At 74.5% G+C, this 40,412-nt stretch carries 25 protein-coding genes; 12 read left to right on the top strand and 13 right to left on the bottom strand.

All coding sequences use genetic code 11. The annotated features are described in order from the left end of the window. Positions 1 to 371 precede the first annotated feature (371 nt). The 4 genes from ACFV0O_RS06855 (at position 372) to ACFV0O_RS06870 (ending at position 3,746) form a co-directional block, all read left to right on the top strand. A complete protein-coding gene (locus ACFV0O_RS06855) occupies positions 372 to 779 on the top strand; it encodes a DUF302 domain-containing protein (RefSeq protein ID WP_380337357.1) in 408 nt (135 codons plus the stop codon). Then, on the top strand, positions 776 to 1,606 hold the full coding sequence (locus ACFV0O_RS06860) for a universal stress protein (RefSeq protein WP_380337360.1): 831 nt from the start codon (positions 776 to 778) through the stop codon (positions 1,604 to 1,606). The genes ACFV0O_RS06855 and ACFV0O_RS06860 overlap by 4 nt, the downstream gene beginning before the upstream one ends. A gap of 201 nt (positions 1,607 to 1,807) precedes the next feature. Further along, entirely contained in the window at positions 1,808 to 3,175 is a 1,368-nt protein-coding gene (locus tag ACFV0O_RS06865; RefSeq protein ID WP_380337363.1) for a diacylglycerol/lipid kinase family protein, read from the top strand. Beyond that, positions 3,162 to 3,746: a phosphatase PAP2 family protein gene (locus ACFV0O_RS06870; RefSeq protein ID WP_380337366.1), complete on the top strand. Its 585-nt coding sequence runs from the start codon at positions 3,162 to 3,164 to the stop codon at positions 3,744 to 3,746. The genes ACFV0O_RS06865 and ACFV0O_RS06870 overlap by 14 nt, the downstream gene beginning before the upstream one ends. A 118-nt stretch (positions 3,747 to 3,864) precedes the next feature. Here the strand turns inward: ACFV0O_RS06870 and ACFV0O_RS06875 are convergent, their stop codons facing one another. Next, complete coding sequence (locus tag ACFV0O_RS06875) at positions 3,865 to 6,021, bottom strand: HelD family protein (RefSeq protein ID WP_380337369.1); 2,157 nt, start codon at positions 6,019 to 6,021, stop codon at positions 3,865 to 3,867. Positions 6,022 to 6,156: 135 nt separating this feature from the next. Continuing rightward, positions 6,157 to 7,776 carry an ADP-ribosyltransferase domain-containing protein gene (locus tag ACFV0O_RS06880; RefSeq protein WP_380337372.1) on the bottom strand — a complete coding sequence of 540 codons (1,620 nt, stop codon included), beginning with the start codon at positions 7,774 to 7,776 and terminating at the stop codon, positions 6,157 to 6,159. 254 nt (positions 7,777 to 8,030) lie between these two features. Here ACFV0O_RS06880 and ACFV0O_RS06885 point away from each other — a divergent pair, with 254 nt between their 5' ends. From ACFV0O_RS06885 to ACFV0O_RS06900, 4 genes are all read left to right on the top strand, one after another. Then, positions 8,031 to 8,717 carry a macro domain-containing protein gene (locus ACFV0O_RS06885; protein ID WP_380337375.1) on the top strand — a complete coding sequence of 229 codons (687 nt, stop codon included), beginning with the start codon at positions 8,031 to 8,033 and terminating at the stop codon, positions 8,715 to 8,717. Between the two features lie 288 nt (positions 8,718 to 9,005). After that, positions 9,006 to 9,290: a hypothetical protein gene (locus ACFV0O_RS06890; protein ID WP_380337377.1), complete on the top strand. Its 285-nt coding sequence runs from the start codon at positions 9,006 to 9,008 to the stop codon at positions 9,288 to 9,290. 91 nt (positions 9,291 to 9,381) lie between these two features. Continuing rightward, positions 9,382 to 9,978, top strand: a complete 597-nt coding sequence (locus tag ACFV0O_RS06895; protein WP_360251819.1) for a DUF1349 domain-containing protein — start codon at positions 9,382 to 9,384, stop codon at positions 9,976 to 9,978. 50 nt (positions 9,979 to 10,028) lie between these two features. Next, positions 10,029 to 10,910, top strand: a complete 882-nt coding sequence (locus ACFV0O_RS06900; RefSeq protein WP_380337380.1) for an N-acetylglucosamine kinase — start codon at positions 10,029 to 10,031, stop codon at positions 10,908 to 10,910. 42 nt (positions 10,911 to 10,952) lie between these two features. On the opposite strand, the gene ACFV0O_RS06905 is transcribed toward ACFV0O_RS06900, so the two are convergent. Further along, on the bottom strand, positions 10,953 to 12,281 hold the full coding sequence (locus ACFV0O_RS06905) for an SUKH-4 family immunity protein (protein WP_380337383.1): 1,329 nt from the start codon (positions 12,279 to 12,281) through the stop codon (positions 10,953 to 10,955). Between the two features lie 232 nt (positions 12,282 to 12,513). Here ACFV0O_RS06905 and ACFV0O_RS06910 point away from each other — a divergent pair, with 232 nt between their 5' ends. Both ACFV0O_RS06910 and ACFV0O_RS06915 read left to right on the top strand, forming a co-directional pair. After that, a complete protein-coding gene (locus ACFV0O_RS06910; RefSeq protein WP_380337385.1) occupies positions 12,514 to 15,330 on the top strand; it encodes a penicillin acylase family protein in 2,817 nt (938 codons plus the stop codon). 87 nt (positions 15,331 to 15,417) lie between these two features. Next, positions 15,418 to 16,029 carry a hypothetical protein gene (locus ACFV0O_RS06915; RefSeq protein WP_380337388.1) on the top strand — a complete coding sequence of 204 codons (612 nt, stop codon included), beginning with the start codon at positions 15,418 to 15,420 and terminating at the stop codon, positions 16,027 to 16,029. 38 nt (positions 16,030 to 16,067) lie between these two features. Here ACFV0O_RS06915 and ACFV0O_RS06920 read toward each other — a convergent pair whose 3' ends face one another. Further along, positions 16,068 to 16,394 (bottom strand): hypothetical protein, encoded by a 327-nt coding sequence (locus tag ACFV0O_RS06920; protein ID WP_380337390.1) that lies wholly within the window; start codon positions 16,392 to 16,394, stop codon positions 16,068 to 16,070. A gap of 107 nt (positions 16,395 to 16,501) precedes the next feature. Here ACFV0O_RS06920 and ACFV0O_RS06925 point away from each other — a divergent pair, with 107 nt between their 5' ends. After that, positions 16,502 to 17,719 carry a pyridoxal-phosphate dependent enzyme gene (locus ACFV0O_RS06925; protein ID WP_380337393.1) on the top strand — a complete coding sequence of 406 codons (1,218 nt, stop codon included), beginning with the start codon at positions 16,502 to 16,504 and terminating at the stop codon, positions 17,717 to 17,719. Between the two features lie 144 nt (positions 17,720 to 17,863). Here the strand turns inward: ACFV0O_RS06925 and ACFV0O_RS06930 are convergent, their stop codons facing one another. The 9 genes from ACFV0O_RS06930 to ACFV0O_RS06970 form a co-directional block, all read right to left on the bottom strand. After that, complete coding sequence (locus ACFV0O_RS06930) at positions 17,864 to 18,946, bottom strand: hypothetical protein (RefSeq protein WP_380337396.1); 1,083 nt, start codon at positions 18,944 to 18,946, stop codon at positions 17,864 to 17,866. Beyond that, positions 18,943 to 19,785, bottom strand: a complete 843-nt coding sequence (locus tag ACFV0O_RS06935; RefSeq protein WP_380337399.1) for an ABC transporter ATP-binding protein — start codon at positions 19,783 to 19,785, stop codon at positions 18,943 to 18,945. Before ACFV0O_RS06935 ends, ACFV0O_RS06930 begins: the two co-directional genes overlap by 4 nt. Further along, entirely contained in the window at positions 19,782 to 20,198 is a 417-nt protein-coding gene (locus ACFV0O_RS06940) for a GntR family transcriptional regulator (RefSeq protein WP_380337402.1), read from the bottom strand. The genes ACFV0O_RS06935 and ACFV0O_RS06940 overlap by 4 nt, the downstream gene beginning before the upstream one ends. Positions 20,199 to 20,320: 122 nt before the next feature. Beyond that, entirely contained in the window at positions 20,321 to 21,376 is a 1,056-nt protein-coding gene (locus tag ACFV0O_RS06945) for an MDR family NADP-dependent oxidoreductase (protein ID WP_380337405.1), read from the bottom strand. After that, the gene (locus tag ACFV0O_RS06950) at positions 21,373 to 23,037 is read right to left on the bottom strand and encodes a phytoene desaturase family protein (RefSeq protein WP_380337824.1); all 1,665 of its coding nucleotides are present in this window, start codon (positions 23,035 to 23,037) and stop codon (positions 21,373 to 21,375) included. The genes ACFV0O_RS06945 and ACFV0O_RS06950 overlap by 4 nt, the downstream gene beginning before the upstream one ends. A 44-nt stretch (positions 23,038 to 23,081) precedes the next feature. Continuing rightward, the gene (locus ACFV0O_RS06955) at positions 23,082 to 24,833 is read right to left on the bottom strand and encodes a phytoene desaturase family protein (RefSeq protein WP_380337408.1); all 1,752 of its coding nucleotides are present in this window, start codon (positions 24,831 to 24,833) and stop codon (positions 23,082 to 23,084) included. Further along, positions 24,820 to 34,065: an amino acid adenylation domain-containing protein gene (locus tag ACFV0O_RS06960; RefSeq protein ID WP_380337411.1), complete on the bottom strand. Its 9,246-nt coding sequence runs from the start codon at positions 34,063 to 34,065 to the stop codon at positions 24,820 to 24,822. Before ACFV0O_RS06960 ends, ACFV0O_RS06955 begins: the two co-directional genes overlap by 14 nt. Positions 34,066 to 34,136: 71 nt before the next feature. After that, entirely contained in the window at positions 34,137 to 34,994 is an 858-nt protein-coding gene (locus ACFV0O_RS06965) for a sterol desaturase family protein (RefSeq protein WP_380337414.1), read from the bottom strand. A gap of 271 nt (positions 34,995 to 35,265) precedes the next feature. Continuing rightward, the gene (locus ACFV0O_RS06970; protein WP_380337417.1) at positions 35,266 to 36,699 is read right to left on the bottom strand and encodes a helix-turn-helix domain-containing protein; all 1,434 of its coding nucleotides are present in this window, start codon (positions 36,697 to 36,699) and stop codon (positions 35,266 to 35,268) included. A gap of 374 nt (positions 36,700 to 37,073) precedes the next feature. Here ACFV0O_RS06970 and ACFV0O_RS06975 point away from each other — a divergent pair, with 374 nt between their 5' ends. Beyond that, complete coding sequence (locus ACFV0O_RS06975; protein WP_380337420.1) at positions 37,074 to 40,283, top strand: M28 family peptidase; 3,210 nt, start codon at positions 37,074 to 37,076, stop codon at positions 40,281 to 40,283. The last annotated feature ends 129 nt before the right edge of the window (positions 40,284 to 40,412 follow it).

Consider the following 40,412-nt stretch of genomic DNA (forward strand, 5'->3'; position numbering starts at 1 on the left):
CCCCTACCCTGCTCTATTTTGGTGTGCGTTGTTCCTCTTCGTGGGCTCTCACCCGTCTCGCCCACCCACCCCCCCCTTCCCCCCCCACCCCCCGCCCCCCCCCGCCCGCCACGCGCCGCGGCCTCGTACATGTCCGCACCGCCGAGCAGCTTCAGCCCCGACCACACCCACCCCGTCAGCGCGCCCACAGCCCTCAGAACCCTCCACAGAGCGATCACGCCCGCCTCCTGTCGGCCGACCCGTCCAGCGCGGGGCAGCCAGCGTGCCCGGCCCGCCTCAAGCCCTCCTGGAGGCGGCGGAGCCGGCCCCGGGAGGCGGCGGGCCCGGCCGCCGCCGATACTGGGCCCGGGCCGCGACCCCCGGGAGGAACCATGGACTACGGGATCGGCGTACGGCTCGACCGGCCGTTCGCACAGGCGGTGGAGGCGGTCACCGCCGCCCTCAAGGAGCAGGGCTTCGGCGTCCTCACCACCATCGACGTCCGGGCGACCCTGCACGAGAAGATCGGCGCCGAGATCGAGGACTACCTGATCCTCGGCGCCTGCAACCCCGCCCTCGCCCACCGCGCACTCGACGCCGACCGCCGCATCGGGCTGCTGCTGCCCTGCAACGTGGTCGTCCGCGCCGACGGCGACACCACCCTGGTGGAGGCCGTCGACCCGCAGACGCTGGTCGCGCTGGCCGGCCCGGACGGCGGACTGGGCGAGGTCGCGGACGAGGCGGCCCGACGGCTCGGCGCCGCCCTCGACTCCCTGCGCGGCGCAGCGAGCAGGCCGTGACCGGCCCCGTCGTCGTCGGCTTCGACGGCTCGCCCGAGAGCCTCGCCGCCACTGCCTGGGCCGCCCGCGAGGCGCAGCGCCGCGACTGCCCCCTGCACCTCCTGCACGCCTGGCCCCGGCCGAAGCGGGACGCCTCCGAGCGGCACCACCCGGTCGAGCGCCTGGCCGCCCGCGAAGCCGAACTGCTCACCACCGTCGACGTCCCGGTGTCCTCCTCGCAGGTGCCCGACCCCCCGGCCGACGCGCTGGAGGCCGCCGCGCGGACGGCCTCCCTGCTCGTCCTCGGCTCCCGCGGCCTGGGCGCCCTGCACGGCTTCCTGGTCGGCTCGGTGAGCCAGGAGGTGCTGCGCCGGGCCGCCTGCCCGGTGGTGCTGGTCCGAACGGGTGCGGACGAGCCGGCCGGCCCCGTCCTGGTGGGCCTCGACCTCGACCACCCGACGGACGAGGTGCTCGCCTTCGCCTTCGACGCCGCCGCCCGGCGCTCGGCCCCGCTGCGCGTCGTCCACGTCTGGTCCCCGCCGTCCGGCACCGAGTACATGGCCTTCGACGCCATCGGCGGGGTGCAGAACGAGCTCTCCGCCGCCGAACGGGCCCGCTTCACCGACCTGCTGGAGCCCTGGCGGGAGCGCCGGCCCGAGGTGGACGTGACGGCCGACCTCATCCGCGGCAGCGCCACCGTCGCCGTGGTGGACGCCGCCGCCACCGCCCGCCTGCTCGTCGTCGGCCGCCGCCTCCGGCGCCCCCTGCTCGGCACCCACCTCGGACCGGTCGCCCACGCGGCCGTCCACCACGTCCACTGCCCGGTCGCCCTCGTCCCGCACGCCTGACCGGGCCGCCCTCCGGCACCCCGCGGCCCGGCGGCAGCGGGAACGGTCCCCGGCCTCACCCGGACAGCCTGGCCGGGATGCCCCCGACCGCCGGAGTGCGCAGGCTGCTGGCACGGACCGGGCCGCGGGTAGCGACCGCCCGGGACACGGCTCAGGGAGGACGACATCGACGGGACGCGGCAGACCGGCTCCGACGGGGACGTGACCGCGCGGGTGCTCGCGCGCTGCGCGCTGCTGGCCGCGGTCGGCGCCGTGGTCGTGCTGCTGGTCGTCCTGGGCGACGGCGGCCTGGCCGTGGTGCTGATCGGGCTCCTGGGGTTGGTGCTCTGGGCGGCCGGCGTCTGGTGGTTCCTGGCCCACCGCGGCGCCGTGCGGCTCGTCGGAGCGCTGCTCGCCGTCGCCGCGCCGATCGGGATCGTCGTGCTGTTCGCGTACCACGACCTGTGGCCGACAGCGCTACTGCTGGTCCTCTGCGGGGGCGCGGCACTCGCCCTCGGCCGGGTGGCGCTGCGCCGCGCGCGCCCGAGCGGGGCGCAGCCGGGAACCGCCGCGGCCCGGCCGCAACGGGCGGTGCTCATCATGAACCCGAAGTCCGGCGGCGGGAAGGTCGGCCGCTTCGGGCTGGTCGAACGGGCCGAACGGCTCGGCGCCCGGGTGGTCCTGCTCGACCCCGCCGTCCACTCCGACGTCACCGCGCTCGCCCGCGAGGCCGCCGCCGGGGGCGCCGACCTGCTCGGCGTCGCGGGCGGCGACGGCACCCAGGCCCTGGTCGCGGCCGTCGCCGCCGAGCACGGACTGCCGTTCCTGGTGATCTCCGCCGGCACCCGCAACCACTTCGCCATGGACCTCGGCCTCGACCGCGCCGACCCGGCCCGCTGCCTCGACGCGCTGACCGACGGCGAGGAACTGCGGATCGACCTCGGCGACGTCGCCGGCCGCCCCTTCGTCAACACCGTCTCCTTCGGGGTCTACGCCGACGTCGTGCAGCGCCCCGAGTACCGCGACGCCAAGGCGGGCACCGCCCTGAACCTCCTGCCGGACCTGCTGGTCGGCGAGGGCGTCCGCCGGGTCGACGCCCTCGTCGACGGCGGCGCGGCCCCGGCGCTCTCGGCCCAGCAGGCGCTGCTGGTCAGCAACAACCCGTACGGCTCCCCCGACGACCTCGAGAGCGGCGGCCGCCGCTCCCGGCTCGACAGCGGCCTGCTCGGCGTCACCGCCATCCGGGTCGAGGGCGCGGCACAGGCCGCCGAACTGGCCGTACGGGGCTCGCAGTCCACCGGGCTGACCGTGCTGACCGCGCACCGGGTCGAGGTGACCTCCGCGGAGGCCGAGATCCCGGTGGCCGTCGACGGCGAGGCGCTGCGGATGCCCACGCCGGTGGTGTGCACGCTGCGCCCCGGAGCACTGCGGGTCGTGGTGCCGCGCGACCGCCCCGGCAGCGTCCCCGTCAAGCCGCGGGTGGACTGGCGCCGGCTCGCCACCCTCGCGTTCGGTCGCGGCCCGCGGGACACCCACCGCGAATCCGGGCCCGGCCCCGGACCGGACTCCGAGGAGCGTGGCCGTGCCTGAGCGCAACTCCGCCCCGGCGGGCGTGCTCGCCGACCTCCGGGCCGTCGACGGGGCCCTGTACGCGGCCGTCGCCGCCACCCCCACACCGGCCCTGGACACGGCACTGCGGCGGCTGTCCCGCACGGCCGACCACTCGAAGATCTCGCTGGCCGTCGCCGGGGGACTCGCCCTCCTGCCCGGCCGGCCCCGGCAGGCGGCCGTGGTCGGGATCGTCGCCGTCGCGCTCGCCTCGACGACGGCCAACCTGCTCGGCAAACGGATGGTCCGCCGGCGGCGGCCCGACCGGGAACGGGCCCGGGTGATCGTGGCCCGGCAGGTGCCGATGCCCGAGTCGGCCTCCTTCCCGTCCGGGCACACGGCGTCGGCAACGGCCTTCGCCACCGCCGTCGGCGTGGTGCTGCCCCCGGCGGCGGTGCCGCTCGGCGCGCTGGCGGTCGCCGTCGGCTACTCGCGCGTGCACACCGGCGTCCACTACCCCGGTGACGTCGCGGCGGGCGCGGTCCTCGGGTTCGCGGCCGCGGCGGCCGCCCTGACCGTCCTCCGCCTGCCGCCGCTGCCCGCCTGGCCGTGAGCGGTCCCGCCGGTCCCTCGGACGGGCCCCTCGGGGCGGCCCTCGGACGGGCCGCCGGCCGGCCCCGGACCCCCTGCTGACCGGTGCCCCCGACCGGTCGGGCGACGGCCGGGCCCGGTCAGCCGCCCAGCGGTGCGGGCAGCGGCCGGGCGTGCAGGATGTCCAGCCGGGAGACCGCCCTGGTCACCACGACATAGAGCCGGTGCAGGCCGCGCGGCTCGGCCTCGACGATCGCGGCCGGCTCCACGACCACCACGTGGTCGTACTCCAGCCCCTTGACCAGGGACGCGGGCAGCACCGTCACCCTGGCCGTGGTGCCCACCTGCTCGGCCGAGGCCGTCGCGATCCCGGCCGCCCCGAGGACCTCGACGGCCGCCGTCACCGCGCCGTCCGCGGCGATCACCGCGATCGAGCCCTCGCGCTCCAGGGCGGCCCGCACCGCCGCCACCACCGCACCCCCCAGGCGCGCCGCGCCGCCCGGACCGGCCGCGTCCTCCGGGTCGGCCGCGCCGTCCGGGCCCGCCGCGCCGACCCCGCGCACCGTCAGCTCACCGTCCCGCCGGAGCGAGACGGCCTGCGGCACGTCCACGTCCAGGGCGCCCAGCACCCGGTTCGCCAGTGCCATCACCGCGGCCGGGACCCGGAAGCCGGTGGTCAGCGGCACCACGGCGGCCTCCGGCTTGCCCAGGTGGGCCAGCTGCTCCGGCCAGCTGCGCGGGGCCCACGGGGCGGTCGCCTGGGCGAGGTCGCCGAGGACGGTGAGGGAGCCGAAGGCACTGCGGCGGGCGATCGCCCGGCACTGCATCGGTGAGAGGTCCTGGGCCTCGTCCACGACGACGTGCCCGAAACCGGCCGGGCGCTCGATCAGACCGGCCACCTCGTCCAGCAGCATCAGGTCGTGCTCGGACCACTTCGCGCTCCGCTCCGACCGCGGCGGCCGGCGCCAGAGGATCGCCGCCTGCTCCTCCGGGCCGAGCACGCCGTCGGCAGCCTCGGCGAGCACCGCGGGGTCGCCGAGCAGCGCGGCCACCACGGCCTCCGGCCGCAGCTTGGGCCAGGCCTCCTCCAGGAACGCCGCGACCGGCTTGCAACGGCCGACCTTCCGCTGCCACGCGCCGGGCATCACGCCCGCCCGCCGCTCGGCCTGGTCCTGCAGCGCGGCCACCACACGGGTGCGGACGCTCTCCCGGCCGATCGCGTACGGCGGTTCCTGTTCGCGCAGTTCGGCGACCATCCGGTCGAGCCGCTCCGGCGTCACCCGCCACCGGTAGGAGCCGTCCGGGACGACCAGCGGCTCGGCGCCCGCCGTCCGGATCCGCCCGTACAGCGCCCGGCGCAGCACCGTCGCCATCCGCGCGTCCTGCTTGACCGCGGCGGCCCGCTCGTCGTCCACGGCGGTGACCGGCACGGTGGCGACCAGGTCCTCGACGGTGCGCTGGACGACGTCGACCTCGCCGAGCGCGGGCAGGACCTCGGCGATGTACCGCAGGAAGGTCCGGTTGGGGCCGATCACCAGCAGGCCGCCGCGCCGGATCCGCTGCGGGAAGCCGTAGAGCAGGTACGCGGCGCGGTGCAGGCCGACGGCGGTCTTGCCGCTGCCGGGAGCGCCCTGCACGCAGACGGACTCGCTCGGCTCGCCGCGCACCAGCTCGTCCTGTTCGGGCTGGATGGTCGCGACGATGTCCCGCATCGGGCCGGTGCGGGGCCGCTCGATCTCGGCGGCGAGGATGCCGCCCGCCGTCCCGCTGCCCGCCGGCCCGCTCGGGGCCGGCTCGTCGAGGTGCTCGTCCTCCAGGCCGGTGAGTTCCTCCGGTCGGCCGAGGCTCCACGGCGCCCAGCCGAACCGGCGGCGCCGCGCGAGCCCGAGCGGGGTGCGGGCACTCGCCTGGTAGAACGCCCGGGACACCGGGGCCCGCCAGTCGACCACCAGGGGCGGCATGGCCGGGTACGCGGAGATCCGCTGACGGCCCACGTAGTAGCGCTGCCGCCGGTGGTCCCCGGCCTCCGGGGTGTCGGCGAAATCGAGGCGGCCGAAGAACGACGGGCTCTCCGGCAACTCCTTCATCCGCTTGGCGCGCGTGCGCAGGTACCGGCCGAGCGCTTCCGCGCCGGCGCCGTCACCGGAGACGTCCTCCCCGGCGACGACCTGGTGGCCCGCGTCCTCGACCTGCCGGGCCATCGCCGCCCGGCAGGCCTCGACGTAGGCCCGCTCCCGCTTCAGTTCGCCGTCGAGGCCCCGGGTCTCCGGTGCCACCCGCTGGACTTCCGAGGTCATCGTTCGCGTCCCTTCCCTCGCCACGGGCTCGCTTGCCCGGTTGCCGGCTCGCTCGGGATCCAGCATAGCTGAACTCAGTAAAGATACTGACTTGGTTATGCATTTGGGTGACGAGGGGCGCCCGCCGGGCTCGGGTCAGGACACCAGGGGCCCCTCCGCCAGTTCGGTCAGCGTCACGGTGCAGAGGCCGCCGCGCTCCGTCCGCACGTCCGTGACCTCCAGCTGCGTGCCGGGCAGCAGGATGAACTCCTCCTCGCCGGTGAACGCCGAGAACCTCTGGATGCCCGCGGCCCTGGCGGGGCGCACCTCGAAGAGCGTCCGCTTGCCGCGGCTGCCGAGGAAGGCCTTCGCCACGCCCAGTTCGGACGTGCAGGAGGACACGCCCCACCACGTCACCGTCCGGCCGAGCGGATACTGCCGGCGCAGGTCCAGCGAGACCCCGCGCCAGAGCGGCTCGGTGCGGACGGGCAGCCGCGACACCGCCGCGAACAGCAGCCGCAGGTACGGCAGGTAGGGCACCAGCCGACCGCGGTCGGGCGAGCGCAGGACGGCGTTGATCTCCCGGTAGAACGCGGACTCGCAGGTGTACAGGTACAGCGCGGCGATCTCGTCGGCGGACAGGCCGGCGGCCGCCTCGTCCGCCCGCCGCTTGCCGAAGTCGTGCGACCGCTCGACGTGCCGGTCCAGGCCGCGCAGCACCTCGGCGACCGGTGCCGCCGCCTCCCGGAATCCCATCAGCGGGGTGTCGAACACACCGGTGATGGCGGGCAGGACGAGGCCCTCGTCCTTGACGCTCGCGAGGCGGTCCAGATAGAGCTGGTGCAACTCCATGGTGGAGGCGATGAAGGCGCCCATCCGCTCGGCGACGGCTCCGTCCGCCCCGCCGGCGGCGGCCGCCTGCGCGTTCCACCCGGTGCTGGGCAGCCAGTCCACCTCTTCGGCGCCGACCGCGGCGAGCGCCGCGTTCACCGTCGCGAAGTGCTCGCCGTCGCAGAAGATGTCGCCCTGGGCCGCCGGGTTGGCGTGGTCGATGTGCCGGACCTCGACCTCCGGGTACTTCTCCTGCAGCCGCAGCACGACGTTCTTCAGGCTGCGGGCGTGCGCTCCCCACCACGCGAAGACCACGTAGCGGTCCTCCTGCGCGGCCTGCTGCTTGGCCCGGAGGATCTCCTCGACGATCCGCTCGGCGACCGGCCGCCAGAACGCGGTGTGCTGGTCCGGCCCCATCGCGCCGTCGCTGCTGGCGGTCAGCGCCGCGTTCAGCAGCAGCACGCCCTGGGTGAGCATCGCCTGGAACCACTCCGGCGGCTGGACGGTCTCCTGCTCCTTCAACAGCGCCCGCACGTCGGCGATCGGCGTCTTCTTGGGGATGCCGTACTTCCACATCGCCGCCGCCTTGATGATGCAGCGGATGCTGACCACCCGGCCGAACTTGCTGTCCTTCCAGTCGTGGAAGGTGTTGTCGAACATCGCGATGCCGGTGGCGCTCTCCGGCCGCGGGTACGGGTTCTGGCCGAAGACCACGACCTTCCACTTGTGCGGCGCGTGCGGCTTGAGCGCCTGGAAGGTCAGCTCGCGGACCGGGACGACGTCCGGGCCGCGGCCGGGGCCGATGAACGAGGCCGCGTCGGGCCGTGCCTCGATGACCGGCTTCAGCAGCGGGAGCCACGGCTCGCCGCCGCCCGCGAACAGCTCGGCGAGGGCGAGCGGGTCGTTCGGGTCGGGCTGGGTGGCGGAGGTGTCGACAGCGCTCATGGTGGTGCCCTAGGAGTGTGAGGCGGCCCGACTGGTCAGGACCGTGCGGTTGGCAGGCGATGGAGGGGCGGGGAGAGGATGACGGTCCGTCAGCTTCCCCCGCGGACACCACAGTCCTACCAGCGGGGACCGACAATCCGGCCCGCCCGGCCGGCGGCCCGACGGCCGACGGCGGGAACGGACGGTTTGTCAGTGGCGGGCGCTAGCGTCATCGACGTCAGCAGGAACCGCACCCCACCGACAGGAGCCCCAGCATGACCACGAACCGCGCACAGTCGCCGCTCAAGGTGGTGTTGACCGACCTCAACGCGACGGTGGTCGAGTCCTGGCGGGCCGCCTTCGCCGACACCCCGGGGGTCGAGGTCCGGCACGCGTCCCTGCTCACCACCGAGGCCGACGCCTGGGTCAGCCCCACCAACTCCCGCGGCCGGATGGACGGCGGGACGGACGCCGCGATCAAGCGCCACCTGGGCGCGGGCATCCAGCTGCGGGTGCAGAAGGCGATCCGCGAGCGGCACGCCGGCTCGCTCCCGGTCGGCAGCGCGGTCTGCGTCCCCTCCGGGGCCGTCAACCCGCGGTTCCTGATATCGGCCCCGACGATGCGGACCTCCTCGCAGAACGTGAGCGAGACGCTGAACGTCGCACTGGCCTGCGCCGCCGCCTTCCAGGCGGTCCACCACCAGAACCGGCTGGAGCCGGGCTCCATCCGGTCGGTCGCCCTGGTCGGCATGGGCGCCCAGACCGGCCGGGTGCCGGCCCGGGTCTGCGCCAACCTGATGTGGACGGGCTACACCCTGTTCAACGACCACCACTTCGAGGACGACGACGACCTGCGCGCCACCATCCTGGCCCAGCTGGACGACATCGAGCGGGCGCCGGCCACCGAGCGGGTTCGCATCTCGCCGCCCGCACGGCGCGGCACCTCCCCCCGGAGGGCCTGACGACGACCCCGGAGCACACCCCGGCCCCACACCCCTGACCAGCCACCTCAGCCGTCCACCTCAGCTGTCCACTTCGGGGTCCGCGCGTCCGACTCGGCCCCGGAAGCGACGAGTTCAAGGAATCCCACGAGCGCTTCGGCACCCAGCACCACGAACGCCCGCCCCTGCTCGGCCGGGTTGCGCACGCCCTCCGGGCAGCCGCGCGCACAACCGCACGGCTCGTCCACCGCCCCGCCCGCTGTCCGCCGCCTTCGACTTCACCGGGGCGCCGCCGTACGCGAGCAGGTCATGGCCTCGCTCGGCGAGCACGGCCGCCCGGCGCTGGTCGACCTCACCGACAAGCCGCCGACCGCCACCAACGGCACCCCGGACAGCTACCTGCGCCGGCAGAGCCGCGGCCACGACGGCTCCGACGGACCGGATGTGGTGGACCTGTTCGGCCTCGTCCGCGGCGGCCGGCTGGACTTCTCCCGCTCGGTCAGCGGCGCGCTCCCGTCGGCCGGGGCGGCCCGCACGGCCGGGGCGCCGGAGCGCAAGGAGAGCAGCCCGATCCGGCTCGCGCCGAAGCCCTGACAAACCTCACCAAGCCCACCCGGGCGGGTGTTGAATGGACCTTTCTGAAAATTTGCAGCCATCGGCTGGCAGACCGGAAGGAAGGCCTCCCATGCACCCGCCCCGCGACATCGCCTGGCACGAGGGCAGCTGGCTCAACCAGCCCGAGCGCGCCCGGACCGACGGCACCGACCTCCTGGTCACCGCCCGCGGCCGCAGCGACTTCTGGCGCACCACCAGCTACGGCTTCGTCCGGGACGACGGGCACGCGCTGCTCACCGGATTCCCGCCGGGCAGCGCGACCGAGGTCTCCTTCGTCGCCGACTTCGCCGCCCTCTACGACCAGGCGGGCCTGCTGGTCCGGGTCGACCCGCAGACCTGGATCAAGGCCGGGGTCGAGATGAGCGACGGCCTCCCGCACCTGGGCGCGGTCGTCACCCGCGGCGTCTCCGACTGGTCGCTGGCCCCCGTACCCGAGTGGCACGGGAGAGAGGTCACCGTCAGAGCCAGCCGCAGCGGGGACGCCGTGACGGTCCGCGCCCGCTGCGACGACGGCCCCTGGCGCCTGGTCCGGCTGGCGCCGCTGCCGCCCGCGGTGGCCGCGGCGGCCGGACCGTTCTGCGCCTCCCCCGAGCGGGACGGCCTCCAGGTCCGCTTCACCCGGTTCGCCCAGGGACCGGCGGACCTGACGCTGCACCCGGCGGGCTGACCGCCGACCGGTTCCCCCGACCAGCCCCTCCTCCCACCGGAGCCGCCCCCGTGACCACCTTGCACCTCGGCGTCGACGCGGGTGGCAGCCACACCCGCGCCGTCCTCCTCGACCCCGCCGGCGCCCTGCTCGGCCGGGGCGGGGGCGGCGGGGCCAATCCGGCCGGGCAGAACCCGGCCGACACCCTCGGGCACCTGGCCGCCGCGGTGTCGGCCGCGCTCGGGCCCCGCGACCCGGCCCGGGTCGCGGCCTGTCTGATCGGCCTCGCCGGGTACCGCGCGCTGCCCGACCCGGACGGCTTCGCCCGCCGGGCCCGCGCCGCGCTCGGCCTCCACTGCCCGGTCCGGCTCGTCCCGGACACCGTCCCCGCCCTGGCCGCCGGCGGTGTCGCCGACGGCCGGGGCACCGTCCTGATCGCCGGGACCGGCACCATCTGCGTCCGCCTCGACGGCACCCGCACGCTCGCGCGCGGCGGCGGGCTCGGCTGGCTGCTCGGCGACGAGGGCGGCGGGTTCTGGCTCGGCCGGGAGGCGGTGCGGGTCGCCCACGCCGACCCGGACGGCCCGCTCGGCACCGCCGTCCGCGCCCACTGCGGCGCCCACACCCCCGACCGGCTGCTGCGGTGGGCCTACGGCGGCCCGCCGCGCCGCCTCGCCGACCTCGCTCCGCTGGTCACCGGGCTGGCCGGCGACGGGGACGCCACCGCCCTCGTCATCGCCCGCACCGCCGCCGACCACCTGGCCGCACTGGCCCGCGCCACCGCCGTGCCCGCCGAACCGCTCGTCCTCGCGGGCTCGGTGGCCACCTCCCCCGGCCCGGTCCGGGAGCACCTCCTGCACCGTCTCGCCGACCTCGCCCCCCGCCTGCCGGCCACGGACGCGGCCACCGCGGCCGCCCTGCTCGCCGGACGCCCCGCCCGCCGAACCCCCTGACCGCCCGCCTGCCCACCTGCCCGCCTGCCTGACCGCCCGCCGCTACTCCAGCAGACCCCCCATGTGACCGTCGTCGGCCAGGATCGGCCAGAAGTGGGTGCCGGACGCGAAGGCCTCCGGATCCAGTGCCCGCAGCGCCTCCTGCGCCGCACTGTCCAGCAGCCGGCACGGATCGAAGGCCTCCCAGGGCACCGGAGCGGATCGGCGCAGCGCGTCGCGCCGGTCCGCGCGCAGGCGCTCGTACGCCCAGAGCACGTGGAGCAGCGCCGAGACGTCGCGGTGCAGGTAGGCGGCGGGCTCGCCGTCGTCGAACCACGGCGGGAGCTCCAGGCGGCCGGTGGCGCCGTCCAGCGCGACGGTGAAGTCGTACGTCCAGTCCGCCAGGGCGAGGAACCCGGCCTGGTAGTAACGGCTGTCCTCCTCCTCGTCCTCGGGCTCGAAGGCGTCCGGGAGGGTCTGCGCCATCGTCAGCAGCGGCCCCTCCGGGTCGATCCGGAACGTCCCCCGGTCGGAGAGCGGCAGGCCGAGCCCGGTGAGCAGCCGGCGGGTCGGGGCGTGGCCGAGCACCGCCGGCAGTTCGTCCTCCCGGAAGCGCCGGACGGTACCGCCGGTGAGCGCCGCGAGTTCCTCCACCAGGGACGCGTCGAGGGCGTACCGCAGGTCGTCCGGCCCGCCGGGCAGCGCTCCCCAGGCGAGCGCCCGGATCCGCACCGCCGTCTCCCAGTGCGCCGGCCGGTCGTCCGTGCGCCGGAACAGCTCCGGATCGACGGCCCGCATCCGGTCCAGGGAGACCCTGGTGGCCTCGGCGACCGTCCCCGGTCCGCGCGGCTCGAACTCCTCGTCCTCCTCGGGCTCGTACGGCTCGGCGGCGCCGGCCGTGACGGCCTCCACCTCGATCATCAGGGCGACCAGGGTGTCCAGGCTGCCGGCGAGCAGGTCCCGGCGCAGGCCTCCTGAGTCGTCCCCGCAGGCCAGGTACACCTCACCGGAGGCGCCGTCGAGCAGCACGTCGGCGAGGGCGTGCCCGGACGAGCCGCGGTAGTCCGCCTCGCCCAGCACGACCAGGCCGCCGGCGTCCTCGTCCCGGAGCCCGTCGTACCAGGTCGCGGCGGTCCGCAACGGCTCGTACCAGGACGCCTCCAGGTTCAGGTGCGCGAAGGCGCGGGGCAGGCCACCGGCGGCCAGCCGCTCGCGGCTCGGTCCGTGGGTGAGCCCGGCGGGCAGCTCCCTGGGCCCGAAGCCCTCCGGCGCCCTGACGTGCTCACCCGCTTCCGGCGCCCTGACGTGCTCACCCGCTTCCGCCGCCCCGCCCTCGTCACCCGCCCCGGCCACGGCCTCCACCGCCCCGCCCCGCCCCCGACCCGTGTCCATGCCTGCGCGCCCCCGTTCACTTCCTGTCCTGCCGCCCGGCGAACGATCCCGCTCCCCGACCCGCCCGACCCTAGCCGACACCGCCGCCGACCGGCCCGAACGCCCGCACCACCCCCACCGCCGCCCCGTCAACTCCCCAGCGCACCGATGAAAATGGCATGCACGCCACTAGCCAACCGGCCAGTAGCGCCCCTACCGTCGACTCCCCGTGGCTTCGACGGAGGAGTCCGCCTTGCGCCTACGCCCCCACCCCCTCCGACACCCCCTCCGATCCGGGGCGGCCGCCGCCCTCGCGTCGGCCCTGCTCGTCACCGCCGCCCTCACCACCACCCCCACCGCGGCCGCCGCCCCCACCGCGCCGAGCGCCACCGCCGGCGACTACTGCGGCGGCCACTGCGCCGACATCCTGCCGCCCGGCGAGAACGGCAACGCCACCCTCGCCGACATCCTGCTCAACCGGATGTTCGGCACCCGCCCCGCCCACACCGACGACCAGCTCGGCCCCTACGCCGGGCTCGCCGCCGGCTACCCCGGCCTCACCGAGGCCAAGCTGCGCGACTTCTTCAACGACGCCTCCTTCGGCGTCCCCGCCGACCAGGTCGCCGTCACCACCAGCCCCCGCTCCGACGTCACCATCGTGCGCGACAAGGCCACCGGCGTCCCGCACATCACCGGCACCACCCGCTACGGCACCGAGTTCGGCGCGGGCTACGCCGCCGCCCAGGACCGGCTCTGGGTGATGGACCTCTTCCGCCACGTCGGCCGCGGCCAGCTGTCCGGCTTCGCGGGCGGCGCCGCCGCCAACCGGCAGCTGGAGCAGAGCTTCTGGCAGGCCGCGCCGTACACCGAGGCGGAGCTGCAGCAGCAGATCGACGCCATCGCCGCCCGCGGCGGCCGGGCCACCCAGGCCCTCTCCGACGCTTCCGCCTACCTCGACGGCATCAACCGGTACGCCAAGGAGTCCTACGACGCCCGGACGTTCCCCGGCGAGTACGACCTGACCGGGCACATCGACCCGATCACCAACGCCGGGTCGATCGAGCCGTTCAAGCTGACCGACCTGGTCGCGCTCGCCTCCGTGGTCGGCGCCCTGTTCGGCTCCGGCGGCGGCAACGAACTGGCCTCCGCCCAGGTCAAGTCGAGCGCCGAGGCCCGCTACGGCAAGGACGCCGGCGACGCGCTGTGGAAGTCGCTGCGCGAGGCCGACGACCCCGAGGCCGTCCGGACCCTGCACGACGGGCAGAGCTTCCCGTACGCCACCGTGCCCGACCAGCCGCAGGGGGAGGCCCTGCCCGACCCCGGCTCGGTGGTGCCCGAGCGGATGGTCTACGACGCCGCCGGCTCGGCGAACACGGCCACCACCGAGGCGGACGGCGTGCTCCCCGGCAACCTGCTCACCGCCAAGCACGGCATGTCCAACGCCCTGCTGGTGTCCGGCGCGCACACCGACGACGGCCACCCGGTGGCCGTGTTCGGCCCGCAGACCGGCTACTTCGCCCCGCAGCTGCTGATGCTGGAGGAGATCCAGGGCCCCGGGATCAGCGCGCGCGGCGCCGCCTTCGCCGGCCTGAGCTTCTACGTGCAGCTCGGCCGCGGCCAGGACTACGCCTGGAGCGCCACCTCCGCCGGACAGGACATCACCGACAGCTACGCCGTCCCGCTCTGCACCACGGACGGATCGCCGGTCACCACCGCCGCCGACTCCTACCTGTGGCACGGCCAGTGCCTGCCCTTCGACCGCCTGGAACGCAAGGACGCGTGGAACCCCACCACCGCCGACTCCACCGCGGCCGGCTCCTACACCCTGGTGATGTACCGGTCCGGGTACGGCCTGGTCACCGCCCGCGGCACGGTCGGCGGCGCACCCGTCGCCTTCACCGCGCTGCGCTCCACCTACCGCCACGAGGCCGACTCCATCATCGGCTTCCAGGAGCTCAACGACCCCGGCGCGGTCCACGACGCGGCGAGCTTCCAACGGGCCGCGCAGGACATCGACTACACCTTCAACTGGTTCTACGCCGACTCCCGCGACATCGCGTACTACAACTCCGGCAGCAACCCGGTGCGCGCCCCGGGGGTCGACGCCGGACTGCCCGTACTGGCCCTGCCCGCCTACGAGTGGGCGGACTTCGACCCCGCCACCAACACCGCCCGGTACACCCCGGCGGCCGAACACCCGCAGTCCGTCGACCAGGACTACTACGTCTCCTGGAACAACAAGCAGGCGAACGGCTACACCGCGGCCGGCTTCGGCAACGGCTCGGTGCACCGCGCGAACCTGCTCGACGACCGGGTGAAGGCACTGCTGCAGGGCGGCGGCAAGGTCAGCCGGGTCTCGCTCACCCAGGCCATGGAGGGCGCCGCCCTGGCCGACCTCCGGGCCGAGGACGTCCTGCCCGACCTGATCCGGGTGCTGCGCAACGCGCCGGTCACGGACCCGGCCGCCCTCACCGCCCTGCAGCAGCTGGAGGCCTGGCTCGCCGACGGCGCCCAGCGGAAGGAGACCTCGCCCGGCAGCCACGCCTACGCGGACGCGACCGCGATCCGGGTGATGGACGCCTGGTGGCCGCTGGCCGCCGAGGGCGTGATGCGGCCGGGCCTCGGCGACGGGCTGTTCGGCGCCCTGACCGGCGCCCTGCAGATCAACGAGTCGCCCTCCGGCGGGCAGACCGGCCCCGGCGGCGGGCCGGTGAGCGCCAACGAGGGCATCCCGCACAAGGGTTCGTCCTTCCAGTACGGCTGGTGGAGCTACCTGGACAAGGACCTGCGGTCCGTCCTCGGCGACCAGGTCAGGGGCCCGCTGGCCCGCCCGTTCTGCGGCGGGGGCGACCTCACCGCCTGCCGGGGCGTCCTGCTGGACACCCTCAAGCGCGCGGCCGCGCAGACCGCCGCCCAGGTCTACCCGGGCGACGCCGACTGCCCGGCCGGCGACCAGTGGTGCGCCGACACGATCATCCAGCGCCCGCTGGGCGGCGTGACGGACACCAAGACCACCTGGCAGAACCGGCCGACCTACCAGCAGGTGGTGCAGTTCCCCGGCCACCGCTGAGTCATCACCGATCCGTCACCGGACCGGCGCTCGAACCACCCGGCGGCCCCCGTCGCACTGTCGGCGGGGGCTGCCATCATGGCCCGCATGAACATGGAGACGCTGCTCCGCGACCTCGCGGACGAGCACATCGACGAATTCCTCGGCGAGCGCCCGGAGGAGTTCCACCGCGCCGGCGACCTGACCGTCACCTCGGCCCTGGTCTTCAGCAGCCACGACGCGTCGGAGTGGTCCGCCTGCGACGAGGTGCCCGCCGGCACCCACCCGGTGCACATAGGCGTGGTCCGCCGACCGGACACCGGAAGCGGGCGGGAGTCGGTCCGCGTCACCATGGCGCTGATCCCGTTCGCCGACCCCGAGGCGATCGCCGGGGCCGAGTTCGAGGACGTGGTCGAGGACCACCAGCCGCTCGGCCCCGACCTCGGCCTGCTCTGGGACAGCAGCGCGGTGGACGCCCTGCGCTTCGACGGCCCGCGCCCGGACGCCTTCCCGGACCTCGACGCCTTCGTGGCGCACGTGGAGGCCGAACTGGCCACCGCCGACCCGACCGGCCGGATGCCCGCCTGGGCGGACGTCACCGTGGACGAGCGCACCGGCGTCAACGTCCTGGCCTTCCCGGTCAGCGCCGAGTCGGCGGGCTGCTACGAGGGCCGCGACGCCGACGGCCGTCTGGTCGCCCTGCTGTTCACCGCCTCGTGACCCGCTCGTTCACCACCGGGTGACCACAGCCCGCCGGGTCAGGGCGTCGTCGACGACCCGGCGGGCGCCACTCGGGCCGCCACCTGCCGTTCGTCGTCCCGCAGGTAGCGGGCCTGGTCCCGCAGCCGGCGCCCGGCCTTGACGTACACCGTGCCGCTGTCTCTCGTGGTGGTCCGGTCGGAGGCGGCGTCGGCCAGGTCCACCACGGCCTCCACCAGTCCGGCGAGGGCGCCCAGCAGCTTCGCCTCCTCCGCCTCCGGGATGCGCTCGCGTCCGGTCTCCCGGACCTTCGGGAGGGCGTTCTCCCTCAGTTGCCGCTGCGCCTCGCCGACCGCCTCGACCATCGCCCGCACGCCGCTGTCCATCGCTCCCCCGGTTCCGTCCGATCTCCGCCGACCCTGTGAGTGTGCCCAGGCGCACGGGAATCACAAACCCCACCCGGTAGCACCTGAAACGCCATTAGGCTGCTTACATGGCAACCGCAGACTCCCTCGCAACCGGCCAGCGCTCCCTCGGCGACCCCGGCCTCGACTACCCGCTCTGGCCCCCGCTCACCGCGGGCTGCCCGCGCACCGGCACCGAGGACGTCGCCTACCCCGTCGAGGTCGACTACGCCTACGACAAGGTCGACTCGACAAACCTCTTCGCCCCCGCCCCGACGCGCGGCGGCCTGGAGCGCTGGGCCCCGCTGCTGCCGCCGCTGCTCGCGCCGGGCCTGGGCGAGGGCGCCACGCCGCTGGTCGAGATCGAGCCCGGGGTGTACGTCAAGGACGAGTCGCGCAACCCCACCTGGAGCCACAAGGACCGGCTGAACCGGTGCACCACGAGCGCCGCCGTGGGCGTCGGCGCCCCCGGCATCGCGGTCGCCTCCTCCGGCAACCACGGCGCCTCGGCCGCCGCCTACGCCGCCCGCGCCGGGCTGCCCTGCGTCGTGTTCACCGGCCCCGACGTCCCGCCGAACGTCGACGCCTTCCTCAACGCCTACGGCGCGGTGGTGCTCCCGGTGCCGTGGGAGGCCCGCTGGCCGCTGCTGCGGCAGGTGGTCGACCGGCTCGGTCTGCACCCGGTCAGCAATCTGACCACCACCCACACCGGGCACGCGTTCGGCCCCGAGGGCTACAAGACGGTCGCGTACGAGATCTTCCAGGACGTCGGCGTGCCGAGCGCGGTGTTCGTCCCCACCGGGTACGGCGAACTGCTCTTCGGAGTCTGGAAGGGATTCGCCGAACTGCGCCGCCTGGGCCTGACCGACCGGGTGCCGCGCGTCCACTCCTGCGAGGTGGCGGCCTCCGGTCCGCTGGCCAGGGCGATCGAACAGGGCCTGCCCGCCGCCCACGTGACGGTCGGCCCGAGCGACGCCTACTCGATCGCCTCCCCGGTGAGCGGCTACCGCGGGGTGGTCGCGGTCCGGGAGAGCGGCGGCCGGGCGCTCACGGTGGACGACCACCGCCTGGCGGACGCCCAGCGCGAGCTGGCCCGCGCCGGCCTGTGGACCGAGCTGTCCGCGGCGGCCGGCCTGGCCGGGCTGCGCAGCCTCGGCGAGCCCGACCTGTCGGACGGCCCGGTGGTGTGCCTGTCGACCTCCACCGGCTTCAAGGACCTCGGGGTCGGCACCCGGCGGACCGAGCCGGTCACCCCGGAGTGGGACGCCGTCCTCCGCCGCTTGCGGGCCGCCGGCCTCTCGGACTAGCCGACGCCCCGGCCCCTCGGAACGGGCTGCTCACCGCGCACCCGGGCGGACGCCCGGCACCCGGGTGGGCGTCCGGCGGCCGGGCGGGTGACGGTCTGCCGGGCGGGTGACGGTCTGCCACCCGGCCCGGCCCGCCCCGCCGCGCTACACCGTGGTCCGGGCTCGGCACACCAGCCACCAGGTCACGGCCAGGGACACCGCGAACAGCCCGAGGTTCAGCCCGTTCTCGATCAGGTGGAAGGTGCCCAGCCGACCGGCCGGCTGCAGGCTCTGCCGGATCCCGGTCAGCCCGTGCTGCTGCAGGCAGGAGGTGAAGGCGGCGGCCCGCCCGTCGGGGATGTTTCCGCACCACTGCCCCATCACCTCGTTGTACGGGTGGAGGGCCCCGGCGGCGTCGACGAACGGCGCCTTGCCGCCGTCCAGGACCAGGTCGTTGGCGACCGCGGCGAACGGGTCGGCGCCCTCGCCGCGCTCCGCGGCGAGCGAGATCGTCCGGGTCACCGGGTCCATCAGGTGCGGCCGCAGCTGCTCCATCAGCGTCGTGCGCCCGGCGAAGGCACCGAGCACCACCACGAACGCGGGCAGCAGCCGGCGCAGCGCCGCCCCCGTCGCCACCCCGAACATCCCCCAGGCGAGGGCGAGCGTGAGCGGCATCCAGCCGCCGGCCTGGAAGAGCGTGCCCTCGAACAGGCTGCGCCGGGCGCCGAGGTGGACGAGCCCGGCGACGTGCAGGCACTCGGCGGAGAGCGCGGCGGCCAGCCCGCCGACGACGGTGCCGAGCACCGCGAGCTTGCCGAACAGCCAGCGCCGCGGGCTGACGTCCTGGGACCAGGCGAGCAGCAGGGTGCGCTGCTCGTACTCCCTGGCCAGCAGCGGCACCCCGATGAACATGCCGAGCATCGCGGGCAGGAAGACCACGAGGTTCAGTTGGTAGCCGGCGATGTCGGTGGCGTGGCCGATCCGGGCGAGCCGGTCCTCGGCGACGGCCCGGGAGCAGTCCGGCCCGTGGCAGAGGTCGAGCGCGCTCTGCAGGTCGGCCGCGTTGACGGCCATCCAGATCAGGATGGCGGCGGTGAGGAGGGCGCCGCCGATCAGCTGCCAGCGGTGCTGGCGCCAGGTGAGCCAGAGGACGCCGCGCCACAGGTTCCCCCCGGCGGCGGGCACGGACCGGGTGGCGGCGGGCGGCGGTGTGGCGGCGGGCGGCGGGGTGGTGGCCGGGGCGCTCACAGTCCGGTCTCCCCGAGCGAGGTCCTGAGGTAGCCGAGCACGATGTCCTCCAGCGTGACGGGGTGGCCGCTCCAGCCCTGGGCGTCCAGCGGGGTGGCCGCGCCGAGCAGGGTGCGCACCACGAAGGTGGACTGCCGGGCGGTGTGGTTCTCGTGGACGACCTGCCCCTCGACGGGCGGTCGGTCGCTGCGCGGCCCGGTCAGTCGCACGTGCTGGGCGAGGAGGTCCTCGACGTCGCCGTCCAGGATGTTGCGGCCGTGCGAGAGCAGCAGTAAGTGGTCGCCCACGCCGGCGAGTTCGGCCACGACGTGGGTGGACAGCAGGACCGTCATCCCGGTCTCGGCGACTTCGGCGAGCAGTTCGCCGGTGACGGCCTTGCGGGCGACCGGGTCGAGGTTGGACAGCGGTTCGTCCAGCAGGAGCAGCGACGGGCAGGCGCCGAGCGCGACGGCGAGCGCGACCTGCGCCTGCTGTCCGCCGGAGAGCTTGTCGCAGCGCCGGTCCAGCGGGACGGCGAACCGCGCCAGCCAGGCGAGTGCGCGGGCCTGGTCCCACACGAGGTTGGTGTGGCGACCGAAGTTCAGCATGTCGGCCACGCTGAAGTCGCGGTAGAGCGGCTTGTCCTGGGAGAGCAGGACCACCCGGCCGTCCGTCCGGTACTCACCGGCGGTGGGTCTGAGCATGCCGCCGGCGATGCCCAGCAGGGTGGACTTGCCCGCGCCGTTCGCGCCGACCAGCGCGACCACGCCACCGGCCGGGATGGTGAAACTGCAGTCGTCCAGGGCGGTCACGCCGCGGTACCGCTTGGTCAGCCCGCGCGCCTCCAGGGCGGCGCTCACGCCCCGGCCCCCTGGCGCGTGTCGCGCTCGGAGGCGGCCGGCTCCGCGGCGAGCACGGCGGTGACCAGGGCCTTGACGTCCTCGTCCTCCAGTCCGGCCTCGCGGGCGTCGGAGACCCAGCGGGCGAGTCCGGTGCGCAGCCGCGCCATGTCGTGCGGTTCGACGGCGCCGAGCGAGCCGGTGACGAAGGTGCCGGAGCCCTGCCGGGCCTCGACCAGCCCGCCGTGTTCCAGCTCCCGGTAGGCCTTGAGCACGGTGTTGGCGTTGACGGTGCACGAGACGACGACGTCCCGGACGGCGGGCAGGCGGTCGCCGGGCTTCAGCAGTCCCAGCCTGAGCGCTTCCCGTACCTGCTGCACGAGTTGGGCGTAGGCAGGGAGGCTGTCCGTCCGGTCCACATGGAATTCGATCACGGGGCGTCTCCTCGGTCGTTGAGGCCTGCCCCTGAATTGTTATTGTCTAGTAGAACACTAGTCAACCACTACACCGAAACAGTCGCCGAAGTGCTCACGCGAATCCGGGCCCGGGCATCCGCTCAGAGCTCGACCAGCACCTTCCCCCGGGCCGCCGACCGGTCCACGTAGAGGCTGCGGTACGCGGCGGGGATGCTGTCGAAGCCCCGGTGGACGGTCTGCTGGTACCTCAGCTCCCCGCTCCGGACCAGCGCGCCGAGGTCCCGCCGCAGCGCCGCCCAGTTCTCGTCGGTGAACCACTCCAGCGAGAAGATCCCCCGGATCGTGGTGCGCGGGTACATGATCATCGGCAGCAGCCGCGGGCCCGCCCAGCCGCCGCCGACCTGGCTCCCCCACTGCCAGCAGACCGCGACCCGGCTCTCGACCGCGAGCATGCCGAAGACCACGTCGGTCAGCACCCCGCCGAGGCTGTCGAAGTAGCGGTCGATGCCGTCCGGCGCGAGTTCGGCCAGCTCCTTCTCCAGCCGCTCCGGGGCGTCGCCGTCGCGGTACAGCACCACCCCGTCGAACCCCAGCTCCCACAGCCGCCCGGCCTTCTCCGGCGTCGCCGTGGTGCCGAGGACCCGCGCGCCCCGGTGCCTGGCCAGCTGCCCGACCAGCGAACCCACGGCCCCGGAGGCCCCGCTGACCAGCACGGTCGAACCGGGGCGCACGTCCAGGAACTTCTCGACCGTCCCCCAGGCCGTCATCCCCGGCCCGCCCAGGACGCCGAGCGCGGTGGAGAGCGGCAGTGCCTCGTCGTAGTGGCCGGGCTCCAGCCGGCGGAAGGCGGGGAAGACCATCGGGAAGGTGCCGGTCTGCCAGAGCCTCGGCGCGCCGTTGCTGATCACGTGGCTGCGCCAGCCGCCGAAGCCCTGCACCAGGTCGCCGGCCGCGAACGGCGCGGCCGGCCCGGCCTCCAGCACCTCCATGATCGAGTCGGCGCCCATGTGGTCGCCGATCGGGGTGTCCAGCGCGATGCCCTGCAGGTACGGGTCGACCGAGACGTACCGGGTGCGCAGCAGCATCTCGTCCGCGGCGAGGCGGACGTCCACCTCCTCCACGGCCTTCCGGTACATCCGCTCGACGTCCGGCACGCCGTCCACGTGCTCCCCGACGGTCCAACTCTCGATCCTCACGAGGTGACTCCAAACTGGCGGTCGACCGGTCCGACCGGGTCGATGAGCAGGGTGGGCGGCGGCGCGCTGTCGTCCACCTCGGCGGTGAACGGCTTGTGGTCGTCCCGGCAGACGAACTGGACGACGTGCCGGCCGGCCGCCGCCGCCCGGATCAGCCCGCCGGTGGTCGCCCAGACTCCGGAGAGGTAGAAGTTCTCCAGACCGGGCAGCCCCGGGCCGTTGCGCTTGATCTCCTCCTCCAGGGTCTCCCCGCCCTCCACGAAGGGCTGCCAGCCCAGCACCGTGCCGTCGTAGTTGCCGGTGTAGCGGACCTGGGTGAGCGGGGTGGAGACGTCCTTGACCGCCACCGCGTCCTTCAGGCCCGGGTGGTGGGCGTCCAGGAACTCGATCACGGCGTCCCGCACCCGGCGCTTCTCCCGCTGGTACTCCCGGCCCCGGCCGACCGGCAGGGTGTGCAGTTCCTCGCCGCGCCGCAGCCGGGGCGTCTGCTCCGGCCCGGTGCTGAGTTCGCGCCAGGGGGCGATGTCGCAGAAGTAGCTGGCGTAGACCACGGTGGTCCCGGCCGGGGACAGCTCCGGGTAGTGGCGGCTGCGGAACTGGACGTTGATGCTGGGGTGCCGGATCCCGGTGAGCCGGGCGGCGAGCTCGTCCTCCAGCAGGTAGGTGGTGCACGGATCGCCGGCCGGGAAGGGCCGGCGCAGGCCGAGGAACACGGTCAGGTAGCCGGGGAAGACCATGCCGGGTTCGGTGATGGTCGTGGTGTACAGCCGGCGGTAGGTGTCGTTCAGGTAGCGGCCCTTGAGCAGGTCCAGCACCGTGGTCCGGCCGTCGCAGGCCGCCACCACGATGTCCGCCCGCACCTCCCGGCCGTCGCTCAGCCGCACCCCGACCGCCCGGTCCCGCTCGACCAGGATCTCGGTCGCCTTGGCGTTGTACGTGATCTCGCCGCCGAGCCGCCGGTAGCGCTGCTCGATCGAGTGCGCCAGGCCGAGCGAGCCGCCCTCCGGCACCCCGGCCGACTGCCCGGCGTGCGAGGCGAGCTGGAAGTACGTCGGCAGCACGGGGAAGTTGGGGTGCTTCTCGTAGAGGACGAAGTTGAACGCCTCGCGCAGCAGCGGGCTGCGGAACCGCGCCGAGTAGTCGCTCATCAGCACGGTGATCGAGCGCCGGATCACGTTGACGTACGGCAGGAAGGAGGCGAGCATCCGCCACCGCTCCCGCCGCCCCATCAGTCCGACCGGCTTGAGGAAGGGGTAACGGGCCAGCGCCAGGCGGAACTTGCGCAGCCCGGCACAGAACTGCCGGATCTGCCGGGCGTCCTCCGGGGCCAGTTCGAGCAGGTGGGCCTCCAGCCGGTCCGGGTCGGAGTAGAAGTAGACCGCCCGGCCGTCCCTGGCCCGCACCACGTTGAAGACGTCGAAGTTGCGCATCCGCTTGCCCTGCAGCGCGCCGAGTTCGAGCCAGATCCGGTGCATCTCGTTGCCCGGACCGCTGCCCAGCAGCCAGCTGACGCAGCAGTCGAAGGTGAACTCGCCGCGGTCCCAGCCGGTGCAGCAGCCGCCGGGGATCTCGTGCATCTCCAGGATCCGGGTGCGGTAGCCGTTCATCTGCGCGTAGCAGCCGGTGGACAGGCCGCCGAGCCCGCCGCCGATGATGACCATGGTCTGCCTGCCGCCGCCGGCCGTGCCGCCGGTCGTCGTCCCGCTCACTCCGCCACTCCCACTTCCACGTCCGCCGCTCCCGCCGCCTCCGCCTCCACGTCGGCCTCCACCGTGCCCGCCTGCGGCCGTGTCACGGTGGCCCGGTCGAGTCGCGGCAGGCGACCCCACTTGCCGGTGTGCCAGGGTTCCCGGCTCTCGCTGGGCCAGGCCCGGAACGGCCGCCCCAGTTCCCGGCAGAGGTACTGCGCGGCGAACCGCCCACTGGTGGCGGCCCGGATCAGTCCGCCGAGCGCGGTCCACTGCCCGGCCATCGAGAAGCCGTCGAGGCCGGGCAGCCGCATCCGGTCCCGGTTGACCAGCCGGTTGGCGACGTCCTCGGCCTCGGAGAAGGCCTGCCAGGCGAGGATGCTGCCGTAGGTGTTGCCGGTGAACCGCTCGGTGGTCACCGGCGAGGCCACGTCGACCAGTTCGATCCGCCGGCCGAGCCCGGGGTACGTCCGTTCCAGGAACCCCCGGACGAACGCGGCGACCTCCTGCTTGCGCGCCCGGTAGGCCCGGCGGTCCCGGACCCGCAGGTCCTTCCAGGAGCGGTAGTCGCTGAAGTAGGTGCAGTGCAGCACCGACTTGCCGGGCGGGGCGAAGCCCTCCGCGTAGGCCGAGCGCAACTGCACCACCAGACTTCTCTGCAGCGAGCCGGGCAGCCGGGCGCCCTCCTCGGGCGCCAGCAGGTAGGTGGTGCTGTGCGGCTCCCCCTCCGGCAGCGGGCCGTCGACGCCGACGAAGGCGGAGACCACGGCCGGGTACAGGTTGCCGGGCTTGTCGAGCAGTTCGCCGTACAGCAGGTCGGTGGCGGCGCTGGAGTAGCGGCCCCCGAGGAGCCGGTCGAGGACGGTCGGTCCGTCGCAGGCGGCGACCACGTGGTCGGCGAAGTGCCGTGTTCCGTCGCGGAGTTCGACACCGACGGCGCGGCCGTCCTCGATCAGGATCCGCTCCACCCGGCAGCGGTAGCCGACCACCCCGCCGAGCGAGGTGTAGCGCTCCTCCACCGAGCGCGCCAGCCCCAGCGAACCGCCCTGCGGGAAGCCCGCGTTGCCGTTGTGCGCGGCGGCCAGGGTGTACAGGTAGGGCAGCAGCGGGAAGCCCGCCGGTTCCTGCAGGAACATGTTGGGGAAGGCGCGGCGCAGCAGCGGGTCCTGGAAGCGCTCGGCGAAGCCGCTCATCGGGGTGGTCGCGGTGCGCCAGAACAGCCGGAAGGCGGGCAGGACGGCGCGCAGGGTCCGCAGCCGTTCCGCGGTGGTGCGCAGCGGCGGCGGGGTGAGGTCCCAGGGCAGGTCGACGGCGGCGAAGCGGCGCAGGTCCCGGCAGAAGGCCCGGATCGGCTTGGCGTCGCCGGGGGCGAGGGCCAGCAGGTGGTGTTCCAGCCGGTCCGGGTCGCCGTAGAAGGTGACGGCGCGGCCGTGTTCGTCGACGACCCGGTTGAAGGTGTCGAAGCGGGTCACCGACTTGCCGTCCAGGGCGCCGAGTTCGCTCCAGACCCGGTGCGCGCCGGTGCCCTCGGCGGTGCCGATCAGCCAGTCGATGCAGTAGTCGAACAGGTAGCCCTGCCGGGACCACGCGGTGCAGCAGCCGCCGGGCAGGACGTGCTTCTCGAAGATCCGGGTCTCCAGGCCGCTCATCTGCGCGTAGCAGCCGGTGGCGAGGCCGGCCAGGCCGGCCCCGATCACGATGACCCGGGGCGGGCCGCCGGGGGCCCGCTCCCTTCCGGACCAGTCCGGTCCGCGGTCAGCCGCGGCCATCGGCGGCGCCTCCGGCCAGGATGGCGCCCGCCAGTTCGGCGTTGCGGGCGGCGTGTTCGCCGTCGAGCATCTCGGCGTGGCTGCCGTGGCCGGCGTGCACGGCGGTGCCGGTGGTGGAGGCGCCGTGCCAGGACCCCTCCTCGCCGCCGACGTGCACGGCCAGCCGTTCGCGTTCGCAGACCACGTCGAGCTGGGCGCGCACCGTGCCGGTGTTGGGGGTGCGGCTGCAGAACTCCAGGTAGTCCCGGGCCTGTTCGAGGGTCTCCCGGGCGACGATCCGCGAGCCGGTGTGGCGGTGCAGGTGCTCGTGGAGTTCGCGTTCGAAGACGGCCACGTGCTCCTCGCCGAGGTCGAAGACGTCCAGGACCCGGTAGGCGTCGACCAGCAGGACCGAGCCGACCGTGCGCCCGCGGCGTTCCAGTTCCTTGGCGACCTCGAAGGCGAGGTTGCCGCCGAGCGAGTAGCCGAGCAGCACGTACGGTCCGGCCGGGTGCAGTTCCTCGACCAGGTCGGCGTAGCGGGCGGTCTTGTCGTCGCCGGTCAGGTAGTTGAAGGCGGCGATCCGGTGCTCGGGCAGGTGCGCGGCGAGCTGCCGGTAGACCAGTCCGTGGCCGCCGGCCGGCGGGAAGCAGAAGACCGTCCGGCCGTTCGTCGCCGCGGGGTTGAACCAGAGGTACGGCTGGCCGCCGGCCGCCTCGCCGGTGATGATCTGCTCGACGGTGCGGGCCATGCCGTGCAGGGTGGTGACCTTGAACAGCCGGCCGACCGGGATCTCGATGGTGAACTCGGTCCGCAGGTGGTGGATCAGCTCGATGAGCCGGATCGAGCTGCCGCCGAGTTCGAAGAAGTCGTGCTGCAGGCCGACCTCGTCCAGGCCGAGCAGGTTCCGCCAGTGTTCGGCGACCCGGGTCTCGTAGAGCGTGACGGGCGGTTCGTGCTGGGCGCCGCCGGTGTCGGCCTTCGGCTCCGGCAGGGCGGCGAGGTCGACCTTGCCGTTCGGCGTGAGCGGCAGGGCGGGCAGTTCGGTGAGGTAGGAGGGGATCATCACGGTGGGCAGGTGCTCGGCCAGGTGGCGGCGCAGTTCGCGGCGGTCCGGCACCGCGCCCTCGGCGGGGACGACGTAGGCGGCCAGTACCGCCTCGCCCGAGGCGTCCTGGCGGACGGCCACACAGGCCTGGGCGAGTTCGGGGCGGGCGGTGAGGTGGGCCTCGATCTCGCCCGGTTCGATCCGGTGGCCGCGGACCTTGACCTGGTTGTCGATCCGGCCGAGCAGGTGCGCGGTGCCGGCGGTGTCCCAGTGCCCGAGGTCACCGGTGCGGTAGAGCCGCACCGGGGCGCCGTCGAGCTCCAGGGTGAGGAAGCGCCGGGCGCTCTGCTCCGGGTCGTTGGGGTAGCCGGCCGCGACGCCCGCGCCGCCGATCCACAGCTCGCCGGGCACGCCCGCCGGGACGGGTTCGCCGTACGGGTCCAGGATGTACAGCGCGCTGTTCGGGAAGGGCCGGCCGATCGGCACCATCCGGCCGGGTTCCAGGCCGTCGGCCGCGCCCTCGTAGTAGGTGCTGTCGACGGTGGCCTCGGTCAGGCCGTAGGAGTTGACCAGCCGGGTCCGCTCGCCGCACAGGGCGCGCAGCCTGCGGTGTTCGGTGGCCTTCCAGGAGTCGGAGCCGACGACGACCAGCTTCAGGAAGTCCAGCCGCAGGCCGTCCCGTTCGCAGTGGGTGAGCAGGGCGCGGGCCACGGCGGGCACGAACTCGCCGCAGTCCACGGCCTCTTCGCGCATCACCCGGTGCAGCCTGGCGGTGTCGAAGAGCAGCTCGCGGTCGACCAGGACGAGGGTGCCGCCGGTGCCGAGGGCCCGGGCGAGGTCGCCGGAGAAGACGTCGAAGGCGGTCCCGGCCATCTGCAGGTGCACCCGGGCCTCGGTGTCCAGCCGGTACTCCGCGCGCCAGCCGGCGGTGACGGCGGCCAGGTTGCGGTGGTCGACCCGGACCCCCTTCGGGCGGCCGGTGGAGCCGGAGGTGTGGATCACGTAGGCGGCCCGGTCCGGGTCGGCGGCGGGCAGCCGGGCGTCCCCGGCGGGCCGGTCGAGGTCCGCCAGGGTGACCGGCTGAGCGGGCAGGTCGGCGGCGGGCGGGCGCCGTTCGTCGACCACGACCAGGGCGGCGCCGGCGTCGGCCACCTGGTGCGCCAGCCGGTCGGCCGGGTGGCCGGGGTCGAGCGGCAGGTAGGCCGCGCCGGCCCGCCAGATCCCCAGCAGGGTGGTGATCAGCTCGGGCGACTTGTCGAGGCAGACGGCCACCACCGTGCCCTCCCCGACGCCCAGTTCGCGCAGCCGCAGGGCGGTGCGCCGGGAGCGGCGGTCCAGTTCGCGGTACGTGAGGCGCCGCGTCCCGTCCCGGCCGGGTGCGACCACGGCGACGGCCTCGGGGTGTTCGGCGGCGGCCCCGGCGATCAGCTCCGGGAGCGGGGTGTCGTGGTCGATCCGGCGCTCGGCGCCGCTGAACGCGGTGAGGATCTCCCGGCGCTCGGCCGGGTCCAGCATCCGCAGCCGCCCGACCGGCTCGCCCTCGGCGGCCCGGGTCATGGCGTCCAGCAGGTTGCGGTAGTGCGTGGCCAGCCGCCGGACGGTGGCGGGCTCGAAGAGGTCGGAGTTGTACTTGAGGACGCAGTGGAAGCAGCCGTCCGAGCGGTCCTCGTAGGCGGACAGCGTCAGGTCGAACTGGCCTTCCTCCTCCGGGAGTTCGATGTACTCCAGGCGGTAGCCGAAGCGCTCCACGGCGACCTTGTGGGTGAGCAGGATGAACATCGCCTGGAACACCGCGGAGCGGCTCGGGTCGTGCTGCAGCCCCAACTGCTCGACCAGCAGCGGGAACGGGTACTCCTGGTTGTCCAGCCCGCCGAGCACGCTCTCCCGGACCCGGGCCAGCAGCTCGGTCACCGTGGGCTCACCGGCCAGGCTCACGTGCAGCGGCAGCGGGTTGACGAAGTAGCCGTAGACCGAGGCGAACTCCTCCTGGGTGCGGCCGGTGACCGGGCTGCCGACCACGATGTCCGGCTGCCCCGACCACCGGTGCAGCAGCAGGTAGTAGCCGCCGAGCAGCACCATGAACGGGGTGGCGTTGTGCGCACGGGCCAACTCGTGCACGCGGGCCGTGAGTTCGGCATCCAGCCGGAAGAACTCGGAGGCGCCGTTGTGGGTCTGCACGGCCGGCCGGGGCTTGTCGGTGGGCAGCGCCAGCACCGGCATCCCGGCGGGCAGCCGGCCGCGCCAGTAGTCGAGCATCCGCTGCGCCGCGGGCCCGGCCAGGAAGCGGTTCTGGTGGTTGAGGAAGTCCAGGTAGCGGGCGGGCACCGGGGGCAGTTCGGGGGTGCGCCCCCGGCGCAGCGCCTCGTAGACCTCGAACAGCTCCTCGATGAAGGTGAAGGTGGAGATCGCGTCCGAGACGATGTGGTGGACGGCCTTCATCAGCACCCACCGGTCCGGCCCGCGCCGGAACAGCCGCAGTCGCACCAGCGGGTCCTCGGCGAGGTCGTACGGCCGGCGGTACTCGCGGACGATCAGCTCGTGGATCTCCTCCCAGGGGCGGCCCTCGACGTCGAACAGCCCGGTGTCGGCCCGGTCCTCCGCGCGGATGCGCTGGACCGGCCGGCCCTCCTCGCTCGTGAAGGCGGCGCGCAGTCCGGGGTGGCGGGCGACCAGGCGGCGGAAAGCGGCGAACACCAGCTCCGGTTCGAGCGCCGCGCGGACCTCGACGGCGCCGCCGATGTTGTACGCGAAGCCGTCGGGGTGCAGCTGGCGCAGGAACCAGAGCGCCTGCTGGTTGTGGGTGAGCGGGTAGCGGGACTCGTCGGTGTGCAGCTCGACCTCGGCCCGGGCGGGGCCGTCGTCGGCTTCGAGCCGCTCGGCCAGGCCCTCGGTGAGCAGGTCGGCCAGGTCTCCGACGGTGCCGTTGCTGAGCAGGGCCACCACGGGCAGGGCGACGCCCAGTTCGCCGTGCACCCGGGCGCGCAGTTCCATCGCGAGCAGCGAGTCCAGGCCGTGCGCGCCGAGCCTGGTGTCCGGGGCGATCCGTTCGGCGGCGATCCGCAGCACGGCCGCGGCGGCGGCGGTGAACCGCTCGGTGACCAGCTCGTGCCGGGTCTGCGCGTCGGCCGCCCGGTAGGCGTCCAGGAAGCCGCCGGTCTCGGCCGGGGCCTGCTCGGCGGCGCTCGCCGCCAGCTCGGCGACCAGCGGCGGGGGCGTCGGGTACCAGGCCAGGAAGGTCGGCCAGTCGACCACGGTGGCGACCAGCAGCTGGGCGCGGTCCTGGCCGAGGACCCGCTCCAGGACGGCCGTCCCGGCGTCCGGCGGCAGCGAGCTCATGCCGCGGGCGTCCCGGTAGTGGGCGACCAGGCCCAGTTCCTCGATCATGCCGGTGGCCCAGGGCCCCCAGTCCAGGCTGAGCGCGGGCAGGCCGTCGGCCCGGCGGTGGTGCGCGAGCGCGTCCAGGAAGGCGTTCCCGGCCGCGTAGTTGGTCTGACCGGCGGTGGTGAGCAGCGAGGCGACGGAGGCGAACAGCACGAAGTGGTCGAGCGGTTCGTCGCGCAGCAGCCGGTGCAGCAGGTGACCGCCGGCGACCTTGGGGGCGTACCCGGCGTCGAAGGCCGCGCGGTCCATCTGTGCCAGCAGGGTGTCCTTGACCTGCCCGGCGAGGTGGAACACGCCGCGGATCGGCGGGAGCCCGCGCTCCCGGTGGTCGGCGAGCCAGCCGGCCAGGGCGGCCTCGTCGGTGACGTCCACCGGGGCGAGCAGCGGTTCGGCGCCGAGCGCCTGGAGTTCGCGCAGGAAGGTGATCCGCTCCCCGGCCGGGGTGTCCGGGTCGGTGTGCGCCCACCGGGAGCGCTCGGGCAGGGCGGTGCGGCCGACCAGGATCAGCCGCCGGGCGCCGCGTTTGACCAGGGTGCGGCAGAGCACCCGGCCGAGGGCGCCGAACGCCCCGGTGACCAGGTAGCTGCCGTCGGGGCGCAGGACCGGCGGCAGCGGCCGGGTGAGGCCCTCGGCCGGGCGCAGCCGGCTGGTCAGGCGGCCGCCGGCTCGCAGCGCGATCTCCTGCTCGTCCCGGGCGGCGAGTTCGGCGAGCAGCGCCTCGGCCTGGTCGGCCGCGGGGACGGCCGGGTCGAGGTCGACCAGGGTGCCGCGCTGGGCGACGAGTTCCTGTTGCCACAGGACGCGTCCGATGCCCCAGGCGGGGGCGCCGAGCGGTTCGACCCGGTCGCCGGGGGCGGCCGGCTGGGTGCCCCGGGTGACGATGTGCAGCCGGGCGTCCGGGCGGGCGGCGGGCAGTTCCCGGGCGAGCGCGATCAGCGAGTAGGCGCCGAGGGTGGCGAGTCCGGTGAGCCGGTCGGCCGTGGTGGCGTCGAGGGCGGGCAGGTCGAGGTTCCAGAGGTGGACGACGGTGCGGTGGCCGGGGTCCAGGTCGGCGAGCAGCCGCCGGACGTCCTCGGCGGAGTCGGGCCGGACGGTCGAGTGCCCGTCCTCGTGCCGGTACCGCGCGCCGGGCCGGACGAGGTGGCAGCGGGCGCCGTGCCGGGCGGCGAGCGCGGCCAGCCGTTCGGCGAGGCCGCTCCGGTCGGCGAAGAGCAGCAGGTCGCCGGGCGCCTCCTCGGCGACGGGCGCGGGCGCGGGCGCGGGCGTCCAGGCGACCTCGGTGAGCCAGCCGTCGATGGTGGCCAGGCCGACCGAGGCCGGGGCCTGGGCGACGTCGGCGACCCGGAAGCCGGTGATCCGGCCGACGGGGGCGCCGTCCTCGGTGTACAGGGCGATGTCTCCGACGAGTTCGGCGCCGCTGTCGCGGGTGACGGTGGCGTGCGCCCAGAGCGGGCGGGCGCCGATCCCGTCGAGCCGGACCTCCTCGATGGTGACCGGCAGGCGGACGCTGCCGTCCTCGGGTGCGTGCAGCGTGGTGGTGAGCAGGGTCTGGAAGCAGGCGTCCAGCAGGACCGGGTGCAGGTGGTGGTCGGCGGCGTCGGGGCCGAGGGCGGCGGTCGGCCGGATCCGGGCGAGCGCCCGGCCGGGGCCGGCCCAGACCTCCTCGATGGCCCGGAAGGCGGGTCCGTAGTCGTAGCCGCGCTCGGCCAGTCGCCGGTAGCAGTCCGGCCCGTCGAGGCGCTGCCCGTGGGTGTCCGGCGCCGAGAGGTCCGGGGCGGGGCCGTGGGAGCGGCGCTGGCCGGTGCGGACCCGGCCGCAGGCGTGCACGGTCGGCTCGCCGCCGGCCGGGGTGGCGGCGACGGTGAAGCGGGCGTCCTCCGGCGCGTAGCCGAGCTGGACGGGGACGGGTTCGGTCTCGGAGAGGAACAGGGCCCGGTTGAGTTCGACCTCGGCCAGCACCACCTCGGTGCCGCCGGTGAGGGCGCGGACGGCCTGGGCGGCCATCTCCAGGTACCCGGCGGCGGGGAAGACCACCCGGCCCTCGATCCGGTGGTCGGTCAGGTACGGCAGCCGCTCGGGGTCGAGCACGGTGGTCCAGCCGGGCTGGGCGCTCGCGGTGCGGCGGCCCAGCAGCGGGTGGTCGACCCGGCCGAGTCTGACCCGCTCGACGGGCACGGGCTCGACCCAGTACCGGTCGCGCCGCCACGGGTAGGCCGGCAGCGGTACCGGCCGGCCGGCCGGGTGCAGCGCGTCCCAGGTCAACTCGACGCCGAGGGTGTGCAGTTCGGCCAGGCTGCGGGCGAAGCGCTCGGGCTCGTCCTGTCGGCGGCGGATCGACGGCAGGGTGTGCGTCCGCTCGGCGCACTCGCGGATCGCGTGGCCGAGCACCGGGTGCGGGCCGACTTCCAGGAACAGGCCGTGCCCGTCCTCGGCCATCCGCTCGACGGCGGCCCGGAACCGCACCGGGTTGCGGACGTTCTCCCACCAGTACCCGCCGTCCAGTTCGGGGCCCCGGGCGAGGCCCTCCCGTGCGGTCAGGTAGAGCGGCAGCCGTGCCTCCCGCGGCTTGACGGGGCCGAGCGCGGCGACCAGCTCGTCCCGGATCGGATCCATCCGCACGCTGTGGTACGGGACTTCGACGTCCAGGAGGCGGGCGAAGACGCCTTGCTGCCTCAGTTCCCCGGCCAGCTCGACCAGGGCGTCGGTGTCCCCGGCCAGGGTCACTGCGGACGGGCTGTTGACCGCGCCGAGGGAGATCCGGGCGCGGTACGGCCGGATCCGGCGCTCCGCCTCGGCCTCCGGTAGGCCGACGGCGAGCATGCTGCCGGTGCCGGCCAGCCGCTGCTGGAGCCGGCTGCGGGCCAGCACCACCCGGACGGCGTCGGCGAGGTCGTACACCCCGGCCTCGTGGAAGGCCGCGACCTCGCCGGTGCTGTGGCCGACCACCGCGTCGGGGCGCAGGCCGTGGCTGCGCCAGAGCGCCGAGAGGCCCACCTGGACGGCGAAGTTGGCGGGCTGGGCCAGCCAGGTCTCGGCCATCCGGGAGTCGGTCTCGTCCCGGCCCAGTTCCGTCAGCAGCGACCAGTCGGCCTGCTCCCGGATCTCCGCGTCGACGGCCCGGACGGCCTCCCGGTAGACCGGCTCGTTCTGGTACAGGCCGCGGCCCATGCCCCACCACTGCGGGCCCATGCCGGTGAACACCCAGGCCAGGCGCCGCTCCCGGCGTTCCCGGGCGCGGCCCCGGGCCACCCGGGGGTGCTCCTCGCCGCGCTCGCACGCGGCCAGTGCCTCGTCCAGGTCCTGCCGGGAGGTGTACGCCACCGCGAGCCGCTCGGGCAGGTGCTGGCGGCGGTGCGCCAGGGTGTGGCCGAGGTCGGTGAGCGAGGCGCCGGAGGCCAGCTCCTGCCGTACGGCGGCGGCGAGTTCGGGCAGTCCGGCGGCGTCCTTGGTGCTCAGCGGCAGGACGGTGCAGACCGGTTCCGCGACCGGCGGCGCGGGCTCCCGGCCGGGCGGTTCCTCCAGCAGGACGTGCGCGTTGGTGCCGCCGAAGCCGAAGGAGTTGACGCCCGCGCGGGCCGGGCCGCGGTGCTCGGGCCAGTCGACCGGCTCGGTCGGGATCTCGAAGGGCAGCGCGGCCAGGTCGATACCGGGGTTGGGCCGTTCCAGGTGGAGGTGCGGCGGGATGCGGCGGTGCTTCAGGGCGAGCGCGGTCTTGATCAGCCCGGCGACGCCGGCGGCGGCCTCGGTGTGCCCGATGTTGGTCTTGACCGAGCCGACGTAGCAGCGGTCCCCGGAACGGCGGCCGATGCCCAGCACCCGGCCGAGCGCGGTGGCCTCGATCGGGTCGCCTACCGGGGTGGAGGTGCCGTGCGCCTCCACGTACTGCAGGCTGCCGGGCAACACCCCGGCCTCGGCGCAGACCCGCTCGATCAGAGTGACCTGGGCGTCGGCGTTGGGGACGGTGATGCCGTTGGTGCGGCCGTCCTGGTTGACGCCGCTGCCGAGGATCACGGCGTGCACCGGGTCCCCGTCGCGCCGTGCGTCGGAGAGCCGCTTGAGGACGACCACGCCGACACCCTCGGCCCGGACGTAGCCGTCGGCGGAGGCGTCGAAGGCCCGTGAGCGGCCGTCCGCGGAGAGGAAGCCGCCCTTGGTCTCGGCGATCGTGTACTGCGGCGCCATGTGCAGCAACGCACCTCCGGCCAGGGCGAGTTCGGTCTCACCGCGGAGCAGGCTCTGGCAGGCGAGGTGGACGGCGACCAGGGAGGAGCTGCAGGCGGTGTCGATCGAGACGCTGGGGCCGCGGAAGTCGAAGCAGTGCGAGATCCGGTTGGAGACCATCGTCATCATCGTGCCGGTGGCGGTGTGCGCGGCGATCGTGGTGAAGTCGAGGTCGGCGAACTGCAGGATCTTCCAGTCGAGGGTGAAAGCGCCCATGTAGACGCCCACTTCCCGGCCGGCCAGCTCGGCCGGGCGCAGGCCGCCGTCCTCCAGGGCCTCCCAGCTGACCTCCAGGAGCTTGCGCTGCTGCGGGTCCATGTGTTCGGCCTCGCGCGGGCTGATCCCGAAGAAGTCCGGGTCGAAGGTGTCGAAGCCGTCGATGTAGCCGCCCCGGCCGCCGATCAGGCGTCCGGGCTTGGCCCGGTCCCGGCTGCCCAGGGTGGTGGTGTCGTAGCGGTCGGCGGGCGTCCCGGTGAGGCAGTCCCGGCCCTCGATCAGGTTGCGCCAGTAGGTCCGGTGGTCGTTGGCGTGTCCCGGCAGGCGGCAGCCGATACCGGTGATCGCGATGGGCTCGCGGGGCACGGCGAAGGGCGAGGAAGTCATGATCCAATCCGAGGGTGACGGCGTGGCGCCGGGGGCGCGGGCAGAGGACGGACGGCTGCGCGGACGGGAGTTCAGGCCGACTGCTCGCCGGTCTTCACCCGGCGCCAGGGGTGCAGCAGGCTGGCGCCGAGCTCACCGGTCGTGGGGAACGCGGCCGGGTCGGGGAGGCCGACGGCGGTGGGCACCCGGCCGGGCCGCCAGGTGAAGCTCCCGAACACGTGGTCCCACAGCGAGAGGTCGGAGGAGTAGTGGCCGGCTTCGGCCAGGTCGGTGCTGTGGTGCAGGCGGTGGAGTTCGGGGCCGGCCAGGACGTGGGCGAGCGGCCCGAGGTGGACGTCGACGTTCGCGTGGACGAAATACCCCTGCGCAAGAACGAATATTCCGACCACGAACACAGAATCCGCCGAGAATCCGATCATTGCCAGCGAAAGTTGGACCACGGACTGCGCGACGAAGACGTCCAGGAAATGATTCACGCCGTTGTTCGCGACGTTCACCTTCTCCGGAACGTGGTGCACGCCGTGCAGCCGCCAGAGCCACCGGTTGCGGTGCGACCAGCGGTGCACGAGGTAGTCGCCGAGCGATCCGACCAGCAGCGCGAGCGGGATCTCCACCGCGAAGGGCAGCGCCGGGTGCGCCGGGCCGAGCAGCTCCACCAGCCCCGTCACCAGCCCCTGGGCCAGCGCTCCGCCGATCATGCTCAGCACGAAGTACACGCTGTACCAGCCGAGTTCGCGACGCGTCGGGTGCCAGTCGGTCCGGTACGGGATCACCCGCTCCAGCACCGCCAGGTATCCGATGACGGCCACCAGGACGAGCGGGGAGACCCGGTCGGGCGCCCAGTGGAGGCGCAGGGTCGCGACGGCGGTGCACAGCACGCCCAGCAGCAGGAGTGGATGGGCGAGCCGGCGTGCAAGGGTGTACAGCACGCGCCCCTCGTTCTTCGCGGACTAACGACTGGAAACGTCTCGACTCTAGCGGGAGCCGATGGTCGGGGCAGTCATTCGACGTGGTAACGCCATGAATGACCCGATCGGCGGACGATACGCGCACGAAGTTGACGCTCGAACCGCGCGAAGGGGGCGCATTTCGCTGCTGGAGCGGGAGTTGTCGCGACACCGCACCTCCACACCGCCCGGTGTGGGGCCGCGAGCCCCCGCCCGCGGGAACGTCCGGTCGACCCGGTGCGCGCGCCGCCGCTCAGGCCCGGACCAGCTCCGCCAGCCGGTCGGCGGCGCGCGGTTCGCACGCCGCGAGGCGGTCGCGCAGGCCGCGCAGCTCGTACTCGACCAGGGCGGGGAGAGCGGCCCCGGGGGTGCCCTCCAGCGCGGGGGCGAGCAGGTCGACGGCCGCCCGCGGGTCGTGCGCGCAGACGTGGCAGTCCGCCGCCCGGACCACGAACAGCAGTCGGCTGGCCGGGAGTTGGTCCGGACCGAGCAGGCCGATCGCGGTCTCGGTGGCGCTCAGCGCCCGCCGGGCCAGCCGGGGGTCGTCGCCGGCCGCCGCGAGGTCGCGCAGGGCGGCGGCCGCAGCGGCCTCGACCCGCATCCGCATCGAGGCGATGGAGAGCCAGGGCACGTCGACTTCGTCCTGCGCGTCGATGTGGTCCAGGTGCGCTCTGGCCAGGCCGATCTGACGGACGGTCGACCGGAGGTCACCGGTCAGGGCGTGCGCGCGGGCCCGGCTGATCCGGCCCATCGCGCCGGCCCAGTGCCGACCGGGGGCGACCCGATCGATCTCGCGGGCGTAGCCGAGCGCGGCCTCCGGGTCGCCGTCCAGCCGGGCCAGGATGCTCAGGTCGCTGAGCGTGCCGACCTGGGTGGCCTGGTCCCCGGCGAGACCGGCCCAGGTGAGCGCGCGGTCGTAGCAGGCCATCGCGGTGGCGTTGCGGCCGTGCTGCATGCGCAGTGCACCGGCCGCGTGGGCGTGCTCGGCGGCCAGCCGGGCGAGCGGACGGCGTTGTCCGGCGGGGGCGTTGGCGAGCCGGGCGAGGACGGCGTGCAGGGTGCGCTCGACGGCGGCGGCGAGGCCCGGCCGGTCACCGGTCTCGCCGGAGCGCAGGCGGGCGGCGAGCAGTCCGGTCAGGGCGTGCGCGGTGGCGGCGTCCAGCGGGGCGACGGCGGCCGGGTCGGCGAGCGTCCCGGGGGCGCAGAACTCGGCGTGCAGCCCGGCGAGTTCGGCGGCATCGGGGACGGCGCAGCCCGCGGCGCCGTGCAGTGGGCAGAGCAGGCCGTAGTCCGGCAGCCGGGCCGGGGCGGGGGCGGCCGGGGCCGGGGTTGGACCGACCGGGGCGGGGCCCGGCAGCGGTGGCCGCAGCAGTGCGGGCGAGAAGGAGTCGAGGGCGCACAGCTCCGCGGTCTCGGCGCGCAGGCAGCAGGCAATCACCTCCCCTCCCGCGCCGAGGAGTTCGTCGATCCGGTCGGCGACCCTGGGGGTGACCCGGCGGGATCCGTGTTCGATCTTGCTGACCGCGGTGTGGTCGTAGCCGATCCCGGCGCCGAGTTGCGCCTGGGTCAGGCCGGCCCGGCGCCGCCAGTGCCGCAGCCGGGCGCCGAACTCCTCCCAGGCGCCCCGACCCTGGCCGGTCGGCGGTGCCGGAGCCCCCGCCGCAGGGACCACGCGGTTCCGCTCCACGGCTGCCTCCCCGGGTGCGTCGTCGTTCCCGGCCGATCGCGGGGCCCGCCGACGATTCCAGTGGTTCCGACGACTCCGATGACGAGGACGGTGCTCGATGGCCGAGGGTACTCGACGGCCACCCGCGCCGTACATGATGTGGTCTCAACCACTGGAAGAAAAGCCCAGCTTGACGCGAAGCGGGGACGCGGGCTTGACGAAATTTGCCAACCCTATGCATCGCCCGCACCAGCCATTGACCCGAGCATGACGCCATGTGAGGGTTCGGGCACCCGAGCGCGGACGGCCCGCACGGCCGTCCCCCCGACGCGGCCTGCGGTGCGCCACCAGCCTTGCCGTCCGCGGTCGAGGACCCCCACATGCGAGGAGCCTCGATGCAACGCAGGATTTCCACGGGTCGGTTGCTCACCACGGCGACCACCCTGACCGTGCTGGCCGGCCTGATCGCCGCCACCGCGGGGCCGGCCACCGCCGCGCCCACCCCCTCCCCGGCGCCACCCGGCGCCCTGGCCGCCGCCGTCAACGCGGCCGACGCCGCGGCCTCGGCCGGACTGGACGCCCTGGCCAAGGGCCCCGACGAGACCTACGAGCGCAAGTCCGTCACCCCGTGGGTCGGCGGCCTCTACTCCGTCGCGTACGAGCGCAGCTACCGCGGCCTGCCGGTGGTCGGCGGCGACGCGGTGGTGCTCGCCGACGGACAGGGCAAGGTCCGCGGCCTGCAGTCCGCCGCCCCCGGCCCGGTCGGCGGGTCCGTCACCCCGCAGGTCAGTGCGGCGCACGCGGAGAAGACCGCCCGCACCGGCCTGACCGTCGTGGACAAGGTGGAGTCCAACCGCCTGGTCGTCCGGGTCAAGGACGGCAACGGCGGGCGGCTCGCCTGGGAGACCGTGCTCGCCGGCAGCAGGGGCAGCGCCCCGAGCCGGCTGCACGTCTTCGTCGACGCCGCGAGCGGCGAGGTCGTCGACAGCTACGACGACGTCCACGCCGGCACCGTCAACAGCAAGTGGAACGGCCCCGCCCCGGTCACCATCGGCACCACCGGCTCGGGCGGCTCCTACTCGCTGCGCGACCCGAACCGGCCGGGCCTGTCCTGTTCCGACTACAGCACCGGACAGGTGTTCTCCAAGTCCGCCGACTCCTGGGGCACCGGCAGCCCGACCAGCAAGGAGACCGGCTGCGGCGACGCGATGTTCGCGGCCCAGAAGGAATGGGACATGCTCCGCGACTGGCTCGGTCGCAACGGGCACAACGGCAACGGCGGCAGCTGGCCGGTGAAGGTCGGCCTCAACGACGTCAACGCCTACTGGGACGGCAGCACAATATCCATCGGCCACAGCCAGGCCAACGAGTGGATCGCCTCGATCGACGTGGTCGGCCACGAGTTCGGCCACGGCATCGACCAGTACACCCCGGGCGGCGCCAACAACGAGGCCGGGCTGGGCGAGTCCACCGGCGACATCATGGGCGCGCTCACCGAGGCCTACGCCAACGAGCCCGCGCCGTACGACAGCCCGGACTACACCGTCGGCGAGATGATCAACCTGGTCGGCAGCGGGCCGATCCGCAACATGTACAACCCCTCACTGGTGAGCAACAACCCCAACTGCTACTCCTCCTCCATCCCGAACACCGAGGAGCACGCGGCCGCCGGACCGCTGAACCACTGGTTCTACCTGCTGGCCGAGGGCTCCAACCCGGGCGGCGGCAAGCCCACCAGCCCGACCTGCAACAACTCCTCGGTCACCGGCATCGGCATCAAGGACGCCGGCCGGGTCTTCTACGGCGGCATGCTGCTCAAGACCAGCGGCATGACGTACAAGCGCTACCGCACCGCCACCCTGACGGCGGCGAAGAGCCTGGACCCGTCCTGCACCTTCTTCAACCGGGCCAAGGCCGCCTGGGACGCGATCAGCGTGCCCGCGCAGAGCGGTGACCCGTCCTGCACGCCGTCCGGCACCAACGACTTCTCGCTGTCGCTCGGCCCGGCGTCCGGCTCGGTCCAGCCCGGCGCCTCGACCACGGCGACGGTCGGCACCGCCCTCACCTCGGGCACCGCGCAGTCCGTCGGCCTGAGCGTCTCCGGCGCCCCGTCCGGCGTCACCGCGACGGTCAGCCCCTCGTCCGTGCAGACCGGTTCGTCCGCCACGCTGACGCTGTCGGCCTCCTCGGGAGCCCCGGCCGGGACGTACGTGATCACCGTCACCGGCACCGCCGGCGCGGCCACCCACACCGCCCAGTACACCCTGACCGTCGGCGGCGGGGGCAACCCCGGCGGGCCCGCGCCCGACATCGACGTCGCCAAGGTCCAGGCCCACCTGTCGCAGCTGAACACCATCGCCGACCAGAACGGCGGCAACCGCCGGGCGGGCACCGCCGGGCACAGCCAGTCGGTGGCGTACCTCAAGGGCAAGCTGCAGGCCGCCGGGTACACCGTCAGCGAGCAGACCTGCAGCTCCTGCACCTACCAGTCCTCCAACCTGATCGCCGACTGGCCCGGCGGCCCGTCCGACCAGGTCACCATGTTCGGCGCGCACCTGGACAGCGTCGGCGCCGGCCCCGGCATCAACGACAACGGCTCCGGCTCGGCCACCCTGCTGGAGAACGCCCTGGTGCTCGCCCAGCAGAACCCGTCGCTGACCCGGCACGTCCGGTTCGCCTGGTGGACCGGCGAGGAACAGGGCCTGCAGGGCTCGCAGTTCTACGTCGGCCGGCTCGGCTCCGCCCAGCGCTCCGCGATCAAGGCGTACTACAACTTCGACATGGTCGGCTCGCCCAACGCCGGCTACTTCATCAACAACATCTCCTCCTCGGCCTCCGCGCCGATGAAGGCCTACTGGGACTCGCTCAACCTGCAGCCGGAGGAGAACGTCGAGGGCCAGGGCCGCTCGGACGACTACTCCTTCCAGCAGGCCGGCGTCCCGACCTCGGGCTACGCGGCCGGGGCCAGCGACACCAAGACCTCGGCGCAGGCGGCCAAGTGGGGCGGCACGGCGGGCCGTTCCTACGACTCCTGCTACCACCAGTCCTGCGACACCACGGCCAACGTCGACGCCACCGTGCTCAACCGCAGCGCCGACGGCGTGGCCTACACCATCTGGAAGACCTCGGTCGGCGGCACCACGCCCGCCAACGACTTCTCCGTCTCGGTGAACCCGGCCACCGCCACCGTCAACCCCGGTGACACCGCCACGGCGACCGTCGCCACCGCGACCACCTCCGGCTCGGCCCAGACGGTCAACCTGACCGCCTCGGGCGCCCCGGCCGGTGTCACGGTCTCCTTCAGCCCGTCCTCGGTCCAGTCCGGCGGCTCCGCGACGATCAGCATCGCGACCTCCGCCTCCACCGCGCCCGGCACCTACGGCATCACCCTCACCGGGAGCGGCTCCGCCACCCACACCACCAACTTCTCGCTGGTCGTGGGCAACGGGAACCCCGACCCCGGTGGCACCTGGTCGGCCGGGACCACCTACCAGGCCGGCGACACCGTGACCTACAACGGGGTCACCTACGTCTGCCTCCAGGGCCACACCGCCCAGGTCGGCTGGGAGCCGCCGATCGTCCCGGCCCTGTGGCAGCCGGTGTGACCGGAGCGCCCTGACGCCTCCTGAAAGCCGCGGCGCGGCGGGGGGGGCGGGGGCGGGGGGGGGGGGCGCGGCCCCGGCGGCGGCGGCGCCGGGGCGGCCGGCGCGGGCGGCGGCGCGCCCCCGCCGCGC

It is taken from the genome of Kitasatospora sp. NPDC059577 (assembly GCF_042735475.1).
Lineage (GTDB): Bacteria > Actinomycetota > Actinomycetes > Streptomycetales > Streptomycetaceae > Kitasatospora.

What these genes read in the sequence shown, in the direction of transcription:
- ACFV0O_RS06915 (WP_380337388.1), top strand. Translation starts at nt 15,418, where the DNA reads ATGAACATGGAGACGCTGCTCCGCGACCTCGCGGACGAGCACATCGAC.
- ACFV0O_RS06895 (WP_360251819.1), top strand. Translation starts at nt 9,382, where the DNA reads ATGCACCCGCCCCGCGACATCGCCTGGCACGAGGGCAGCTGGCTCAAC.
- ACFV0O_RS06925 (WP_380337393.1), top strand. Translation starts at nt 16,502, where the DNA reads ATGGCAACCGCAGACTCCCTCGCAACCGGCCAGCGCTCCCTCGGCGAC.
- ACFV0O_RS06855 (WP_380337357.1), top strand. Translation starts at nt 372, where the DNA reads ATGGACTACGGGATCGGCGTACGGCTCGACCGGCCGTTCGCACAGGCG.
- ACFV0O_RS06890 (WP_380337377.1), top strand. Translation starts at nt 9,006, where the DNA reads ATGGCCTCGCTCGGCGAGCACGGCCGCCCGGCGCTGGTCGACCTCACC.
- ACFV0O_RS06885 (WP_380337375.1), top strand. Translation starts at nt 8,031, where the DNA reads ATGACCACGAACCGCGCACAGTCGCCGCTCAAGGTGGTGTTGACCGAC.
- ACFV0O_RS06960 (WP_380337411.1), bottom strand. Translation starts at nt 34,065, where the DNA reads ATGACTTCCTCGCCCTTCGCCGTGCCCCGCGAGCCCATCGCGATCACC.
- ACFV0O_RS06875 (WP_380337369.1), bottom strand. Translation starts at nt 6,021, where the DNA reads ATGACCTCGGAAGTCCAGCGGGTGGCACCGGAGACCCGGGGCCTCGAC.
- ACFV0O_RS06975 (WP_380337420.1), top strand. Translation starts at nt 37,074, where the DNA reads ATGCAACGCAGGATTTCCACGGGTCGGTTGCTCACCACGGCGACCACC.
- ACFV0O_RS06950 (WP_380337824.1), bottom strand. Translation starts at nt 23,037, where the DNA reads ATGGTCATCATCGGCGGCGGGCTCGGCGGCCTGTCCACCGGCTGCTAC.
- ACFV0O_RS06920 (WP_380337390.1), bottom strand. Translation starts at nt 16,394, where the DNA reads ATGGACAGCGGCGTGCGGGCGATGGTCGAGGCGGTCGGCGAGGCGCAG.
- ACFV0O_RS06955 (WP_380337408.1), bottom strand. Translation starts at nt 24,833, where the DNA reads ATGGCCGCGGCTGACCGCGGACCGGACTGGTCCGGAAGGGAGCGGGCC.
- ACFV0O_RS06905 (WP_380337383.1), bottom strand. Translation starts at nt 12,281, where the DNA reads ATGGACACGGGTCGGGGGCGGGGCGGGGCGGTGGAGGCCGTGGCCGGG.
- ACFV0O_RS06880 (WP_380337372.1), bottom strand. Translation starts at nt 7,776, where the DNA reads ATGAGCGCTGTCGACACCTCCGCCACCCAGCCCGACCCGAACGACCCG.